Below are 55,248 nucleotides of genomic sequence, written 5' to 3'. Positions count from 1 at the left end.
CCGCGGCGCGTTCATAACGCTTGCCGGTATAGAACACCGACGCCACGCCATAGCAGCCGGCGGCGCGCATCACCGAACCGACGTTCTCGGGTGATTTGGGGTTATACAAACCAATGCAGCTGTACCGTTTGTCTGCCACGAGCGGGGTGCCTTCGGGAAAAAGAGCGCGATTATACGGAGATTGGGAGAGGGCGGGCAGATTCAAGATCTGCGGTGTTTGGCCCGGCCTCATCGCTGGCAAGCCAGCTCCCACAGGTTTTCCGGGATACCCACAAAATTTGTGAACGACCCTGATCACTGTGGGAGCTGGCTTGCCAGCGATGGGGCCAGCTCAGGCACTGAAGATCTTCAGTCTTCTTTTTTCATCAACCCGGCCAGGGCCGCAAACGGGTTATGCGTGGCCTTGGCGATTTTCGGCGTGCTCAGCGAGCCTTCGCCGAAGTACTGCTGATCGGTATAGCGCGAGTGCTCGTTATCGTGACAGTACAGGCACAGCAGCTCCCAGTTCGAGCCGTCCTGGGGGTTGTTGTCGTGGTTGTGGTCACGGTGGTGCACGGTCAGTTCGCTGAGGCGCTTGCCGGAAAATTCACGGGCGCAGCGGCCGCAGACGTGCGGGTACATTTTCAGGGCCTTGTCGCGGTAGCCCATTTCCTTGTCGCGCTGGTTGTCGGCGAGGATGCGGTCCAGCTTCGACGTGTTGGTGGGGGTGGACGAACTCATGGGTTCACCTTTGTAGAAAGACAAATGACGGTTATGTGCAGAGTTTAGCTCAGCCCTTGAGTTTCTCGGCAATCCAGATCGTGTGACGGGTGCCCTTGTTGCCGTGGGCGAAGACCTGGACTTCTTCGGCCTTGAAACCGGCCTTCTTCAACTTGTCGGAAAATTGCCGGTCAGCGCTGGCCGACCACACCGCGAGCACGCCCTTGGGGCGCAAGGCCTTGGCGCAGGCATTCAGGCCGGCGGCGGAGTACAGCCAGCTGTTGGCCTTCTGGGTCAGGCCTTCGGGGCCGTTGTCGACGTCGAGCATGATCGCGTCAAAGCCGTTGGGTTCGCTCTGCAGCACATTCGCCACGTCTTCCTGACGGATCACGGTACGCGGATCGAGCAACGGCCGACCGGACTTTTCCCCCTGCGGGCCACGATTCCACTCGACCACGCCGGGCACCAGTTCGGCGACCACCACTTCGGCGGATTTGCCCAGATGCTTAAGTGCCGAAGCCAGGGTGAAGCCCATGCCGAGGCCGCCGATCAGCACCCGCGAATCCGGCCGCCCGGCGACCTTGCGGCAGGGAATCTCGGCCAGCGCATCTTCCGAGCCGTGCATGCGCGTGTTCATCAATTGCCCGCCATCGCCGCCCTGGATCTTGATGACGAAATCCTCGCCATACTCGAACAGGCACAGGGCACCGCCGCTTTCAGGGATCGGGGTGGTGTCGAGCAGAACGAAACGTTTCATGGAAATCTCTACAGGGGGGAAGGCAAGCAGGCTGGTTGGGAGTAGCCTGAGCACAGACTAGAGGCCAAACGGAGCCCTTGATGAAGCGCACCATTCTAACGGTCATTGCCCTGGCCGCGCTCGCGATTACTGCGGCGCAGGCGCAGCAGGCGATTCCGGTCAGCCCGACGCCGCAGCCCGGTTCGCCCGGCACTGCGACACCGACGCCGTATCCACAGATCACGCCGATCACTTTGCCCAAGTCCGGCGCCGGCAGTGGCAGCCCGCCGCTGGTGCCGATTGAAATGCCCAGCCCGCCAAGCAAGGATCAACCGGTGCCGGGCATCGAAACGAACGGCACCAAGGCCAAATCCCCCGGCGGTTAAACCTGTTGCGCCGCCAGTTGACCGTCGGCCATGCGCAGGCGTTTCGACAGCGAGACGGCGAGGGCGCGGATGATCTTTGCGGCGATCTTTGGCGCGTCGTTGAGCATTTTTTCCAGCGAATCCTTGCCCAGGTTCAGCAACTGGCAGTTGCTCGCGGCAATGCAGGTGGCCGAGCGCCGCTCGCCGTCGAGCACGGCCATTTCGCCGAACGCCCGGCCGCTGCGCAATGTAGCCATGGTGATGACCTGGCCGTCGGCGCCGGTTTTCTGCACCGCCACCTGGCCGGTATGGATGATGCACATGAAACTGCCGGCATCGCCCTCGTGAAAAATCGCTTCGCCTTGCGCCACGGTGCTGATGCTGAAGTAGCCGGACGCGGCGGCAAAGTCGGCCAGTTGCAATTGGTCGAACAGGCCGCAATCCATCAGCCAGTCGCGGATCTCGTTGTTCAGTAAAGTCGGTTCTGACATGTCGTCACGGTCTTTTTGTTTTCACATTTTCAGGCGTTACACGATCCCCTTGTAGGAGTGAGCCTGCTCGCGATAGCGGTGTGCCATTCAAATCACAGGTGACTGACACACCGCTATCGCGAGCAGGCTCATTCCTACAGGGGCTCTGTGGAAGGCTAGGGTCTGGAATTAAGACCCAAGCGTCCCACAGAGTTCCTCAGGCCAGGCCCAAAACCTTGAACACAAACGCATATTCGAGCGCTACGTCACGTAATCCCTGATAACGCCCGCTCATCCCGCCATGCCCGGCGCCCAGTTCGGTCTTGAGCAGCAGCGGGTTGTTGTCGGTCTTGGTCGCGCGCAATTTCGCCACCCACTTGGCCGCTTCCCAATATTGCACGCGGCTGTCGTTGTAACCGGCGATTACCAGCAGCGGCGGATAAGCCTGCGCGGTGACGTTTTCGTACGGCGCGTAAGCCTTGATCCGATCATAGACGTCCGGTTCTTCCGGGTTGCCCCACTCGTCGTATTCGGTGACGGTCAGCGGCAGTTCCGGGTCGAGCATGGTGTTGAGCACGTCGACGAACGGCACTTCGGCAATCGCCACGCCGAACAGGTCGGGACGCTGGTTCAGCACCGCGCCGATCAGCAAGCCACCGGCGCTGCCGCCGCTGATTGCGAGTTTTTCCGCGGTGGTGATGCCGTTGAGAATCAGAAACTCGGCGCAGGCGATGAAATCGCTGAAGGTGTTGTGCTTGTGTTCCTGTTTGCCGGCGCGATACCAGGCCTCGCCCAGTTCACCGCCGCCACGCACGTGGGCGATGGCGAAAGCCATGCCGCGATCGAGCAGGCTCAGGCGCGCATGGGAAAACCAAGGATCCAGACTGGAACCGTAAGCGCCATATCCATAGAGATACAGCGGCACCGGTTTGCCGAGCATTTCGCGCTTCATCACCAGGCTGATCGGTACTTGCGTGCCGTCCGGCGCGGTCGCCCACAGGCGCTGACTGACGTAGGCGTCGGCGTCGAACGGGCCAAGCACCGGCGTTTCCTTGAGCACCGTTTGTTCGCCCGTGGCGAGGAGCAACTGGCGCACCTGCGCCGGGCGGTTCAACGCTTCGTAACGCAGGCGAATGCGGTCGCTGACGAATTCCAGGCTGTTTTGCACATAGAGGCTGTAGGCCGCGTCCGGCAATTGCACGCGATACGGCGCCAGACCGTGCGGGTGCACTTCGATGATCGGCAAGCCACCTTCGCGCAGGCTCAGGGTCATGGCCTGGGCATTGAGGCTGACGCCGTCGAGCATCACCTCGTCGTTGTGCGGGATCAGGTTCTGCCAGTCCGCCTCGCTCGGCACCTCGCCAGTGTCCGGCGCCTGATAAAGCGCATAGTTGATGCCGTCGCGGTTACTGCGGATGAACCAGGTCCAGACGCCGTCGAGCATGCCGTGATCGACATCGTATTCATGGTCTTCGACCCGCGGCGCCAGACAGGTGAACGGCAGGTGCGGCTGGTTGGCATCCAGCGCCCAGACTTCGCTGGTGGTCTTGCTGCCCAGCGACAGCAGCAACTGCTGCTCGGAACTTGCACGATAGCAATGCAGGAAAAAGCGCCCGTCCGGCTCGTGGAACACCTCTTCGGCTGCGGTTCCGTCGAGGCGATAACGGAACAGTTTGTGCGGGCGGTGGGTGTCGTCGAGCACGCCGAAAAACAGGGTCAGGCTGTCGTTGGCCCAGGTCATGCTGCCGTCGCAGTCGGCAAATTCAAGCTCGCTGACGCGGTCACTGGACAGCTCTTTGACGAACAGGGTGTAAATCTCATCGCCCGAGGCATCGACGCTATAGGCCAGACGCTGATGGTCGGGGCTGATGCTGAACGCGCCCAGCGAAAAGAACCCGCCATTGGCCAGGGCGTTCGGGTCGAGCAACAGCTGTTCGCGGCTTCCGTCGAGGGTCAGGCTGTCGTCGGCCGGACGCGGGCAGCGATAGTGCCGGGCGTATTCGTCGCCGGCGGTGGTGCGCGTGTAATACAGGTACGGGCCCCACGGCGACGGCAACGACAGGTCGGTTTCGAGGATCCGGCCCTTGATCTCGTTGAACAGGGTTTCACGCAGCTCGGCCTGATCGGCGGTTTGCGCTTCCTGGTAAGCGTTTTCGGCCTTGAGGTAATCGAGCACCGCGTCGGTGTCGCGCTCCTGCAGCCAGGCATACGGGTCGGCGCCGGGCGCCCGGTGGGCGATCGGGGCAGTGATGACGTTGGCGGATTCGGGCATGGAAAGCTCTCGGACAATTCGGAATAAGGGTTTTCGCGGGTCTTGAAAGCGCCGCAAAACCCTGTAGGCCTTCGCCTGCTCGCGATAGCGGTGTGTCATTCAAATCAATTCTGACTGAGATACCGCCATCGCGAGCAGGCTCACTCCTACAAGGTGTGTGTCTATTGGGACAAGCCGCATGGGCGAAAAGTCGTTACTATAAGCGCCTCTTTGCTTGCCTTGCCATGGACACCATGACCGAGAACGACTATCTGATCGCCTGGGGCCTCTACGCCTTTGCTGCCGTAGGCTGCCTGTTGGTATGGATGCGCCTGACCACCTGGATGTGGCGCTGGTTGCGCGAGCCGCTGCGTGTGCTGATGGCGGTGTTGCTGTTCAGCCCGACCATCGTCGATCCGGTGAAAGCCAAGGTCGCGCCGGCCATCGCCATTACCGCCCTGGACCTGCTGTTCAAGGTCGGCAACAACGCCTGGCGGGCGGTGTCCGACCTGTTCATGTACGGCATGATCGCGCTGGGTGTCTATCTGGTGTTCGTATTGATTCGGCTACCGATCGAGCGTGCCTCCAAAGCACGCCGAGAGCAGGCTGAAGCGGCCAGGGCTGCGGCGCGCGCCGATGAACGCGATGACGATCAGCCCTTCGGTGGTGCCGGTGATGACCGTTATGGCCGACCGCCAGTGCCGAACAATCCGCAGCGAATGCGCGTCGAGCCGCGTCTGTAATCCGAGAGTCCGCACATGTGTGAATTATTGGGCATGAGTGCCAACGTGCCGACCGACATCGTGTTCAGCTTCACCGGCCTGATGCAGCGCGGCGGTCGTACCGGCCCGCACCGCGACGGCTGGGGCATCGCCTTTTATGAAGGTCGCGGCTTGCGCCTGTTCCAGGATCCGGCCGCCAGCAGCGAGTCGGAAGTGGCCAACCTGGTGCAGCGCTACCCGATCAAGAGCGAAGTGGTCATTGGGCACATTCGTCAGGCCAACGTCGGCAAGGTCTGCCTGTCCAATACCCATCCGTTCGTTCGCGAGCTGTGGGGACGTAACTGGTGCTTCGCGCACAACGGCCAGCTTGCCGAATTCACTCCGATCAAAAGTTTCTACCGTCCGGTCGGCGATACCGACAGCGAAGCGGCGTTCTGCGATTTGCTTAACCGTGTGCGCGCCGCGTTCCCGGAGCCGGTCGATATCGAAGTGCTGTTGCCAGACCTGGTCGCGGCCTGCGCTGAATATCGCAGCAAGGGCGTGTTCAACTGCCTGCTCAGCGACGGCGACTGGCTGTTCTGCTATTGCTCGACCAAACTGGCGCAGATAACCCGGCGCGCACCGTTCGGCCCGGCGCGGCTGAAAGATGTCGATGTGATCGTCGACTTCCAGGCGGAAACCACGCCCAACGACGTGGTGACGGTGATCGCCACCGAACCGTTGACCGAAAACGAAACCTGGACCCGCTACGAGCCGGGCCAATGGAGCCTGTGGCGACGCGGCGAATGCGTCAGCCAGGGCAAGATCGAATAAGGATTGCAGCTCATGTTGCTCAGTTATGTACGGCTGGTGTTGTTTGCGGCGGGCCTGTTGATCGGTGTCCAGGTGCCGGGGTTCATCAACGATTACGCGAAACGTGTCGAAGCGCATCTGATCGAGGCGCAAACCGGTCTGCGTGGTTTCCAGGGCACGGCCGATCAGTTTTTCAAAGGCGACATGCAGGCGCTGGTCGCGCATTACCGCGCCAGCGAAGACCCGATATTCCGCAGCGATGCTGACAGCCTGAACACCTTGCTCACCCGTCAGGTTGCGCTGGATAAACAATTCCAGGCGATGCAAGGGCCGTGGTACATCCGCTTTCTGCAAGTGGTGCTCGCCGCCGACCCGGACATTCGCAAGGAAACCTGGAACGGCTACAGCTATCAGATTCTGTTGACCCCGGAAGCGATGATCTGGGGCATGAGCGGCGCGCTGCTGCTGTCGTTCGGCATCGAATGCCTGTTCCGCCTGATTGATTGGGTAGTGCTCGGTGGCCGACGCCTGCGCCAGAGCCGACCGATCGAAGACCGCGACGTGCGCGGCCTTTGATCGTTCCCACGCTCTGCGTGGGAATGCAGCCCGGGACGCTCTGCGTCCCTTTCAAACCGAACGCGGTGCGTCCGTGGAGTATTCCCGTGCAGAGCGTGGGAACGATCATGACGTGAGGGTGACGTAACCCGTGCCCACCTTGCGCGCATAGTCCGCCAAGACCTGCCGACACAAGGTCACAATCTCCTCGACCCACTCAACCCCGATCCGCCACGACACCACCACCGGCAAATCCGCCGGCCGCTGATCGATATTCAACAGGATCAAATCCCCCCGTGCCAGTTCTTCGGCCACCAGCACCGGCGGCAGCACACCGATACCAAATCCGTCGCGCAGTAACCGCGTGATCGCCGACACCGAATTCACGCAATTCAAACGCGGCGCCACCACGCCATTGGCCTGCATCAACGCCAGCAAGTCCTGATGCGGCCGTGAGTTTTTCGAGTAAGTGATGATGCGTTCCTGCGCCAGTTCGGCGAGGTCGGCGTAGTCGCGATGGTAGATCGACTGGCTGGCGACGATCCAGCCCAACGGATGGCTGGCCAGTTCCAGGCTGCGCACGCTTTCATGGCGGATCAGATCGGTCTGCAGAATGATGTCGAGAAAGCCTTTTTGCAGTTGATCGCAGAGGTTCAGCGCGGTATCCGCGACCAGTTCGATTTCTACCCGTGGATACAGATCGGTCATCTGCGCCACCAACGGGCTGAGCCAGGTGTGGATCACCGTGTCCATCACACCGATGCGCACCCGGCCGATCTTGCTTGAACGGGTCTCGATCGATTGTTTCAGCGCCGCCATGGTGTCGAGCATCTGCTCAGCGTAGTCGAGTACTTTCAAACCTTCGGGCGTCAGGCTCACGCCGCGCGAGTCACGCAAGAACAGCTTCACCCCAAGCTCGCCTTCGAGCACCGCGATGCGGCTGGAGATCGACGCCTGCGTGGTAAACAGCTTGTCGGCGGTCAGGCGAAAACTCTTCAGTCGGGCGACCCAGACAAAGGTCTCGAGAAACTTCAGGTTCATGGGCAAGGCTCGGGTGACAAGTTTTTCTTATGCCTAAGGCGGGTTTTTATTCGTTGGACGCACAAGCGCCGTGCGGCGAAAAATCGGCGCATGCGGTTCCCACGATAGGCGTCGTCGGAGCTTCGAACAAGACCAATAAAAACCTGCGGAGATTTGCCATGAGTGCTCCCGACACCCTCCCTTTATCCGAGCCTGCGGCACGTCCGGGGCCGTTCGACTGGTACCGCAACATCAACCAGCAGGAGCGCCGTACCTTCTGGAGCTGCAAGATCGGTTACGGCCTCGATGGCATGGACACGCAGATGCTCAGCTTCGTCGTGCCGACGCTGATCGCAATGTGGGGCATCACCACCGGCGAAGCGGGGCTGATTCACACCAGCACCCTGATCGCCTCGGCCATTGGCGGCTGGGTCGCCGGGATTCTCTCCGACCGCATCGGCCGCGTGCGCACCTTGCAACTGACGGTGCTGTGGTTTGCCTTCTTCACTTTCCTCTGTGGCTTTGCGCAAAACTACGAACAATTGTTGATCGCGCGCACCTTGATGGGCTTCGGCTTTGGCGGTGAATGGACCGCGGGCGCGGTGCTGATCGGCGAGGTGATCCGCGCCAAGGACCGCGGCAAAGCAGTCGGTATGGTGCAGTCAGGTTGGGCGTTGGGCTGGGGCCTGACGGCGATTCTCTATGCCGTGCTGTTCTCGCTGTTGCCACCGGAAGACGCCTGGCGCGCACTGTTCATTCTCGGCATCGTTCCGGCGATTTTCGTGATATTCGTGCGGCGTCTGGTGAAAGATCCGGAGATTTATCGCGAGGCCAAAGCGGCGCAAACGCCGGCGAACCCAGCGAAGTTCTATGAAATCTTCGCCCCGGGCATGCTGTTCACCACGTTCCGCGCTTCGTTGCTGACCACCGGTGCCCTCGGCGGTTACTACGCGATTACCTCCTGGCTGCCGACCTTTTTGAAAAACGAGCGCGGCTTGAGTGTGCTCGGCACTGGCGGCTATCTGGCGATGGTGATTGTCGGTTCTTACGTCGGCTATGTGATCAGCGCCTATTTGACCGACCTGCTGGGGCGCAAAAAGAATTTCATCCTGTTCGCGGTCGGCTCGTTCACCATCGTTCTGCTCTATACACAGATGCCGGTGAGCAACGGCGTGATGCTGTGGCTGGGCTTCCCGCTGGGCTTTTTCGCTTCAGGGATTTTCAGCGGCATGGGCGCGTTTCTCACTGAACTGTTCCCGACCCGTATTCGCGGCTCGGGGCAGGGCTTCTGCTACAACATCGGTCGCGCACTGGCGGCACTGTTTCCGCTGTTGATCGGCCTGCTCAGCCAGAAAGTGCCGTTGAGCGTAGGTATCGGTGCGTTCGCTGCGGTGTCGTATGGCGTGGTGATTCTCGCGGCGTTGAGTCTGCCGGAAACCCGTGGCAAGCAACTCGACGCGCAGTAACTGATAACCTGCCAGGCAAAGTCCTACAGATAAAAAGATCAGCACCTACAGGAGTGTTCACCGTGAGCCGCCTGCTTTTGAATTGCGACATTGGCGAGAGCTTCGGTAGCTGGACCATGGGTCTGGACGCCGAGGTCATGCCTTTCATCGATTGCGCCAACGTGGCCTGCGGCTTTCATGCCGGCGATCCGGGCATCATGCGCAAGACGGTCAGCCTGGCCGTGAGCCATGGCGTGCAGATCGGTGCGCATCCGGCCTACCAGGATCTGGTCGGCTTCGGCCGGCGCTCCATGGCCTATTCCGCACAAGAACTGCAGGACATCCTGCATTATCAGATCGGCGCGCTCGACGGCATTTGCCGGGCGCAGGGCGGGCGGGTCAGCTACGTCAAACCCCACGGCGCGATGTACAACGACATGATGGCCAACCCGGCGCAGTTGCGCGCGGTGATTCAGGCGATTGCAGCCTACGACCGCAGCCTGCCGTTGATGCTGATGGCCACGCGTGACAACGCAGCGGCGCAGCAGATCGGCGATGAGTACGGCGTGACCCTGTGGTTCGAAGCTTTCGCCGACCGAGCCTACGACAGCGCCGGCCGGCTGGTCTCGCGACAACTGCCGGGCGCGGTGCATCACGATGGCGAAACAATCGTCGCGCAAGCGCTGACCATTGCTCGCGGCGGCGACCTCACCGCCAGCGACGGCAGCGCCTTGCGCCTGCACGCCAATACCCTCTGCGTGCACGGTGACAACGCCAGTTCGGTGGCCGCCGTCCAGCGCATCCGTGAAGCCTTGAATCAGCTGAGTGCGCCATGAATCCCAGGGTAGAAGTGGTAGCACTGGATTGTCTGATGCTGCGTCTGTTTGATGAGATCGCCGAAACCAACATGCCGTGGATGCTCGCCGCCAGCGAGCGTTTGCGCGCAGTCTTCGCCGGGCATCTGATCGATCTGGTGCCGTCGTATACCACGCTGATGGTGCATTACGACCTGAGTGCATTGAGCCCGACGCAAGCGCGGAAGTTGATCGCCGAAGCGCTGGTCGACCTGTCGCCGAATGCGCGCGCCGCTGGCCAATGCCATGTCTTGCCGGTCTGGTATGACTTGAGCGTCGGCCCGGAATTGCGCCTGCTCGGCGAGCGCAGCGGGCTGGCGGTGGAGGAGGTGATCCGCCGCCACAGTGCACGGGAGTATCAGGTGTTCGCCCTCGGGTTTGCGCCGGGGTTTGCCTTCATGGGCCTGGTTGAAGAAGTGCTCGCCGCGCCGCGTTTGAATACCCCGCGCAAGAAAGTCGCGGCCGGCAGCGTCGGTATTGCCGAGCGCCAGACCGCCGCTTACCCCGTCGTGTCTCCGGGGGGCTGGAACCTGATCGGGCGCACGCCGGCACGATTGTTCGACCGTGATCGCGATGGCTACAGCCTGATGCAGCCCGGCGACACCGTGCGCTTCGAAGCGGTCAGCCATGCCGAATTCATCAACCTGGGCGGTGACGACACACCGTTGGAGGCGCTGGCATGAGCCGACTGACGATTACCGCGAGCACGCCGCTGTGTCTGTTGCAGGACTCTGGGCGCTTCGGCGTGCGGCATCTGGGCGTGACACAGGGCGGGGCGGCGGATTGGTGCTCGATGAGCTGGGCCAATTGGTTGCTCGGCAATGCGCTGGATGCCACGGTGATCGAAATCACCCTCGGCGGCTTTGCGCTTGTGGCTGAAGAGGCGTGCTGCCTGGCACTGGCAGGCGCGGATCTTGGCGCGCAGATCGACGGCCAGCCACTGGCGCCGTGGCGCAGTTTCAACCTGGATAAAGGGCAGACTTTACAGCTCACGCAACCTTTGCTCGGTGCCCGGGCGTATCTGGCAGCGCCCGGCGGGTTTGTGGCGCCGAAGGTGCTCGGCAGCACTGCGACCGTTTTGCGCGAAGAGCTCGGCGGTCTCGATGGCATGGGGTTGCCGCTGGCCAAGGGGGCGACGCTGGACTATCACGGGCCATCGCGGCCAATGCTTGAAGTGCCCCGGCAGCATCAACCTGATCTGCGATCACATAAACCGCTGGATCTGGTGCTCGGCGCACAGATCGGCGAGTTCAGCGGGCAGAGTCTGTTCGATGTGTTCAACACGGTCTGGACCCTCGACAGTCGCGCTGACCGCATGGGTATTCGCTTGTTGGGCACAGCCTTGCAATACCAGGGACAACCGATGATTTCCGAGGGCATTCCGCTGGGGGCGGTGCAGGTGCCGCCGGACGGGCAGCCGATCGTGCTGCTCAATGATCGCCAGACTATTGGGGGGTATCCGCGGTTGGGGGCGTTGACGCCGCTGGCGCTGGCGCGATTGGCGCAACATTTGCCGGGCGACAGGGTTCGGTTCACACCGGTCATGCAGGAGCGTGCATGGCAAGCTCATAGCAACTATCTGAAGTCCTACTTATGACTGTCCGAACTTCGGACTGAAAACCGGGACGATTCGTTGAGGCTGAGTACATTGCCCTACATTGCTTTTCGGCGATGTGTGAAATCATGGAACTTCATCTCTCACAAGGAAGTTTCAGATGCGTTATATGAAAGTCAGTGCTCACGTCAGCGTTGAGGGCACCGCCAGTGTTGAAACTCGCATTGTTGAATTCTACGAGGCCGACGATAACGATGCCGTTTACAAAGGCGAACTGGATCGTTTCGGCAATCTGCAGAAGTTGAGTATCGACAAGGTCGGCTTCGAAGAAACGGCGAGCTTGTTCGAGCAGTTCATATCCAGGGCCAGTATGGGTATGAAGCGTATGTTTGACCGGCATCACCGAGGAAATCAGCACGGCAGATCCATGCTGTTAAATGCCGAGGGGCACAACGAAGCCGGCGTTGCTACAGGTGTTTTATTTCGTTTTTTTGCGGCAGACGGTGAGCTGAAACGTGAAACGCTGCTCAGCCCTGGAACCGATCTGGAAAGAAAAAAACGGCGAACGCTGCTGGCCCAGAACACAGCGAAAATGAAGCTGTTGGCAAGAAGGCCAGGTGTGCAGCCTCCGGTCATTTGCGAAACGGACGACCGTGAATTCATGGACAGGCTTTGCACGTCCTATATCAAATTAGGCTGGTAAGGATTCTCGGGTCTCTGGATTGTCCCCCGTGAAGCGAGGGGGACGAACCGGTTTATTTAGACAAAAACCGCATGCCTTCCTCAAGCCCGCGCAACGTCAGCGGATACATCTGATCCTCGATCAGATCGCGCACGATATTGGTCGACGAGGTATAGCCCCAGGTATCTTTCGGATACGGGTTGATCCATATGAGTTTCTTGTACTTCTCCATGAAACGCTGCATCCAGACATAGCCCGGTTCTTCGTTCCAGTGCTCGACGCTGCCACCGGCCTGGGTGATTTCATAAGGCGCCATGGCGGCGTCGCCGATGAAGATCACTTTGTAGTCGGCGCCGTACTTGTGCAGCAGATCCTGCGTCGAGGTGCGCTCGGAAGTGCGGCGCATGTTGTTCTTCCACACCGATTCATAAATGAAGTTGTGAAAGTAGAAATACTCCAGATGCTTGAACTCGGTCTTGCAGGCCGAGAACAATTCTTCGCAGATCTTTACATGCGCATCCATCGAGCCGCCGATGTCGAACAGCAGCAACAGCTTGACGGTGTTGCGTCGTTCCGGGCGCATCTGGATATTCAGCAGGCCGGCATCCTTGGCGGTGTGGTCGATGGTGCCATCGATATCCAGCTCCTCCGCTGCACCCTGGCGGGCGAACTTGCGCAGACGACGCAAGGCGACCTTGATATTGCGTGTGCCCAATTCCACCGAATCATCGAGGTTCTTGTATTCGCGCTGATCCCAGACTTTCACCGCTTTGCCCTGGCGCTTGCCGGCATCGCCGACACGAATGCCTTCCGGGTTGAAACCGCCGGAGCCGAACGGGCTGGTGCCACCGGTACCGATCCATTTATTGCCGCCGGCGTGGCGTTCCTTCTGTTCTTCCAGACGCTTCTTGAATTCTTCGATCAGTTTGTCGAGTCCGCCAAGGGACTGGATCTGCGCCCGTTCTTCGTCGGTCAGCGAACGCTCGAATTCCTTGCGCAGCCAGTCTTCGGGAATCAGCGCCTGCAAGTGATCGTCGAGCTTTTCCAGACCATTGAAGTAGGCGCCGAAGGCCCGGTCGAACTTGTCGAAATGGCGCTCATCCTTGACCAGAATCGCTCGCGACAAATAATAAAACTCGTCCATGTCGGCGAAGGTCACGCGCTGTTTCAGCGCGTTGATCAAGTCGAGCAGTTCTCGCACCGACACCGGTACTTTCGCTGCGCGCATTTCATTGAACAGGTTGAGCAACATGGCAGCAGCCTCTTAGCGGGTGCCGCGCCGGCTCATGAACGCCAGACGCTCGAGCAGTTGCACGTCCTGTTCGTTCTTGACCAAAGCGCCTGCCAGCGGCGGGATGGCTTTGGTCGGATCGCGCTCGCGCAGTACCGCTTCACCAATGTTGTCGGCCATCAGCAGTTTCAGCCAGTCGACCAGTTCCGACGTGGAGGGTTTTTTCTTCAGGCCCGGCACTTTGCGCACATCGAAGAACACGTCCAGCGCTTCGCTGACCAGATCTTTCTTGATATCCGGATAGTGCACGTCGACGATCTTTTGCAAGGTGCTGCGATCAGGGAAGGCGATGTAGTGGAAGAAGCAGCGGCGCAGGAACGCGTCCGGCAGCTCTTTCTCGTTGTTGGAAGTAATGATGATGATCGGGCGTTTCTTCGCCTTGATGGTTTCGTCGATCTCGTAAACGTAGAACTCCATCTTGTCGAGTTCTTGCAGCAGGTCGTTCGGGAACTCGATGTCGGCCTTGTCGATTTCGTCGATCAGCAGAATCACCCGTTCCTCGGACTCGAACGCTTCCCAGAGCTTGCCCTTCTTCAAGTAGTTGCGTACGTCGTGGACTTTTTCATTGCCCAGTTGTGAATCACGCAGGCGGCTGACCGCATCGTATTCATACAGGCCCTGATGGGCCTTGGTGGTGGACTTGATGTGCCAGGTGATCAACTTCGCGCCAAACGACTCGGCCAGTTGCTCGGCGAGCATGGTCTTGCCGGTGCCCGGCTCGCCCTTGACCAGCAGCGGCCGCTCCAGGGTAATGGCGGCGTTGACCGCCAGCTTCAGGTCATCGGTGGCGACGTAGGCCTGGGTGCCTTCGAACTTCATCTGCTAATCCTCGAACGGTAACACCGACCTGACGGGCAGGGCGGGGGCGAAATAATCGGATGCCCGACTATAACGCGCAGCCCGGGCGACTGTGAACGCAGACGGCGTATTCAGTCTCTGAATGGGGCGTCACATGTTGACTCAGTCTCGGCTGATGGCCAGTATTCAGGTATCGCCGATTTGGCGATAGCCTTGCGGCATGTCTACTAAATATCGATTTCGCGATAAATACCTAATTCAGCTGCGGGAAAAGGATCACCCACCGCCTCACGTTCACCTTACCGGTGGCGGCGTTGATGTGATGCTGAGCCTGGAGACCATTGAAGTGATGATGGGCAAGGCACCGCCGCTGATTGTCAAGGAGGCCCTCGGATGGGTGGCCGCGCATCAGGCGCAATTACTGGAGGATTGGAAACGATGTTACCCATGAAGCGGCCTCGTCTGGCCGCTGTAAAAGTGCTGCCGGATCTGCGCCTTGCGCTGACGTTCATTGATGGCCAGCAGATGACGCTCGATCTGGGACGAGACATCCGTGGATTTCCGGGACTACGACCGTTGCTCGATAGCGACGTGTTCGCCACTGCAACGCTCGATGAGGACGGCTGGATGGTTGAATGGCCTGAACCGGATATACAGATCGGCGCAGACACCCTTTATATGGACGCGCTGGCACAGAATGCATTGGATGAAAACACCCGGATCTTCATTGACTGGCGCGCCCGAACGGGACTATCGCTTCAGCAGGCCGCGGAAGCATTGGGCGTCAGTGCTCGCAGCATCAGCCGTTACAGTAATGGTCGCGAGGTCGTGCCTCGTTCGCTCGCGCTGGCTTGTCTGGGCTGGGATTCGCTGCAGCCGTCGACCATCGCAGCAGAAGATAGCGGCCGTTATATCCTCAACCGTAAACCCTAACCCTCGTCCGGCTTCGGCCGCTCATAACGGGCGTTGAACGCTTGAATGAAGCCGTTGCGCAAAATCTGTAAAAACGCTTCGAATGCGTTGATATCTTGCTGGTGGACATTGCCGCTGAGTTCGACGCGGGTGGCAAACTGGTTTTTGTTCTGGTTTTTCAACACGGTTTCGGTGCCGCCGACCAGCGCTTCCCAGATCGAGCGGAAAATGCCCTTGTTCTTGTTTTCCACGTCCTGTTGCCAGTTGAACACATCAACGTCGCGCAGCAGCGGTTTGATGTAGCCGGTGAGCCTTGCATTGTCTGCCTTGGCTTCGATGACCACATCGCCATGGCCGGCATTGAAGTCGAACTTGCCATAGGCCGAGGCGAAATCGTTCATGCGTTTGAGTTCGATATCGCGCGCGCGCAGGCGGAATTCGAAATCTTCGAAGTCGCTCAGCGGATCGAAAGTGGCGGTCACTTCGACGGGGGCATGCCCCAACAGCAGGGCCTTGCCTTCGAAAAGGGCATCGCGTTTGCCTTCCTTGTCGACCACGTTGGTCAGGTTGTAGATGCTCGCATTGACCTTGCTCGCATTCATGTTCACTGGCGGCTTGGAGTTGAAGTTGCGGAAGGTGATGCGGCCATCGTTGATCTGCACTTCGTCGAGGGTGATTGGCAGCAGTTTGCCCAGTTGCTCACGCCAGTCGGTGCCTTGACCGGTCTGGGAGTTCTGTTTATTGGCGCCGCCATCGACGAAGTTGATTTCGGGATTGAGGAATTGCACCTGCGCGACCACCGCATGGTCGTACCACAGCGAGTGCCAGCTCACCGACAGATCGATCAACGGCGCGTCGACGAACGGCACCGGCACCTTGCCGTCGACCTTGACGATTTTCAGACCATTGATTTTGTACGCGCCGCGCCACAACGCCAGATCGACATCGGTGATCTGGCCGCGGTAGTCGCCCATGTCGGCGAGCTTGTCATTGAGGTAGTCGCGCACCAGATAGGGCAGGGCGATGTGCACGGCCAGCAGCAGCACGACTACGCCTGCGAGGGTCCATAGCGGCCAACTGTAACGACGCTTCATGACGAGGCTTCCTGAATAAGGTCCTTGAGGATTCTTTGCGATTGACTGCGCGCGTTCGCAGACGTTCGACCCGACTGGACTGTGATGGGCAACAGGCTTACCGTGGAAAGCTGAATTCAACGCTGCACAAGGACCCAGCCAATGAGCCGTATTTTTGCTGACAACGCCCATTCCATCGGTAACACACCGCTGGTGCAGATCAACCGCATTGCGCCGCGCGGCGTGACCATTCTGGCCAAGATCGAGGGGCGCAACCCCGGTTATTCGGTGAAATGCCGGATTGGCGCCAACATGATCTGGGACGCTGAAAGCAGCGGCAAACTCAAGCCAGGCATGACCATTGTCGAACCGACGTCGGGCAATACCGGTATCGGCCTGGCCTTCGTCGCCGCAGCCCGTGGCTACAAGCTGATGCTGACCATGCCCGCCTCGATGAGCATTGAGCGGCGCAAGGTGCTCAAGGCGCTGGGTGCCGAACTGGTGCTGACCGAACCGGCCAAAGGCATGAAAGGCGCTATCGAAAAAGCGGCGGAAATCGTCGCCAGCGATGCGGACAAATACTTCATGCCGGCGCAATTCGATAACCCGGCGAACCCGGCAATCCATGAGAAAACCACCGGCCCGGAAATCTGGAACGATACCGACGGCGCGGTCGACGTGCTGGTCGCGGGCGTCGGTACAGGCGGAACGATTACCGGCGTTTCGCGGTATATCAAGAACACCGCCGGTAAACCGATTCTTTCGGTGGCCGTGGAGCCGACCTCATCGCCGGTGATTACTCAGGCTTTGGCCGGTCAGGAGATCAAACCGAGCCCGCACAAGATTCAGGGGATCGGCGCCGGTTTCGTGCCGAAGAACCTTGATCTGTCGATGGTCGACCGGGTTGAGCAGGTGACCGACGAAGAATCCAAGGCAATGGCGCTGCGCCTGATGCAGGAAGAGGGGATTTTGTGCGGGATTTCCTGCGGCGCAGCGATGGCGGTTGCGGTGCGTCTGGCCGAAACGCCGGAAATGCAGGGCAAGACCATTGTTGTGGTGCTGCCGGACTCCGGCGAGCGTTATCTGTCGAGCATGCTGTTCAGCGACTTGTTCACCGAGCAGGAGAACCAGCAGTAAGCAGATTGATGCAGGTCAGCCAGGGTTCAGGCACCCTGTGTTAATAAACGCATTGTTGCGAACCGCTTGACACTGAATCTTGTCAGGCGGGTTTTTCCCGGCGCCGGTAGTGTTTATCATGGCCGGCTGCCATGCCGGGTAAAAGGCATGCGCAGCGTTGTCTTTATTCAAGGAGTTGTTGATGACCGTTTCGTTTGCCGCCAAGGCGTTTGTGCTGTTGCTGTTTTTGGGCAGCACGCTCTATGTGCATTTGCGCGGCAAGGCGCGTTTGCCGGTATTGCGTCAGTTCGTCAACCACTCGGCACTGTTCGCTCCGTATAACGCTTTGATGTACCTGTTTTCCGGGGTGCCGTCGAAACCGTATCTGGATCGCAGCAAGTTTCCGGAACTGGATGTGCTGCGCGATAACTGGGAAACCATTCGCGACGAAGCGATGCACCTGTTCGACGAAGGCTATATCCGCGCCGCAGAGAAGAACAACGACGCCGGTTTCGGTTCGTTCTTCAAGAAGGGCTGGAAGCGTTTCTACCTCAAGTGGTACGACAAACCGCTGCCATCGGCCGAAACCCTGTGCCCGAAAACCGTGGCGCTGGTCAGTGCCATTCCCAACGTCAAAGGTGCGATGTTTGCGCTGCTGCCGGGCGGCAGTCACCTCAATCCGCATCGCGACCCGTTCGCCGGTTCACTGCGTTACCACTTGGGCCTGTCGACGCCGAACTCGGACGATTGCCGGATCTTCGTTGATGGTCAGGTCTATGCCTGGCGTGACGGTGAAGACGTGATGTTCGACGAGACCTATGTGCACTGGGTCAAGAACGAAACCGAGCAGACTCGCGTCATCCTGTTCTGCGACATCGAACGTCCGTTGAACAACCGCCTGATGACCCGCATCAACCGCTTCATCAGCGGCTGGCTCGGTCGGGCCACTGCGCCGCAGAACCTCGACGACGAGCGCGTTGGCGGGATCAATCAGGCTTACGCCTGGAGCAAGAATTTCAGCGACAGGTTCAGCGGCGTGGTCAAACAGTGGAAGCGTCGTCATCCCAAGGCCTACCGCGTGATGCGGCCGGTACTGGCGGTGGTTGTGCTGACGTTGTTGGGGTATTGGCTGTTTGGTTGAGGCTGGATCAAGCAATAAAAAAACCGCTCCTTGAGGAGCGGTTTTTTATTCAAAGTCGACCGGCAGCCAGAACCGAAGGCTCGTCTTCGATGCCTGTAGCCAGCAACTGCAACAAACGTTTTTGACTGGCTGTCAGTTCAGGCTCGCTTGACTTTCTGTTTTTTACTGAGCGGATCATTGCCACGGAAGGTCTTTTTCTGACTCTACTCATGCTAGCTCCGGAATTGGTTATTAATTGATCGATTTTCAAGGTACAAGATCCCTAAGTGTTTTGACAAGTCGGCCTTCGTTGTCGAAGTCGAAACCGAGCTTTTGATAAACGGGAATCGCGCCGCTCAGGGGCTCCTGGATTTCCAGAACATCACAACCGATGAATTGCGCATATCGTTCAATTACGATCAAAGCCAACATACCGATGCGGTTTTTCAAAGGATGTGTTCCGCCAGGCCGGCCCTCCAGCCTGACGATCCGTAATCGGCGCCGACTGTTGTTCGGGTTCGCGAAGCACAATCCGCAGAGCTGGTCTTCAAACCAAATTGCAATATCCAGCGACTGCGGTTCACGTGCTTTCCACGCAATGACTTCATGCCAGAAAAAATGCGGCTCCTCCCAGAGTTCAAAAGCGCGCAGCGAATGCGCATCTATAGGTTCAAAGCGTATCTGTGATAGATCAACGGCAGCAGCGCCGGTCGACCCAATTCTCGTCTGTACTCGGGCAATTTCCAGACCAATCTGTTTTCTGGCCTCTGACCGATACAACTGGTACCGCAAAGACGTCCGTTCCCTTGGCATGTGATCTCTTGCATTCCCTGTCTCCTGACAATCCGTTGCCACCACCAATTACCCTAATCACCCAGCACCGCACTGTCGCTAGCGGCCCTTTGCCCAAGTCATTGCAATCTGTGTCCCGCGGTGGTTATAGTCGGCGCTCGTGAATCTGACGACTCACCTGCCTTCCAAAGAGATCCGCACCAATGCCTGCATCCCACATCAACGCGGTAGTCGATTCAGCGGTCAACGCTGGCGTCGTGCCGTGCGGGAATCAGCAGCCCGTGCAGATCAGCCATTACCCCCCACCTGTCAGTAGCACGCCGGTGCGCGCAGTCGTAGCACCGCCGGGCGTTGGCGTTTCGGGCTGATCGGCAGTTTTTTGCTGACCCCCGCGCCCGCCAGAACAACCTACTGAATTTCAGCTTCGGCTGAATTGGCTTTGTGCCTGACTACAGGTGGTATTCATGTTTGTCCTTTCGAAACAATCCGCGCTCGCGGCGGCGTCCACGAGCCTGTGTTCGTCCTGCTGTGGAGCAGCGGGGCGATTTTTTCCAAGTGGGGGCTGGCCCACGCTTCACCGTTCGCCTTTTTGCTGATCCGCTTTGCGATTGCCTTGTGCGGGCTGGTGCTGCTGGCGCCGCTGCTCAAACTGAAGTTACCCAAGCGCGGCAAGCCGATGTTGTTCGCGATCGCCACGGGGCTGGTGCTGTTGGGGGCCTATCAGATTTTTTATCTGCTGGCCTTGAACAGCAAAGTCACGCCGGGCGTGATGGCGACCATCATGGGCGTGCAACCGATTCTCACGGTGGTGCTGATGGAGCGGCAGCGCTCGGCCAGCCGGATCTTCGGACTGGCGCTGGGGTTGGCCGGGCTGGTCATGGTGGTTTATCAAGGCATCGGTCTGGCCGGGATGTCCTGGGCCGGCATGCTGTTCGGTCTGCTGGCGCTGGCGAGCATGACGCTGGGCTCGATCATGCAGAAACGCATCACTGACAATCCGCTCGGCACACTGCCGGTGCAGTATCTGGCCGGGCTGTTGTTGTGCGGGATATTCGTGCCGTTTCAGCCATTCCACTTCGAACACACCGTGGGGTTCATCGTGCCGGTGTTGTGGATGGGGCTGGTGGTTTCGGTGCTGGCGACGCTGTTGCTGTATCGCCTGATCGCACGGGGCAATCTGGTGAATGTCACCAGCCTGTTTTATCTGGTGCCGGCGGTGACGGCGGTGATGGATTATCTGATTTTCGGCAATCGCCTGGCGGCGTTGAGCGTGCTGGGGATGTTGTTGATTATTGTTGGTCTGGGGTTTGTGTTCCGTAAGTCTTAATGACCTTCAGTTGCGATGGTGGCTGTTCGGCCGCCATCGCGAGCAGGCTCACTCCCACAAGGGGAACACATTTCAACTTGTAGGAGTGAGCGTGCTCGCGATAGCAATTTTCGCCAACAAAGCAATCAACGATCAGCCACCACTGCCGGCTTCACCACCGCAGGTTTCAACACCAGCCACAACGCCAGCGCAATCAGAACCCCGCCATACACGTGCGCCATCGACAATGGCTCATCCAGCAATAACGCCCCCCACAACACCCCGAACGGCGGAATCATGAAGGTCACGGTCATCGACTTCACCGGGCCGATCGAGCTGAGCAGGCGGAAATAGATGATGTAGGCGAACGCCGTGCAACCCAGGCCCAGACCGAGCAGCGACAGCCAGACGTGCCAGCCACCCCAGCTCACTGGCGGTGCAGTGATGACGCTGTAGCCGAATAGCGGCAGCAGAAACAAGGTCGCCCCGAGCATGCTGCCCAGCGCCGAGAGGCGACTGTCCAGGCCTCCGGCCTGATCCAGCCAGCGCCGTGCGAGGAACCCGGCAAAGCCATAGCAAGTGGTCGCGAGCAAGCAGGCGACGGCGCCCATCAGCAGTTGCAGGTCGAAGGCTACCGGGCCGGCGCGGGTCAGAACGCCGACGCCGAACAAGCCGAGAAACACGCCGCCCAGTTTCGCTGCGGTGAGCTTTTCACTGAAGAACAAACCGCCGATCAGCACGCCCATCAATGGCGTGGTGGCATTGAAAATCGCGGAATAACCGGCCGGCAATACTTGCGCCGCCACCGAGTACAGCGTCGCTGGAATGCCTGAGTTGATCACCCCGAGCAGCATCACGGTTTTCAGTTTGCCTTTGAAATCCCAGCTGACGCGCATCAGTCCGAGAATCACCAAGAGGCCGGCAGCCGCGATCGACACCCGGAAGAAACCGGTCGGAATCGTGCCGATCACCGGCGCAATGATGCGCATGAACAGAAAACTCGCGCCCCAGATAGCGGCCAGCGACAACATGCGGAAAATATCGACAGGGCTCACGGCGGGTCTCCTTCCTTGATCGGGACGAGAGTGTTGCCGAGTGCCCTGGCCATGGCAACCGCTAATCGGGCATTTAATTTCGCATCACCCAGCATCAGTGGGCTTGTTGAGCAATCTGGTATCGGTTTTGGCTGAAATTGCACTTTTCCTGCGGGCCCTTCCGTGACTAAGCTCAAGCGAACCGAATTTGCGCCGAGGTTTCACCCATGCCGCAGCAATGGCCAGCCACCGACATCGCCCGCATGATCCTCGCTGGCTTCGACGATTACCGCGAGCATTTCCGGCGCATCACCGACGGTGCCCGCGAGCGATTCGAACAGGCGCGCTGGCAAGAGGCGCAAGTCGCCTCGGCGGCGCGGATCAGCCTCTACGAGGAAAAGGTCGGCGAAACCGTAGCGCGCCTGCGCGAGCATTTCGATGAAGAGCTGCTGATGAATGTCAGCTGCTGGCCACTGGTCAAAAGCGCCTACATCAGTGTGATCGACCTGCGCTTCGACGATGAGCTGTCGGAGACCTGGTACAACTCGATTTTCTGCGGACTGTTCAGCCATGACCTGATCAGCGATGGCTGTATGTTCATCCACACCACCCGGCCGACCTTGCGTCGTGCCCGCGCTGCGCAGACCCGCACCTACAAGCCCCAGGGCGAACTGTCGGGCATGCTCGCCAGTATCTTCGCCGACTTCCGCTTCAGCGAGGATTACGCCGATCTGCCCGGCGACCTCAACCGGCTCGAAGCGCAACTACGGGAAAACCTGCCGGACTGGGTGTGCAAGGACCCGGAACTGGCGGTCGAGCTGTTTTCCTCGGTGTTGTACCGCAATAAGGGCGCCTATCTGGTCGGGCGCATTTACACCCGCGACGAGCAATGGCCGCTGGTGATTCCGTTGCTGCACCGCGAAGGACGGGGGATTCAGATCGATGCGTTGATCACCGACGAAGCCGATGTGTCGATCATCTTCTCGTTTACCCGTTCGTATTTCATGGTCGACGTGCCGGTGCCGGCGGAGTTCATCGGTTTTCTGCGGCGCATTCTGCCGGGCAAGCACATTGCCGAGCTGTACACCTCGATCGGTTTCTACAAACACGGCAAGTCCGAGTTTTACCGCGCACTGATCAATCACCTGGCCAACACCGACGATCAATTCATCATGGCGCCGGGTGTGCGCGGCATGGTCATGAGCGTGTTTACCCTGCCGGGTTTCAACACCGTGTTCAAGATCATCAAGGACCGTTTCTCACCGTCGAAAAACGTCGACCGCGCGACGGTGATCGAAAAGTATCGACTGGTGAAAAGTGTCGATCGGGTAGGACGCATGGCCGATACCCAGGAATTCGCCGACTTCCGTTTTCCGCTGAGCAAGTTCGAGCCGGCATGCCTGCAGGAACTGCTCGAAGTCGCGCCCTCGACGGTTTCCGTGGAAGGCGAGACGGTGCTGATCCGCCACTGCTGGACCGAGCGGCGCATGACCCCGCTCAACCTGTACCTGGAAAACGCCAACGAGGCTCAGGTGCGCGAGGCGCTGGAAGATTATGGGCTGGCGATCAAGCAACTGGCGGCGGCGAACATCTTCCCCGGCGACATGCTGCTGAAAAACTTCGGCGTCACCCGGCACGGGCGGGTGGTGTTTTATGACTACGACGAGATCTGTTTTCTGACCGAAGCCAACTTCCGCCACATCCCCGCGCCGCGCACGCCGGAAGATGAAATGGCGTCTGAACCGTGGTATTCGATCGGGCCGCTGGACGTGTTCCCCGAGGAGTTTCCGCCGTTTCTGTTTGCCGATTTCGGGCAGCGCAAATTGTTCGACCAGTTGCATGGCGAGCTGTACGACGCCGATTACTGGAAAAGCCTGCAAGAGGCGATTCGCGCCGGCAAAGTCATCGACGTCTTCCCGTATCGGCGTAAAGGCCTCGATAACGAATAGACCCTGAAACCCTCACCCCAGCCCTCTCCCAGAGGGAGAGGGGGTCGACAGAGGTGTCCTGCGTCCAACGCCGACCTGAAAGATGCTGGCGATTATGGATTCAGAAAGGTCTTTCAGGTCGATGCACCTCTGGAATATCTCCCAATCAGTACCCTCTCCCTCCGGGAGAGGGCTAGGGTGAGGGCAGCAATCCCGCTGGCACGCCACAAATCCGCCAAATCTGCGACAATCGCCCCCCTGCATTAACAGACGACCGAATTGCCTACCCGATGACCGACGAATCGCCCTCCATCGACAAACTGCTGAAAAACCTCGATCACGCCATGCTCGCCGACCGTCACCGGTTGCGCCGGCAGTTGCTTGAGCTGCGCAAGAAACCCGACGAGGCGAAACTGGCTCAGTGGGTGACGCGCATGCAGGCGTCCTGTGATCAGGTGCTGGCGCGCAAGGCCAGCCTGCCGGTGATTCGTTACGACGACAGCCTGCCGATCGCGGCCAAGCGTGACGAAATCAAAAAGGCCCTGGAGCAGCATCAGGTACTGATCATCGCCGGCGAAACGGGTTCGGGCAAAACCACCCAGTTGCCGAAGATCTGTCTGGAAATCGGTCGCGGTCAGCACGGTTTGATCGGCCACACTCAGCCACGCCGAATCGCTGCGCGCAGTGTCGCCAGTCGCGTTGCCGAAGAACTCGGCACGCCGCTCGGCTCGCTGGTTGGCTATCAGGTGCGTTTCGAAGATCAGAGCGACGCCAACACCCTGATCAAGCTGATGACCGACGGCATCCTGCTCGCGGAAACCCAGAACGACCGCTATCTGGAACGCTACGACACGATCATCGTCGACGAAGCCCACGAACGTAGCCTCAACATCGATTTCCTCCTCGGTTACCTGAAAACCCTGCTGCCGCGCCGTCCGGATCTGAAGGTCATCATTACCTCGGCAACCATCGATCTGGAGCGCTTCTCCAGGCACTTCGACGATGCGCCGATTGTCGAAGTATCCGGCCGCACGTTCCCGGTGGACACCTGGTATCGCCCGCTGACACTGGAGCAGGACGAGGAGGGCAACCGCGTCGAGGACGACCTGACCGTCGATCAGGCGATTCTCGCCACTCTTGATGAGATCGCCGCTTACGAGCGCAGCGAACGCCGCAGTCCCGGCGATGTGCTGGTGTTCCTGCCTGGCGAGCGCGAGATCCGCGATGCCGCCGACATGTTGCGCAAGGCGCAGCTCAAACACACCGAAATTCTGCCGCTGTACGCGCGCTTGTCGCCGGCCGAGCAGCAGCGGATTTTCCAGTCGCACCCCGGTCGCCGCGTAGTTCTGGCAACCAACGTTGCCGAAACCTCACTGACCGTGCCGGGCATCCGCTATGTGATCGACAGCGGCACCGCGCGCATCAGCCGCTACAGCTACCGCGCCAAGGTTCAGCGCCTGCCGATCGAAGCGATTTCCCAGGCCAGCGCCAATCAGCGCAAGGGCCGTTGCGGCCGGGTCGAGCCGGGTATCTGCGTGCGCCTGTACAGCGAGGAAGACTTCCTCGGCCGCCCGGAATTTACCGATCCGGAAATCCTGCGCACCAACCTCGCCGCCGTTATCTTGCAGATGTTGCATCTGCGCCTCGGTGAAATCACCGCGTTCCCGTTCATCGAACCGCCGGATGGCAAAGCGATCAGCGATGGTTTCAATCTGCTTCAAGAGCTTTCGGCAGTCGATCGCAACAGTCAGCTGACGCCGCTTGGCCGCCAGTTGGCGCGCCTGCCGGTCGATCCGCGCATGGGCCGCATGCTGCTCGAAGCGGCGAAACTCGGCAGCCTGCAGGAAGTGCTGATCGTCGCCAGCGCCATGTCGATCCAAGACCCGCGCGAGCGTCCGCCGGAGCGTCAGCAAGCGGCCGATCAGGCCCTCGCGCAATGGAAAGACAGCGATTCCGACTTCGCCGGGCTGGTCAATCTATGGCGCGGTTTTGAAGAGCAGCGCCAGGCGCTGACGGCCAGTCCGCTGCGCAACTGGTGCCGCAAGAACTTCCTCAATTACATGCGTCTGCGCGAATGGCGCGACTCGCACCGCCAGTTGAGCCTGATCTGCCGCGACCTGCAGTTGAGCCTGAACAAAGAGCCGGCCGACTATCCGAAACTGCACAAAGCGGTGCTGGTCGGCCTGCTCAGCCAGATCGGCCAGAAAACCGAAGACGGCGATTACCTCGGCGCGCGGCAGCGGCGTTTCTGGATTCATCCGTCCTCGGGCATCGGCAAAAAGCGCCCGCAATGGCTGATGGCGGCCGAACTGGTGGAAACCACCAAGCTCTATGCGCGCATGGTTGCCAAGATCGACGCCGACTGGATCGAACCGCTGGCCGGGCACCTGATCAAGAAAAACCACTTTGAACCGCACTGGGAGAAGAAGCGTGGCCAGGTCGTGGCTTTCGAGCAGATCACCTTGTTCGGCCTGATCGTCGTCGGCCGGCGCCCGGTGCATTACGGCCCGGTCGATCCCGTGGTGTCCCGCGAGCTGTTCATCCGCGAAGGTCTGGTGCGCGGCGAGATTCAGTCCCGAGCCAAATGCCTGAGCGCCAACCAGCGATTGCTCGAGCAGCTCGACGAACTGGAAGCCAAGGCGCGCCGCCGCGACATTCTTGCGGATGAAGAAACCCTGTACGCGTTCTACGACGCGCGTCTGCCGGCCGAGATCCACCAGACCGCGACGTTCGATAGTTGGTACAAGGTCAACAGCCAGAAAAACCCGCAACTGCTGATCATGCGCGAAGAGGACGTGCTGGCCCGCGAGGCCAGTGAAGTCACCGCCCGCGATTACCCGGACACGCTGCACATCGGCGATCTGGAACTGGCGCTGACCTACCACTTCGAACCCAATCACCCGCGCGACGGCGTGACCCTGCGCGTACCGGCGCCGCTGTTGCCGATGCTGCCGCCGGAGCGCCTGGAGTGGCTGGTGCCGGGGCTGATCGAGGCCAAATGCATTGCGCTGGTGCGCAACCTGCCGAAAGCCCTGCGCAAGAATTTTGTGCCGGTGCCCGACTTCATCAAGGCTGCATTGCAACGCATGACCTTTGCCGAAGGTTCGCTGCCGCAGGCGTTGGGCCGAGAGTTGCTGCGCATGACCGGTGCGCGGGTCAGCGACGAGGCGTGGGCGGAAGCTGCGCAGCAGGTCGAAAGCCATCTGCGGATGAACCTGGAAATCGTCGATGGCCAAGGCAAGTTCCTCGGCGAAGGCCGCGATCTGGCCGAGCTGACCGCGCGCTTTGCCGAAGCCAGCCAGGCGGCGCTGGCGGTGCCGCAGAATGCCACGAGTCAGCAGCCGGTGGAGGCGAAAGTCTTCGCGCCGGTGGCGCAAAAGACTCAGCAAAAGATTGCCGGCCTGTCGATGACGGTGTATCCGGCGCTGGTCGAGGAGGGCGGTACGGTCAAGGAAGGGCGCTTCTCGACGCCGGCCGAGGCCGAGTTCCAGCATCGTCGCGCCTTGCAGCGCTTGTTGATGCAGCAACTGGCCGAGCCGGCGAAATTCCTGCGCGGCAAGTTGCCGGGGCAGACGGAGCTGGGCTTGCTCTATCGTGAGCTGGGCCGCGTCGATGGGCTGGTCGAAGACATTCTGTTGGCCAGTCTCGACAGCTGCATCCTTGACGGCGAAGACCCGTTGCCCCGTGACGGTGCCGGTCTGGCGGCACTGGCCGAGCGCAAACGCGGCAACTGGACCGAGCACGCCGAGCGCGTGGCACGCCTGACGCTGGAGATTCTCAAGCTCTGGCACGGTTTGCAAAAACGCTTCAAGGGCAAGATCGACCTCGCTCAAGCCGTGGCGCTGAATGACATCAAGCAGCAAGTCGGCCATCTGGTTTATCCGGGGTTCGTCCGTGAAACGCCGATGCAATGGCTCAAGGAATTGCCGCGTTACCTGAAAGCAGTCGAACAGCGTTTCGACAAGCTTGCTGCGCAATTGCAGAAGGACCGGGTCTGGAGCGGCGAACTCGCCGGCCTCTGGGCGCAATACCAGGCCCGCGCGGCCAAGCATGCGCAGGAAGGCAAACGCGACCCGCAGCTTGAGTTGTACCGCTGGTGGCTGGAGGAATACCGCGTCTCGCTGTTCGCCCAGCAGTTGGGCACGAAAGTGCCGATCTCCGACAAGCGCCTGAGCAAGCAGTGGAGCCAGGTCGAGCCTTGATCTCGAGCCATGCGCAATCCCCTGTAGGAGTGAGCCTGCTCGCGATTGCGGTGTGTCAGTCACATTATCACTGGCATACAGATCGCTATCGCGAGCAGGCTCACTCCTACGGGGGAGCGGGGTTGATCTTGAGAATGGCGCCAAAACGTTGGGTTTATGGCAAACTTCGCCACCATAAACGCCGGTTTCGCGACCCAGAGCCTTCGGCCGTGTCGCGCCGCGGAATAAAACGATGCCAGGTTTGCGTCCCCCGGATGGCAATAGACCCTTTGTGTGTTGGTACGACGGTTCCAGCACTTTCTGCCTGAACAGATTAGAGAAACGAGCATGCATAACGTCGTCATCAGCGGCACCGGCCTGTACACCCCGGCCAACAGCATCTCCAACGAAGAGCTGGTGGAATCCTTCAATACCTACGTCGCCCGGTTCAACGCCGACAATGCCGAGGCCATCGCCCGCGGCGAAATCCAGGCCCTGACCGAATCCAGCGCCGCGTTCATCGAAAAAGCCTCGGGCATCAAGAGCCGCTTCGTCATGGACAAGGACGGCATCCTCGATCCGCAACGCATGGCCCCGCGCCTGCCGGAGCGTTCCAACGACGAATGGTCGGTGCTCTGCCAAATGGCCGTGGGTGCGGCCGAGCAAGCCTTGCAGCGTGCCGGCAAGACCGCCGCCGACATCGACGGCGTGATCGTTGCCTGCTCGAACCTGCAACGCGCCTATCCGGCCATTGCGATTGAAGTTCAGGAAGCGCTGGGCATTGAAGGTTTCGGTTTCGACATGAACGTCGCCTGCTCCTCGGCGACCTTCGGCATTCAGGCAGCGGCCAACAGTGTGCAACTGGGCCAGGCGCGGGCGATCCTGATGGTCAACCCGGAAGTCTGCACCGGGCACCTGAACTTCCGCGACCGCGACAGCCACTTCATTTTCGGTGACGCCGCCACGGCCGTGATCATCGAACGTGCCGATCTGGCCACTTCCAAGTACCAGTTCGACGTGGTCAGCACCAAGCTGCTGACCAAGTTCTCCAACAACATCCGCAACAACTTCGGTTTCCTCAACCGTGCGGCTGAAGAGGGCATTGGCACCCGCGACAAGCTGTTCGTGCAGGAAGGCCGCAAGGTGTTCAAGGATGTCTGCCCGATGGTTGCCGAACTGGTCGGCGAGCATCTGCAGGAAAACCAGCTCAATGTAGCTGACGTGAAGCGCTTCTGGCTGCACCAGGCCAATCTGAGCATGAACCACCTGATCGTGCGCAAACTGCTCGGCCGCGAAGCCACCGAAGAGGAAGCGCCGGTGATTCTCGACACCTACGCCAACACCAGTTCGGCCGGTTCGGTGATTGCATTCCACAAATATCAGGACGATCTCGCGTCCGGTTCGCTGGCAGTGCTCAGTTCGTTCGGTGCCGGCTATTCGATCGGCAGCGTGATTCTGCGCAAGCGTTGAAAATTGGTTTAATTTCCGCTTAATCGCGGCGACCTTTCCTACATCCGAATCGGCTCCAACGCTGTAATTTTTCCGCAGTGAGCGGCAGGCTAAACACCTGCCGCGTTCATCTATGGAATCGGAACAAGGGGATGATGGATGGCGGCTGACGATACCCTCCTGCTCACGCGGCTGCTGGCCGGCGAGCAACAGGCATTCAAGGAACTGGTGACGACGTATCAGAGCGCCATGCGCGCCGTGGCCTATGCCATCGTCGGCCAGCGTCATGTCGAAGAGGTGGTGCAGGACGCCTGGCTGTCGGTGGTGCGCCATCTGGGCAGTTTCGAGGGGCGCTCCAGCCTCAAGACCTGGCTTCTGACCATCACTGCCAATTCGGCGAAAAGCCGCTACAAGCACAATCGCCGCGAAGTGCTGATGGATGACTTGCCATCGCCGCACGGCAGCATCGACGACGATCGTTTTTCCTCGGCTGACGGCCATTGGCTGGTGGCGCCGTTCGCCTGGCATCAAGACACACCCGAAGCGCTGCTCACACAAGACGAACTGCGTGAATGCCTCGAACACACGCTGCTGAGCCTGTCGGAACTGCAGAGTAGCGTTTTGCTGTTGCGCGAGCGGCAGGGACTGGAACTGGAAGAAATCTGTAATCTTCTGGAGATCTCGCTCTCCAACGTGCGAGTGCTGCTGCATCGTGCGCGGCTGAAAGTCTTCGCGACCGTGGAGCATTTTGAGGAGACCGGAGAATGCTGACCTGCAAGGAACAAGTGGCGCGCTCCAGCGATTATCTCGATGGCCAGTTGAGCTTTCGGGAAAAACTGATGGTGCGCCATCACCTGCTGTTCTGCCCCAACTGCCGCCGGTTCATTCGGCAGATGCGCTTGATGCAGGCGACGCTGAAGGCGATGCCGGAGCAACCGCAGGAAGGGATAGACGCGCTGGCCGAACGTCTGGCGACGCAGAGACGCGACGACAGCCCGTAAAAAAAATCAGCCCGGGGCAGCGCCAGCGAACGGATGATGGGGATCGCTGTAACTGTACCGGGCTGCAGGAAAACCAGCTTTGATCGACAAGCCGCAAGGGGAGCGGTGACTTGCAGCTTGTCGCTCGAAGCCTGGAGCTGTTTTCTTAGAACTTGGCTTCGGCATCCAGTTGCAGGGTGTTGGCGTCTGCATCGCGCTGACCGCGGCTGGCGAAGTCGGCCTTGGTCAGGAAGTAGGTCGCGCCGATGGCGAAGTTCTTGTCGATGTCGTAACCGACCTTGAACTTGTGACCACGCGAACCGGTAGTGCCGTTGGCGAAGTCGGAATCGGTGAAGGCACCCACCACGGCGTTGCGCTGCACGTCGCGGTAGTTGTAGTCGAGGTTCAGACCGAACACTTTCGATTTCGCGCCGAGCAACCAGGCGGTGTCCTGATCGGTCACGGCATCGTTGTTTTTCACGTACTGACCGTAGAACGACAGTGGCATCGGCAGACCGCCGATGTCGACCTGGCTGAACCCTTCATACAGACGGAATTCGTTGTTGGCCGAGTTGCCGTTGACGGCCAGGGCGCACGGTGTCGAAGTACCGGTGCAGCGGCTGTCGTCGTCGTTCTGGTAGGCGTAGACGCTGCCGCCCAGAGTCACTTTCAGGTTGTCGGTGATGTTGAAGCGGCTGCCCAGCTGGCCAGCAGTCAGGCGCAGGTCGTGACGGAACTGCACGCCGTCGCCGTCGACATTGTCCTTGAGGTTGTAGTTACCCAGGCTGCCGAACAGCTCGGCGCTGCCACCCAACGGGTACTTGTAGGTCAGTGCCAGACCTTCCGGGTTGATGTCGCTATCCCAGATCACGTCGCCCATGCTCACCCACGGTTGCAGCATCTTGCCGCCGATGATGTGCAGGTTCTTGATCTGGTCCGGGTGGTAGTCGATGTAGCCGAGGTCGAGCCAGATCTGCTTCTTGTCGAAGTAGTTGTCCTGGTCCTGGTTGGTCGAACGCGCGTCGTCGCCGCCGCCCGTGGCGATACGAATGCCGGTGTCAACCTGCGGGTTGATCTCGGTGTAGGCACCCAGACGGGCACGGATGCGCTGACGGTCCTTGTCGCGGCCGCCGTTGTTCGGCTCACCGTCGATCTTGATGGTTTCCTGACGGACACGCACATCGCCCTTGAACTGGGTCTTGGCCGCCCAGGCCAGTTTCTGGTCGAAGGCGCTTTGTTCGTTGCTCTTCTTGGCGACAGCCGCGACTTGTTCGTTGGTCTCTTGCTGCGCCTGCTGGGCGATTTGCTGAGCCTTCTGATCCTTGGCCAGCTCCGTTTGCAGTTCGATGTACTGCGCCTGGGAAATCGAACCGTTGGCCTTGAGCATGTCGAGCAGTTTGGCGTCGACTGCGGCACTGGCCGGAACACTCATGGCCAGCAACAGGCCGCCACACAGGGCTGCCGCAGTTTTCGTGGAAGCAAGACGCATAGCAATCTCCGAAGATGAAAGGGATGGCTGAACCATCCTGGGCACAACCGACGTTGACGTCGGAAAACTGTGTCCGGGCTAGAACCCGGCGCTCTAAAAACAGGCGCCAGTATCGCGATCGTTTATGACAGAGCAGTGGCACGGTGATGGCAGGTTGATGACGAACGCGATGCGCCCTGAACTATCGGGCTAGAGCACTGTCGTCGCGATGGCGGGTGTGCAACGGCGCGCAATCGGCGATACTCGCCGGGCGCTGAAGTCTGTCTGGAGAGCTTTTCGATGCCGTTGCAATGCCTGCAAAACCTGTCGCAAATCGCCCCGGCGAGCTGGGACGCACTGGTGCCGGAAAACCAGCCGTTTCTGCGTCACGCTTTCCTCAGTGCGATGGAGGACAGCGGCAGCGTCGGCCCGCACAGCGGCTGGCAGGCCGAGCATTTGCTGCACGTCGAAGGGGATCGTCTGATCGCCGCGTTGCCCGGTTACCGCAAGTGGCATTCCTACGGCGAATACGTGTTCGATCATGGCTGGGCGGACGCTTGTGCCCGTGCCGGCATCGACTATTACCCCAAGTATCTCAGCGCCGTGCCGTTCAGCCCGGTCGGCGGTCCGCGCCTGCTAGCGGCGAATGTTGAAGACGGTTTTGAACTGCTCCAGAGCCTGCCGGGCTATCTGGAGATTGAAGAGCTTTCCAGCGCGCACATCAATTTCACCGACCCGTTCACCGACGCGGCGATGGCCGAACAGCCCGGCTGGCTGCAACGCATTGGCTGCCAATATCACTGGCAGAACCGCGGCTACCGCGACTTCCAGGATTTCCTCGATGCGCTCAGCTCACGCAAGCGCAAGCAGATGCGCAAAGAGCGCATGCAGGTGGCGGGGCAGGGTTTCGAATTCGAGTGGCTGGAAGGGCGCGAACTGGACGAGGCGCAATGGGATTTCGTCTACGCCTGCTACGCCAATACCTACGCGGTGCGGCGCCAGGCGCCGTATCTGACGCGCGAGTTCTTCAGTCTGCTCGCCGAACGCATGCCCGAAGCGATTCGCGTGGTGCTGGCCAAACAAGCTTCACGGCCGGTGGCGATGGCCTTCAGTCTGGTCGGTGGCGACAGTTTCTACGGGCGTTACTGGGGTTGCCTGGCCGAGTTTGATCGGCTGCATTTCGAGACGTGTTTCTATCAGGGCATGGACTATGCGATTGCCCAGGGCTATCAGCGCTTTGATGCCGGTGCGCAAGGTGAGCACAAGCTGATTCGCGGGTTTGAGCCGGTGATTACCCATTCGTGGCATTACTTGCGCCATCCGGGGTTGAAGGCGGCGGTGAAGGATTTCCTCCAGCAGGAACGGGCCGGGGTCCTCGCTTATGCCGAAGAAGCCCGCAGCGCCTTGCCCTACCGCCAGACCTGACATGATCGTTCCCACGCTCTGCGTGGTAACGCCTCAAGGGACGCTCCGCGTCCAGTGACGCGGAGCGTCACGGGCTGCATTCCCACGCAGAGCGTGGGAACGATCATGGGGTGCATCAATCGATGCCGACAAAGCCTCCGGTCTGATGCGCCCACAGCCGCGCGTACAAGCCGCGATGGGCGAGCAATTCGGCGTGGGTGCCGCTTTCGGCGATCTTGCCGTTTTCCAGCACCACCAGCCGGTCCATGCGCGCGATGGTCGAGAGGCGGTGGGCGATGGCGATCACGGTTTTGCCTTGCATCAGAGTTTCCAGGCTTTCCTGAATCGCCGCTTCGACCTCCGAGTCGAGCGCCGAGGTGGCTTCGTCCATGATCAGGATCGGCGCGTCCTTGAGTAGGACCCGCGCGATGGCGATACGTTGCCGCTGGCCGCCGGACAGTTTCACCCCGCGCTCACCGACATGCGCGTCGAAGCCGGTACGGCCCTCAGCATCGGACAGCAGCGGAATGAACTCATCGGCACGGGCCTTGTGCACCGCTTCCCACAGCTCGGCGTCGGTCGCGTCGGGTTTGCCGTAGAGCAAATTGTCGCGGATCGAACGGTGCAGCAAGGAGGTGTCCTGCGTGATCATGCCGATACGCTCGCGCAGGCTTTCCTGGCCGACTTCGGCGATGTTCTGGCCATCGATCAGAATCCGCCCGCCCTCGACGTCGTACAGGCGCAGCAGCAGGTTGACCAGCGTCGATTTGCCAGCGCCGGACGGGCCGATCAAACCGATCTTTTCCCCCGGTTTGATGTTCAGGTTGAGGTCGCCGATGATCCCGCGCTTCTTGCCGTAGTGAAAATCCACGTGCTCGAAACGCACTTCGCCACGGGCCACTTGCAGCGGTTTGGCCTGCTCGTGATCGGTGACGCTGACCGGTTGCGAAATGGTGCGCAAACCGTCCTGGACCATGCCGATGTTTTCGAAGATCCCGGTGACCACCCACATGATCCAGCCGGACATGTTGACGATGCGGATCACCAGCCCGGTCGCCAGAGCAATCGCCCCGACCGTGATCAGCGACTGCGTCCACAGCCACAAGGCCAGCGCCGTAGTGCCGACGATCAGCAGGCCGTTCATGGTGGTGATCGTCACGTCCATGCTGGTCACCACACGGCCGGCCATTTGTGCTTTGACGGTCTGTTCTTCGATGGCCTCTTTGGCGTAGTGCTGTTCGAAATTGGTGTGAGCGAACAGTTTCAGCGTGGCGATATTGGTGTAGCCGTCGACGATGCGCCCCATCAGTTTCGAGCGCGCGTCGGAAGCTTCCACCGAGCGTTCTTTGACGCGGGGTACGAAGTAATACAGCGCGCCGATGTAGGCGACGATCCACGTCAGCAGCGGAATCATCAAGCGCCAGTCGGCCTCGGCGAACAGCACCAGCGAACTGATCGCATAGATCAACACGTGCCACAGCGCGTCGACCGCCTGCACGGCCGAATCGCGCAGCGAGTTGCCGGTCTGCATGATGCGTTGGGCGATGCGCCCGGCGAAGTCGTTCTGGAAGAAGTTCAGGCTCTGCTTGAGCACATAGCTGTGGTTCTGCCAGCGAATCATGCTGGTCATGCCGGGGCTCAGCGTCTGGTGCACCAGCAGGTCGTGCAGGGCGAAAAAGATTGGCCGCAGCACCAGGGCCACCACCAGCATCCACGTCAGTTCGAGGGCGTGGTCGCTGAAGAAATTCGGGTTGGGCGTGCCCTGCGCCAGATCGATGATGCGGCTCAGGTAACTGAACAGCGCCACTTCGATCAGCGAGGCAAACAGGCCGATGACCAGCAGGGCAGCGAAACTCGGCCAGACCTGCTTCAGATAATAGGTATAGAAGGGCCAGACGCGGTCCGGAGGAGACGCCGTCGGGGCGTCGCGGAAGATATCGATCAGTTGTTCGAAACGGCGATAGAGCATCAGATAATCGCCCGCAAGACGGGCTCTCCTTTTATCAGTGTGAGCGGCGCGGGATCAGGCCGTCGCCGCTCGAATGCCCCTGCAGCAATCAGTCGAGGCGCTTGGCCGACTTGATGATCACAGGGTCGACCGGCACGTTTTGCATGCCTTGTTTGGTAGTGGTTTGCGAGTTGACGATGATGTCGACCACGTCCATGCCCTTGACCACTTTGGCGAAGACCGCGTAACCGGCATCACGGCCCGGATCGAGGAACGCGTTGTCAGCCACGTTGATGAAGAACTGGCTGGTGGCCGAATCCGGGTTGGAGGTGCGGGCCATCGACAGGGTACCGCGAACGTTGTGCAGGCCGTTGCTGGCTTCGTTCTTGATCGGCGCCTTGGTTTCCTTCTGCTGCATCTGCTGGGTAAAGCCGCCGCCCTGGGCCATGAAGCCGGGAATCACGCGGTGGAAAATCGTGTTGGTGTAAAAGCCGCTGTCGACGTACTCGAGGAAGTTCTTGGTGCTGATCGGTGCCTTGACCGGGTCCAGCTCGATTTCGATCTGGCCGTTGGTAGTGTCGAGCAAAACATGAGGCGCCTTGACTGGGGTGGCAGCCATCAGGTTGGCGGCAAACAGCACGGTACCAGCGGCGAGGGCGAGTTTTTTCAGCATGGGTCAGTGATCCTGAGATTGAATATCGGCTGCGGCGAGAAACTCCAGCAGCGTGTGGTTGAAACGTTCGGGTTGATCGAGCGGGGTGGCGTGGCGCGAGTCGGCGATCACCACCAGCCGCGCATTCGGTAGCAGTTTTACATAGGTTTCTTTCAGCGCCACGGGCGTGTAGTCGCGGTCGGCGCTGACGATGAGGGTTGGACAGGTCACCCGGGAAAGTCGTTCCTGAACGCCCCAGCCCACAATCGCATCGAAGCTGGCGAGATAAGCACGTTTGTCGTTTGTTGCCCAGCGTTCGGCCATTTTTCGTCGCAGGTCGGCCTGTTCCGGCTTGGGAAACAGTTTGCTGCCGAGGGCTTTGCCGATGGTTTCCAGGCTGAGCAGGCGCATCAGGCTCCAGCGTTTGAACCACTGCCAGTAATCGTCGCGGCTGCGCAATTTGACCTGTGGCGCACTGTTGACGATGGTCAGGCTTTTCAGTGCCTGCGGCTGATCGACGCCGAGCTGGAAGCCGATCATCCCGCCCATCGACAGGCCGACGTAATGCACCGGGCCGAGGTTCAGATATTCGATCAGCGCGAGCAGATCGGCGCTGAAATCGGCGATGCTGTAGCGCTCACGCGGTTTGTCCGAGCGGCCGTGACCGCGAATGTCCGGGACGATCACCCGGTAATGCGCGGCCAGTGCCGGGATCTGCATCTCCCAGTCCAGCGTGCTCGAACCGAGCCCGTGAACCAGCAATAACGGCGCACCGTGGCCATGTTCTTCGTAGTGCAGGTTGCAACCATCGTGCTCGAAAAAGGCCATCAGTGAACTCCGTGTCAGGCTTGTTCGGGAGCGGCGAACGGGGCGTCCAGCGGCAAGGTATCGAAGGTGCGCAGCAGCTCGATGAGGATTTGCGTGGCCGGGCCCAGGGGTTTGTCCTTGTTCGAATACAGATAGAAGCTGGAATTGCGATTGCCGCCTCTGTCCAACGGTAGCAGCTTCAGCGAGCCATCCTTGAGTTCCCGCTCGATCATGTGCCGGGGCAACCAGGCGAAGCCCAGTCCGCTGCTGACAAACGTTGCGGCAGTGGCAAGGCTGCCGACCGTCCAGCGCTGTTCGGCGCCGAGCCAGCCGACGTCGCGCGGCTGCTGGCGACCGGAGTCGCGGATGACCACTTGCATCTGGGTCTCGAGATCCTGAAAGCTCAGCTCGCGATTGAGCCGGTGCAGCGGGTGATCAGGGTGGGCCACGGCGACGAACTCGACATCGCTCAACTCCGCCCCCAGATAACCGGGAATGCTCAGCCCGGTAATGGCCAGATCCGCCACGCCTTCGAGCAGGACTTCTTCGACCCCCGACAATACTTCCTCGCGCAGACGCACCCGGCAGCCGCGGCTCTGCGGCATGAACGCGGTCAATGCGCGCACGATGCGCGCGCTCGGGTACGCCGCATCGACCACCAGCCGCACTTCGGCTTCCCAGCCTTGCTCCATGTGGTGGGCAAGGTCTTCGAGCTGGCTGGCCTGTTTCACCAGTTGCCGCGAACGGCGCAGCAGCACGCCGCCGGCTTCGGTGAGCACCGCTTTACGGCCGTCGATGCGCAGCAGCGGCACGCCGAGCTGGTCCTGCATGCGCGCCACGGTGTAGCTCACCGACGATTGCGAACGGTGCAAGACCTCGGCGGCCTGGGCGAATCCGCCGTGGTCGACCACGGCCTGCAACGTTCGCCATTGATCCAGGGTCACGCGGGGCGCTTTCATCAATAGCTCCTCTTGTCCTAAGCTGGCCGTTCCCCATGGAGAGCGGCGAATGAAAAAATTCTGTTGTGTGGTGCTGGCGTTGCTGCCGTTGACGGCCTTTGCTTATCCGATCGACGTGCAGAAAGACCTCAACGGCATGAAGATCGACTACGAGACCTTCGACACCGATAACGATATCGGCTCGATCCGCGTGGCCAACTACGGTGACGTTGATGCAACGTGTCGTGCCGTATTCAGCAACGGCCCGGAAGCGCCGCGCACGCGCAGCATCGACGTGCCGGCCGGAAAACATAAGAACGCCACGGCCAAGTTCACCCGCGAGATCATCAAGCTGCGTATCAAACTGACCTGCATCCCGAAATAACGGTAACCCCTGTAGGAGTGAGCCTGCTCGCGATAGCGGTGTGTCAGTTACCGATGATGTCGGCTGATCGACCGCTATCGCGAGCAGGCTCACTCCTACAGGTATGGGTTAGCTTATAAACGAATTTATCGATCGGTTACAGCGGATAATTGCGCTTTTTAATCGATTCAGCCCTGTTTAACCTTCACTCCATCGACCTACAACATATTCGGATGGAGGCTACACAGCATGTCCCGCGTTCTGATCATCGAAAGCAGCGCCCGTCAGCAAGACTCGGTTTCCCGTCAACTGACCCAGACCTTCATCGCTCAGTGGAAAGCCGCGCACCCGAACGATCAGGTCAGCGTGCGTGACCTTGCCGTGAACCCGGTGCCGCACCTGGACGCCAACTTGTTGGGCGGCTGGATGAAGCCGGCCGAACAGCGCAACGAAATCGAACAAGCGTCGCTGGACCGCTCCAACGCCCTGACTGATGAGTTGCTGGCGGCCGATGTGCTGGTGATGGCGGCGCCGATGTACAACTTCGCCATTCCGAGCACGCTCAAGGCCTGGCTGGATCATGTCCTGCGCGCCGGGGTGACCTTCAAGTACACCGAAACCGGTCCGCAAGGTCTGCTCAATGACAAGCGAGCCTTTGTCCTCACGGCGCGTGGCGGGGTGTATGCCGGTGGCCCGGCGGATCATCAGGAACCGTATCTGCGTCAGGTCATGGGTTTCGTCGGCATCCACGACGTGACGTTCATTCACGCCGAGGGCATGAACCTTGGTGGCGACTTCCAGGAGAAGGGCCTCAATCAGGCCAACGCCAAACTGTCCCAGGTCGCTTGAGACGTTAATCGCCAGATAATCGCTGGATGGTCTAGTGACCTGGCGCAACCCCTTCAAGGCTTTACGCGCAACGAACCTCCCTTTGCACTTTTGCTCCTGAGTGCTGTAGCCCGATTGAACGCTTTAGCGAGATCGGGCTTTTTTTTGCCCACGATTTGACGGCCAACACAATTTCCCTTGCAGGAGTGAGCCTGCTCGCGATGACGGTGAGTCAGCCAATGCAGATGTGCCTGAACGACCGCTATCGCGAGCAGGCTCACTCCTACAGGGGATTTGTGTTGGATGCAGAATCGAAAACCGCTATCGTCGCCGCCATTCGATTTCCGAGGCGAGCATGGGCTATCTACTTTTTGTCACGCTGATCCAGGCGTTTTCCTTCAGTCTGATCGGCGAATACCTGGCGGGGCATGTCGACAGTTATTTTGCCGTGCTGGTGCGTGTGGTGCTGGCCGGCCTGGTGTTCATTCCGTTGACGCGCTGGCGTTCGGTGGAGCCTGGGTTCATGCGCGGCATGCTGCTGATCGGTGCGTTGCAGTTCGGTGTGACTTACGTCTGCCTGTACCTGAGCTTCCGTGTGCTGACCGTCCCGGAAGTCTTGCTGTTCACCATCCTGACGCCGCTGCATGTGACGTTGATCGAAGACGCGCTGAACCGTCGCTTTAATCCTTGGGCGTTGATTGCTGCACTGGTGGCGGTGGGCGGGGCGGCGGTGATTCGCTTCGACAGCATCAGTCCGGACTTCTTCATGGGTTTCCTGCTGCTGCAGCTGGCCAACTTCACTTACGCGGCGGGGCAGGTGCTGTACAAGCATCTGGTGGCGAAACACCCGAGCGATCTGCCGCATTACCGGCGCTTCGGTTATTTCTACCTCGGCGCACTGGCCGTGGTATTGCCGGCGTTCCTGTTGTTCGGTAAAGCCAACTTCCTGCCGGAAGCGCCGCTGCAGTGGGGCGTGTTGTTGTTTCTGGGGCTGGTGTCGACGGCGTTGGGTCTGTACTGGTGGAACAAGGGCGCGTGCATGGTCAACGGCGGCACGCTGGCGGTGATGAACAATCTGCATGTGCCGGTAGGGTTGTTGTTGAACCTGCTGATCTGGAATCAGCATGAGGAGCTGGGGCGGTTGTTCCTGGGCGGGAGTGTGATTCTCGCCGCGGTTTGGATTAGCCGGTTGGGTATCCGAAAATCCCGGGCAACCGCATAACCCGGATTCACACCTAACCCTGTGGGAGCCAGCCTGCTGGCGATAGCGCAGTGTCAGTCAGTATCGATGTGACTGACACACCTCAATCGCCAGCAGGCTGGCTCCCACATTGGTTTTGTAAATCACATCAAATGTTTTTCAGGTTCGGGAATGCTGGAAGCGCCCAACACCGCCGGCAACAACCCCGAACGCAAATCCCCGCCACTCGGCTGCTGATACAGGCTCAAGCCAAACTCCGGCAGCACCGCCAGCAAATAATCGAAAATATCCCCCTGAATCCGCTCGTAATCGGCCCAGACCGTGGTGCGGGTGAAGCAGTAGATTTCCAGCGGAATGCCCTGCGCCGTGGTCTGCATCTGCCGCACCATGCAGGTCATGTTCGGCTGAATCTCCGGATGGCTCTTCAGGTACGCCAGCGCATAGGCGCGGAAGGTGCCGATGTTGGTCATGCGCCGGCGGTTGGCCGACATGGCCGCGACGTTGCCCTGCGCCTCGTTCCAGGCTTTGAGCTCGGCTTTCTTACGGCTCATGTAGTCGGTCAGCAGGTGCACTTGCGAAAGCTTTTCTTCTTCATCGTCACGGATGAAGCGCACGCCGCTGGCGTCGATGAACAGGCTGCGTTTGATCCGCCGCCCGCCGGACTGCTGCATGCCGCGCCAGTTCTTGAACGACTCGGACATCAGCCGCCAGGTCGGGATCGAGACGATGGTTTTATCGAAGTTCTGCACTTTCACGGTGTGCAGGGTGATGTCGACCACATCGCCGTCGGCGCCGACCTGCGGCATTTCGATCCAGTCGCCGACGCGCAGCATGTCGTTGCTGGTCAGTTGCACGCTGGCGACGAACGACAGCAGCGTGTCCTTGTAGACCAACAGAATCACCGCCGACATCGCACCCAGACCGGAGAGCAGCAACAGCGGCGAGCGGTCGATCAGGGTGGCGACGATGATGATCGCGCCGAACACGTACAAGACCATTTTCGCCAGTTGCACGTAGCCCTTGATCGAGCGGGTGCGCGCGTGTTCGGTACGCGCATAGATGTCGAGCAGGGCATTGAGCAGGGCGCTGACCGCCAGCAGCAGGAACAGAATAGTGAACGCCAGCGCCACGTTGCCAAGGAAATTCATCGCGTTTTTGCTCAGCTCGGGCACCAGATGCAGGCCGAACTGAATGACCAGCGACGGCGTCATCTGCGCCAGGCGCTGAAACACCTTGTTGTGACGAAAGTCGTTGATCCAGTGCAGCGCCGGCTGGCGCCCGAGCATGCGGCTGGCGTGCAGGATCAGATAGCGCGCCACTCGTCCGAGGACGAGGGCGATGACCAGCAGCACCATCAGCGCCAGTCCCGATTGCAGCAGCGGGTGCTGTTCGAGGGTGCCCCAGAGGTCCTGAGCTTTGAGCCAGAGCTGTTTGATATCCATAAGCGAAACGTTTCTTCTATAAGACGCGAGGGGGAATTAGAGCATTTAAGACGCTGCGTATTACGATTGGAGACAAATCAGGCAACAAAAAAACCACTGATTGCGCCCGTTTGCATAAAGAAACTCGGCCTGAGCGCTCGAAACCGGTAACCTATGCAGCTGTTTTTTTGCATATCTTCGAGGTAGCACCCGTGTTTTCCCAATTCGCCCTGCACGAACGCCTGCTTAAAGCTGTGGCCGAGCTGAAATTTGTCGAGCCAACGCCTGTGCAAGCCGCGGCCATTCCGCTGGCGCTCCAAGGGCGTGATCTGCGGGTGACGGCGCAAACCGGTAGCGGCAAAACCGCTGCTTTCGTTCTGCCCATCCTCAATCGCCTGATCGGCCCGGCGAAGATTCGCGTCAGCATCAAGACACTGATCCTGCTGCCGACCCGCGAACTGGCCCAGCAGACCTTGAAGGAAGTTGAACGCTTCTCGCAGTTCACCTTCATCAAGTCCGGCCTGATCACCGGCGGTGAAGACTTCAAGGTCCAGGCCGCAATGCTGCGCAAAGTCCCGGACATCCTCATCGGCACCCCGGGCCGGATGATCGAGCAACTCAACGCCGGCAACCTCGACCTCAAGGAAGTCGAAGTGCTGGTGCTCGACGAAGCCGACCGCATGCTCGACATGGGTTTTGCCGAAGACGTACAGCGTCTGGTCGATGAATGCCCGAACCGTCAGCAGACCATGCTGTTCTCCGCCACCACCGGCGGTTCCGGCCTGCGCGAGATGATTGCCAAGGTGCTGAACAACCCCGAGCACTTGCAGCTCAACGCGGTCAGCCAACTGAACTCGACCACCCGTCAGCAAATCATCACCGCCGACCACAATCAGCACAAAGAGCAGATTGTGAACTGGCTGCTGGCCAACGAGACCTATCAGAAAGCGATTATTTTCACCAACACCCGCGCCATGGCCGACCGCATCTACGGCCGCCTGGTGGCCCAGGAATACAAGGCGTTCGTGCTGCACGGCGAGAAAGACCAGAAGGATCGCAAGCTGGCGATCGATCGCCTGAAGCAGGGCGGCGTGAAGATTCTGGTCGCGACCGATGTTGCGGCCCGTGGCCTGGACGTTGATGGTCTGGATCTGGTGATCAACTTCGACATGCCACGCAGCGGCGACGAGTACGTACACCGTATCGGTCGTACCGGCCGTGCCGGTAACGACGGTCTGGCGATCTCGCTGATCTGCCACGGCGACTGGAACCTGATGTCGAGCATCGAGCGCTATCTGAAACAGAGCTTCGAGCGCCGCACCGTCAAGGAAGTCAAAGGCACCTACGGCGGGCCGAAGAAGGTCAAGGCCTCGGGCAAGGCTGTTGGCGTGAAGAAGAAAAAGACCGACGCCAAGGGCGACAAGAAGAAAACCGCGGCCAAGACGCCGACCAAGCGCAAGAGCGCCAACCGGCCAAAACCGGACTCACTGGTGAGCAGCGACGGCATGGCCCCGCTCAAGCGCCGCAAGCCGGCAGAGCCTGCGGCTGAGTAAGCGTTTATTACGCGCACAAAAAAACCGGACGATGTCCGGTTTTTTTATGCCTTCAGCTATCGGCTTTTTTCTCTGCCGAGCTCAGCTCTTTCAGACGCTGATCGATCAACTGGCACTTGTCCGGCAGATCGGCACTGGCCGTGCCCAGATCCATCTTCTGCAACTCGGCGTTGATCTCCTTGGCCTTGGCCGGGTTCTGCTCGGTGAGCTTGGAGACTTCCTTCGCCAGTTGTTCACGTTTGATCGTCGCTTCTTCCGGCGTGCAGGCCCACACGGGCAGGGCGCAGGCGAGAGTAGCGGCAAGGGTGAGCTTGATCAGGATTTTCATCGGGGCAGGCCTCAGTTCCGGTTAAGGCGGGTTACGCGGTTGAGGGCATGAGGCAGGGAAAAGTTCATTTGTCTCAGCTGCCATGGCAGCAACCGGAGGTGGTGGACCCTTCGTAACGATCATGATGCCGCACCCAGTCCATGATCTCGTCTTCATTGCGACCCTTGGGCGTGAGATCAAAATAGTGGTAGGCGCCGACCAGCATGTCCAGACCGCGGGCATAGGTTGAATAGGTATGGAAAATTTCGCCCTTGTCGTTGCGATAAAACACGCTTAACCCGGGCATTTCTTCCTCGGCGCTGTCGGTTTTTTCGTAGTTGTAGGTAGCCGTTCCTGCTGCGACGTCGGCCGTGCGTGCGCAGACGCCGAAGTCGTAGTTGAAATCGCAACCTTCTGACGAGACCCAGTCGAATTTCCAGCCCATGCGTTTTTTGAAGTCCTGGAATTCGCTGAACGGCGCATGAGACACGGCAACCACGGCGACATCGTGATGGGCCAGATGCTGGTTGGCGCCGTCAATGTGGTCGCTGAGGAACGAGCAACCCTGACAACCTTGCTGCCAGTCCTTGGCGAACATGAAGTGGTAGACGATCAACTGGCTGTGCTTGCCGAACAGGTCGGCAAGCTTCAGTTCGCCGTTCGGGCCTTGAAAGTGGTAGGCCTTGTCGACCTTCACCCAGGGCAGGGCGCGACGCTCGGCGCTGAGACGGTCGCGCTCGCGGGTGAAGGCTTTTTCGTGGGTCAGGTGCTGCTGGCGCGCGGCGAGCCATTCTTCGCGCGATACCACCGGATGGTTTTCAACGTTCATGACGATGTCTCCTGCGGGGTTGAACTGGCTGTTTCAGACTAGTCGTTCAACCGCCGGGCAAATCGACAGACCGCCGGTCGGTCGGTGCCGAAAACGCGGCTGAACGGCTGTGCGCCGCTCCGGTCACAACCTAGGAACGCACCATTACCGATGCGCACCGGAGGTTGAATCAGGATGACCACATACAACTGGGATTTGATTGAACGCTTGCTGCATGAAGTGCAGAACAGCGCCGGGCACAGTTTCACGCCGCGCCCGTATGCCGAGGAACACGCGGCCAATATGGCGGCGTCGGGTGAGCCGGTGGAAAATCTCGATCATTTGAAAACGCAGGCGTGCGAATACGAGAAATTGCTGCTGGAACGCGGTTTCATCGAGCCACGGCCAGAGGACGAGGGCGGCAACGGCGAAAACTTCGTCCTGACCCCGCGCGGTGCGAGCCTGCTCAGCCTGATCGATAGCAGCATTCCGGGCAATGACCACCCGCGTCAGGTGCTGGATGAGCAGGAGGATGCGCTGGATGAGCTGACGTTTGATCAAGTGGCGTCCAAGGCCCAGATTGCCTGAAGCCAACACCTGACCTGTAGGTGTGAGCCTGCTCGCGATAGCGGTCTATCAGTCACATCACTGATGACTGAACCACCGCTATCGCGAGCAGGCTCACTCCTACAGGGGATCTCGGTTTTCTCAGGGTTTCTTTGCGCCCTTCAGGCACTTCAGGTCATTGAAATCCTTGCGCACGCCTTCGATCTTCTTCAACAAGCGCTCGCGCTGCTGCGGCGTGCTGTCGGCCATCAGGTCCACTGCCAGCGCGCGCCCCTGCGCTTCGGTGTTGGCGTAGGCCTTGCGATAATCCGCCGTCCATAAACGCTCTCGGTTGACCAGCAGCGTCTCGATGCGTTGGGGAAATTCAGGACTTTGGCGCTGTGCCACGGCGGCGCTGAATTGCTGCTGCCAGTGAGCGCGATTGGCGATCCACTGGGTGTTCTGATCACCCAAGGCTGCGGACCACTGCGCCACGCGTTGTTTCTGTTTGTCGCTGAGTGGGCCGAGCCAGTCGCCGAGGCGTTTTTCCATGCGCTCGCCGCGTTCCTTGATCTGTTGCGCCACCGGCGGCTCGACGTATTCCTTCTGGCGCTTGCGCAAATCCTTGGCGAAGGCGTCGTTCATTTCGGCGACCTGTTTGTCATCCAGACCCTGCAGCAGCTCAATGGCCGATGGCGTGATTTCCCGAGCGGTCTGGGCGATCGCCTGTTTGGCTTCGGCGGTACGTTCCTGCAGGGCGGCGTCGGTGACCTGGTTGCTTTCAACCATGCTTTGCAGGCGATCGAGCCAATCCAGATAACCGGGCAGTTGCGTGGTGCAGTGCCAGCTCAGATGTTCCCTGAGCCGTTCGTTGAACCAGTCTTTCTGCTCGCCGTTCATGTCCAGGTAATCGCCGAGCGTCCACGGGATGATCACGTCGAGATTGCGGTAGGCCAGGCCGACACGGCTACAGGCGCTGAGGGCGAGGGTGAAGATCAATAAGGCAGCGATGTGTCTGAACCAGCGAGACATGGGCAGATCCTTGCGAGAGCCTGGCGTCGGAAATCTGATTCTTATGTGATGCAGGATGCGCGCGGCAGTTCAGCCGATCAATAGAACGCGCGTGCGGCTTTCAGGGTGACGAGGCCATCGCACTGGCTGTTGTGCCCGGAATAGGCCGAGCAATCGTCGCCGCTGAGGCTGGAATTGCTGTAGATCAGGTCGAGGTCGACGCCCATGAACGGCCGCGACAACTTCACTGACCAATCGGTAAAACTGCTGACGTAGCCGCCGTCTACTGCCACCGGCGTGTTCAATTGATGCGTGGTGTATTTCATGCTGACGCCAATGCCGAACGGCTGATTGCCGCCGAGGTCGGCAAACAGCGTGTTGTTCTGTTTATCCGGGTCGTTGCTGAGGGCTACGCCGAAACGGCTGCCGAGCAGGGTCAGGCCGCCAAACAGTTCCTGACTGTCGAGGGTATCCACGCTGGGATAGCTGTAGTGGATCATGCCGACTTCGTAGCCGAGGACCTGATCGAAAGGCTGTTTGAAGCCAACGTAGGAATCGATTTCCAGATCCTTGCCCGGCGTCAGGCCCATGCTCGGTGCGTACTGGCCGACATACAGGCCGCTGTCGTGGCTCAGGTCGAGGCCGCCGTGGAACGAGCCGACCGCCGCCGGTTTGACCAGACCCTGAGCCATGCTGCGGCTCGGGGTGGTGCCGAGCTTGAGGTCGAAGTCGCCCAGTTCACGCTGAAACACCTGCGCAGGCGCGGACGCGCTGGCGCAAAGGCTGACGAGCAATAAACAGGAAGATGGGCGCATGCGTCACTCCATGAACCGCGAGGGCAGGGCTGTGCCTACTGAAACGCTTGATCTAGACGCGTGCAAGGATACCGGCGAATGCTCGGCATTGAAGGCCGTTCGTCGATTTTCAGGGATTTTTGTTTAATGCGGAGGGGATTGCGCGGTGCCAGTCCAGACGCTTCGAAGCTCAAAGCGCCTCTGGACGGGGTAAAACCGGGTATTACTTCTTGCCCAGGCTGATCTGCTTGGACGGGCCGAATGTCTGGCCACTGACGCCTTTGGCAATTTGCTGAATCTCACCGCCGGACTTGAGGAACGCGGCGATCTGATCATTGATCGATTCGCTGGTTTCAACGGCTGGAGCTGGCTTTGCTTTGCTGGTGGATGCTTTTACACGCATGGCGGCCATTAACCTGTAGAAAGTAACTCGGCCAGGCATCGTACAGGAATAACTTGACAATTGCTTGGTAAATATCCTTCGGAATAACCGACCGCAGCGCTGCATTATTATCGCTTCGATCTCTGAGATAGTCGTCTAACCTGCTGTTTTAAATAAGAAGATTTATCTGACGCAAGCGTTGAATATTCACTCGAACGTGGCCTCGTTGGCCTGACGAATGGCATGTGGTCCGCCTGCCAGCGAGGCAAATCAAGGCCTTGCGCAGATTAAACGTGGCGCGCCGATCTGTCGCCCGACGCTCACGCCAAAAACGGGTAGAATGCCGCCCACGCAATGAGGGTTCTGGAAAATGGCTTTAGTCGGGCGTTACAACAGTTTGCAAGTGGTTAAACACACTAACTTCGGTTTATATCTGGATGGCGGTGCCGACGGCGAAATCCTTCTGCCCAACCGTTATATCCCCAAGGATATTCCCAGCGAAGATGAAGATTGGCTCAATGTTTTTGTTTATCTGGACAGCGAAGACAAACTGCTCGCGACCACAGAAAAACCGAAAGTCCAGGTCGGCGAGTTTGCCAGCCTGAAAGTCGTTGAGGTCAACAGCATCGGTGTGTTCCTCGACTGGGGTCTGCCCAAGGATCTGTTGCTGCCGTACTCCGAAGAAAAACGCCAGATGACCGCCGGCGAATACTGCGTGGTGCACGTCTACCTCGACAAGCACACCCGCCGCATCACCGCCACAGCGCGTCTGGATCGCTACCTCGACAAGACCCCGGCCAACTACAGCCCGGGCCAGGAAGTCGATTTGCTGGTGGCCGAAGCCACCGACATGGGCTTCAAGGCGATCATCAACAACAAGCACTGGGGCCTGATCCACAAGAACGAAATCTTCAAGTTCATGCGCGCCGGCATGCTCGAGAAAGGCTACATCAAGGAAGTGCGTGCCGACGGCAAGATTGCCCTGAGCCTGCAACCGGTCGGTCAGGAAGCGGCCAGCAGCCTGAGCTCGAAGATTCTCGCCAAATTGCGCGACAACAGCGGCACGCTGGCGGTCAGCGACAAGAGCGACCCGGCGCTGATCAGCAGCCTGTTCGGCGTGAGCAAGGGCAACTTCAAGAAGGCCATTGGTTCGCTGTACAAGGAAGGCAAGATTGTCATCCATGCCGATCGCATTGAACTAACCTGAGCCCTGAATGGCCCATGCTCCATGGGCACACAGGGAAACGGTTCGATGAAAAAAACGCTGATCGCTTACGTCGCCACGCTGCTGACGTTTCTTTTGCTCGACGGCGTCTGGCTCGGCCTGTTGATGGCGCCGACCTATCGCGAACTGCTCGGGCCGCTGATGCTCGATAAACCGCTGCTGGTCCCCGCAGCGGTTTTTTATTGCCTGTATGTTTTTGGCTGCGTGGTGTTTGTGGTGTTGCCGGCCCTCACTTGGCGACGCGCGGCGAAGATGGGCGCGTTGCTCGGGCTGATCGCGTATGGCACGTACGACCTGACCAACTGGGCGACGTTGCGCGGCTGGTCGGTGCAGGTGAGTCTGATGGACTGGGCGTGGGGGACGTTTGCCACGGCGGTGGCCTGTGCGGTGGGGTTTTTATTGGCGAATCGATTTGGTCGTTCAAATCGGTAATTGATGTTGTGACGGCTGCCGCTATCGCCAGCAGGCTGGCTCCCACCCTGATTGTGGTTGTTCCCCCATACTGCGTTCGCCATAAATCCCCTGTGGGAGCCAGCCTGCTGGCGATGGATGGCGCCGCCATCCGCCATTCAAAGTTGACGCCACTGAAGAACAAAATGTCTTTTCCAGACGCCTTTTTCCGCGCGCCTGATCAATAATCCCCGATTCTGTTTCTGACCATTGGATGGCCTGCCCATGTTGTGTGTGTTCGAGGTGTTGCGGTGAGTGTCGAGCGGCGCAATGCCGACAGCTTTGCCCTGCAAGTGATGATCGGCCTGTGCCTGATCTGGGGTGTGCAGCAGGTGCTGATCAAGTGGGCGGCGGCGGATATCGCCCCGGTGATGCAAGCGGCGGCGCGTTCGGGGATTTCGGCGTTGCTGGTCGGTTTGCTGATCTGCTGGAAGGGCGGTTGGGGTCAGGTTGGTAATACCTGGCGCGGCGGCTTGCTGGCCGGTGCGTTGTTCGGCCTGGAGTTCCTGTTTATTGCCGAAGGCCTGCAACTGACCACAGCGGCGCACATGTCGGTGTTCCTTTACACCGCGCCGATTTTTACCGCGCTGGGCGTGCATTTTCTGCTGGCCAGTGAGCGCCTGCGGCCGCTGCAATGGCTGGGAATTCTTCTCGCTTTTATCGGCATCGCGATCGCCTTCGCCGGCGGTGTGTCGTGGGACAACCTCGATCGGCGTATGCTGCTTGGCGATGCGTTTGGCGTGCTGGCCGGGGCCTGCTGGGGCGCGACCACGGTGGTGGTGCGCGCTTCGCGGCTGTCGGAAGCGCCGGTGACGTTGACGCTCTTTTATCAGTTGATCGTCGGCTTCCTTGGCCTGTTGCTGATTGCGCTGTTCAGCGGCCAGATCACTCATGTCAACCTGACCACCGTGGCGGTCGCCAGTGTGCTTTTCCAGGGACTGGTCGTGTCGTTCTTCAGTTACCTGGTCTGGTTCTGGCTGCTGCGTCGCTATCTGGCGGCGAATCTGGCGGTGTTTTCGTTCATGACACCGTTGTTCGGCGTGACGTTTGGCGTGCTGCTGCTTGGCGAACAACTGACGCTGAATTTCATCCTCGGCGCGGTGCTGGTGCTGCTCGGCATCACCTTCGTCAGCGCCGAGCAGTGGCTGCGTCGACGTTTGCGCAGCGCGCTGGGCCAGCGCTAGACGCTTGCATCGCCAAGCCGCCAGCGATCAGCAAGCCGCAAGCGGCGATCACCAGCGCCGGTTGCAGACCACCGCTGAAGTGGCTGCTCAGCGCCGCCAGCAATGGCCCGCTGAGCTGGCCGACGGCAAAGCAGGCAGTCAGCAAACCGGCATTGCGCTGGGTGGCGTGGGGCGCCAGTTCCCGCGAGCGCTGCATCACCAGTTGCATGCACGCCAGAAACGGCGTGCCGCACAGGATCACACCCAGGCCGAGACCGACGCCGCTGCCCAGCAAGCAAGCGAATACACCGCCCGCTTGCAGCCACAGCGTTGCCATCAGCCAGTGCCGCGTGGTTTGCGGATCGTGACGGCGCAGGCTGACCAGCAACACCCCCAGCGCCGCTGCCAGTCCGAAGCACGGCCAGAACAGATCGGCCTGCCATTGCCCGTCAAATTGCGCATTGGCCATTTGCGAGAGGAAGGTCGCGGGAATGATGTAGCCGATCCCGTACAACGCATAAATCAGCGCCAGACGACCGATGCCGCGATTCGCCGGGCTCGACGCAGGCGCAGCCACTGCAACCGTGGCGACTGGCGTCGGCAGCAGACGCCAGACGCTCAACATCATCACCAGCGCGGCCGCCGCGTAAATCAGCCATAGCGTCGCCGACGTCTGCTGCAATCCATGCGAGACCAGCGCCAGCAAGCCTGTGAGAAAAATCCCCAGACCCGGTCCGGCAAATACCAGTGCGCCCAGCCGTGGTCGGCCCGCCGCCGCGGCCAACGGCTGACTCAACGTGGTGATCATCACCAGCACCCAGGCGCTCGCCACGCCGGTGCCGAAGCGCAACAGCAAGTGCGACCAGAAGCCATCCGCCCAGAACGACGCCAGCGTCAGCAACACGCACAGCCACAAGCCACCGTGCAGGCGTCGCTGCACTTGCTGCGGGCGGTGCGCGAACATCGCATCCACCGCGCCGAGCAGGTAACCGAGGTAGTTGGCCGCGGCGATCAGACCGGCGCCCGTCAGGTCGATCTGGCCTTCACTGAGCAGGTGGGGCATTTGCGGGGTCAGGGCGAAACGGCCAATACCCATGGCCATCATCAGGGCAACGAAGCAGGCGGATAAGCGAATCAGAGGCGACATGGTCGGGCTTCCGTCGAGAGAGCAATGACCGTCAGGCTAGGACTGATTGACTTTCTTTAAAATTGAATAATAGTGAGCAACTTGTTCTGTTCTGGAGAAGGGTGGTGGAGTTCAGTCAACTGCGAATCTTTCAGGCCGTCGCCGAGGAAGGTTCGATCACCCGCGCCGCCGAGCGCTTGCATCGCGTGCCGTCGAATCTGTCGACCCGGCTCAAGCAGCTCGAAGAGCAATTGGGCGTCGAATTGTTCGTGCGTGAGCGTCAGCGTTTGCAGTTGTCGCCTGCGGGAAAAGTCCTGCTGGATTACACCGGCAAGCTGTTCGCCCTGCGCGATCAGGCCAGTGCAGCAGTGATGGGCGGGCAACCGGCCGGGGATTTTGTGCTCGGCACGATGTACAGCACGGCGGCGATTCATCTGCCCGAATTGCTGGCGCGTTATCACCAGCAATACCCGGCGGTGAATCTGCAAGTGCAGGCAGCGCCGAGCGGCGAGCTGCTGGAAGGTTTGCTCACCGGGCGCCTCGACGCGGCACTGGTCGACGGCCCGCTGGAGCTGGCCGGGCTCGACGGCGTGCCGTTGTGCGACGAGCGTCTGGTGTTGATTACCGAACCTGAACACCCGCCGGTGCGAACCGCCCTGGATGTGGCGGGGCGTGCGGTGTTCACCTTTCGCCAGGGTTGCTCGTACCGCATGCGCCTGGAAGCCTGGTTCGCCCATTACCACGCGGCGATGGGGCGGGCCATGGAGATCGAGTCGTATCAGGGCATGCTCGCCTGTGTGATTGCCGGCAGCGGCGTCGCGCTGATGGCCGAGTCGATGCTGGCCAGTCTGCCGGGGCGCGAGCGTGTTGCCGTGCATCCTCTGGCCGAGCCGTTCGTGGGTGCGACAACGTGGCTCATGTGGCGTAAAGGCATGGTCGGAGCCAATCTGAATGCCTGGATCGACGTGCAGCAAGCGGTCTATCCCGCGCCTGTGGCGCAAGCCCGCGAAACAGCCTGAACCAATGCCGGCAGATTCTGATCAATTCAGTAACAGATCATTGCGGATTTGGCCGAGCATTGCGTAGGACTTCGGACTATTATCAGTGCGAAGCGGCCTCAGAATTCCGGCCGCTCAGCACCACCCTGAAGGGGGCACGACGATGAAAGAGAAAATTCAAAACTGGCTGCACGATTTGGGTGTTGCGCTCGGCTTGATCGAACCGCCAATGCAACCTGTGCCGATTCGCACCGATGACGAGCAGCGCCGCCGCCAGCCACGTCGGCGCTAACGCCCCGGTTTTCCAGATCCAGAGAAATCGCAGTCTTCGGCCGTCCCTGCACATCAACGTGCGGGTGCGGCCGGAGGCTGCGATTTCTTGCTTTTTGCAGGCGTAAAAAAACGGGTGTGGCAACCGACGCCACGCCCGTCGAAGAAAGCATCAAGTCGTTACATCAAGTTCAAATTGCAGGCGCCACAGCCGCCGGGCGTGGCGAAAACAGGCTGACCAGCACGAAGCTCACCAGGCTGACACCGAGGCTGTAATAGATCGGCGTGTTCGCGTCCATGCCGTCCTTGACCATGAACACCAGCGCGGTGATGAAGCCCAGCGTCATGGCGCTGATCGCCCCGGCGGTGGTCGCGCGTTTCCAGAAAATCGCCCCCATCAGCGGAATCAGCATGCCGCCCACCAGCAGGTTGTAAGCCAGGGTCAGTGCGCTGATCACGTCATTGACCACCAGCGCGATGCCCAGCACCGCCACGCCGGTCAGCAGGGTGAACAGACGGCTGACGGCAACGTTCGACTGCTTGCCGCCGCGCAGTTTCGGCAGCAGGTCTTCGGTCAACGTGGTGGACGCGGCGAGCAGGCCGGCGCTGGCGGTGGACATCATCGCCGCCAATGCAGCAGCGATCACCAGGCCACGGATGCCGTCCGGCAGCGAGACTTTGACGATGGCGGCGAAGGCGTTGTTGACGTTGTCCAGATCCGGAATCAGCACATGCGCGGCCATGCCGATCAGCGCGCAAACCAGACCGTAGATGATGCAGTAGATCCCGGCCGAGGTGCCGGCATACTTGGCGACCTTCTCGCTTTTGGCAGTGAACACGCGCTGCCAGATGTCCTGGCCGATGAGGATGCCGAAGAAGTAGATCATGAAGTAGGTGATGATCGTGTCCCAGCCGATGCTGGTGAAGTTGAAGCTGGCCGCCGGCAATTGCGCGACCAGTTGATCCCAGCCCCCGACGCGGTACAGGCAGATCGGCAACAGCAGGAACATCAGGCCGACGGTCTGGATGCCGAACTGGACGATGTCGGTCAGGGTCAGCGACCACATGCCACCGATGGTCGAGTAGATCACCACGATACCGCCGCCCAGCAGCACCGAAATCCAGAAGGGCAGGCCGAACAGCACTTGCAGCACGGTGCCGATCGCCAGGATCGAGGTCACGCCGATCATCAGCGCGTAAGCGAGCATGATGGTTGCGCTGGCGGTGCGGGCCATCGGGTTGTAGCGCTTTTCCAGGACCTGGGTGACGGTGAACACCTTGAGCTTGAGCAGCGGTTTGGCGAGGAACAGGTTCAGCGCGACGATTCCGCAACCCAGTGCCGCGCACAGCCAGAACCCGGAAATGCCATGCACGTAACCCAGCCGCACGGTGCCGACGGTGGACGCGCCACCCAGAACGGTCGCGGCCATGGTGCCCATGTACAGCGACGGCCCCAGGTTACGCCCGGCGACCAGGTAATCCTCGTGGGTCTTGGCCTTGCGCATGCCGTAGTAGCCGAGTATCAGCATCGCGGCGGCGTAGATAAGTACGACGAATAAATCCAAAGCCATGATGGCGAGTCTCCGATTGTCTTTTTTATGGTGAGGCTGAAATCAGTTCCCTTGTAGGAGTGAGCCTGCTCGCGATAGCGGTCTGTCAGTCACATCTTTGTGGGATGTGCCGCAGTCATCGCGAGCAGGCTCGCTCCCACAGGGGATCGGTGTCAGGCGGCCTGACGCAGTTGAGGTTTTACGGCGGCTTCACGGCGCACATCGGTCGGCCCGAACACATCCCGCGGTTCCGGGAACAGCTTGAGCAATGTCAGGTACACCAGCGACGCCAGGCCCAGGGTCACCGGCAGGCTGATGTCGATGCCGCCAGCCAGTTCACCGAGCGGGCCGACGAACTGCCCCGGCAGGTTGACGAAGCACAGGCCGACCGCCGCGCTCGGGATCCACGCACCCAGACCGCGCCAGTTCCAGCCGTGGCTGAACCAGTAGCGCCCGCCCTGTTCGCCACGGGTGAACACTTGCAGATCGTCCGGGCAGTAGAAGCCGCGACGCACCACCAGGCCGATGATCATGATCACCATCCATGGCGTGGTGCAGGTAATGATCAGCACGGCGAAGGTCGACACGCTTTGCACCAGGTTGGCGGCAAAACGACCGATGAAGATGAAGGCAATCGACAGCACGCCGATCAGCAACGTCGCCTTGACCCGCGACAGTACGCGCGGGAACACGCTGGACATGTCCAGCCCGGTGCCATACAGCGAGGTGGTGCCGGTGGACATGCCGCCGATCACCGCAATCAGGCACACCGGCAGGAAGAACCAGCTCGGCGACACCGCCAGCAAGCCGCCGACATAGTTGTTCGCAGCGATGTAGTCCGGGGCTTTGATCGCCACGATGGTCGCGGTGGCAAGGCCGAACAGGAACGGAATCAGCGTCGCCAGTTGCGCCGCGATCACCGCCAGCATTATCTGGCCCTTCGGCGTTGTCCGTGGGATGTAGCGCGACCAGTCGCCGAGGAACGCACCGAAGGAAATCGGGTTGCTCATCGCCACCAGCGCCGCGCCAATGAACGCCGCCCAGAAACCGGCCTGACCGAGCGCGACGCTGCCGGCGTACTGGCTGTCGAACGCCGGCGCAAAGGCAAAGATCCCGAGCAGGAATAACAGGCTCGCAGCCCACACCGCGATGCGGTTGACCCACAACATGAAGCGGAACCCGTAGATGCACACGGTCAGCACCAGCAACGCGAAGAGACCATAGGCGAGGCCTAAAGTCAGGTCGGTTTCCGGCAACTCGACGAGGCGTTTGGCACCGCCGACCAGCGCGTCGCCCGAACTCCACACCGACAGCGAGAAGAACGCGATTGCGGTCAGCAATGACAGGAAGGAACCGACGATCCGCCCGTGCACGCCGAAATGCGCACCGGAAGACACGGCGTTGTTGGTGCCGTTGAGCGGGCCGAACAGGCCCATCGGCGCGAGAATCAGCGCACCCACCACTACACCCAGGACAATCGCCCAGACGCCGGCCTGAAACGACAGGCCGAACAGCACCGGAAAACTGCCCAGCACCGCCGTGGCAAAGGTATTGGCGCCGCCGAAGATCAAGCGAAACAGGTCGCTGGGTCGGGCGTCGCGCTCATGGTCCGGGATCTGTTCGACCCCGTTGGTTTCAATGCTGCTAAGGCTTTTTTCGTTGTTGTTGTTATTCATGATCTGCTCCGATCATCAGGCGCGCTCATCGTGCGTGAGCGTCACCATTGGCTAAGGGGATGGCAGCCCTTCCGGCATTGCGGACAAATGTTCGTGACAGGCCAGCCATAGGCCTTGTTGTTCTAGGCTCGACGCTTGTTTGCGGAAAACAATCGTCTCGCGCTCCTGGCTGAAGTGTTGCTCCCCTTGCATGCGCAGCTCGGTGGCCACGTCATGAATGAAAATCGCCACG

General features: G+C 60.1%; 57 protein-coding genes and 1 pseudogene (2 of these 58 only partly in view). 31 read left to right on the top strand and 27 right to left on the bottom strand.

The features are described 5' to 3' along the window. The 3 genes from J3P75_RS20790 to J3P75_RS20780 form a co-directional block, all read right to left on the bottom strand. A protein-coding gene (locus tag J3P75_RS20790; RefSeq protein ID WP_095060636.1) for an RNA methyltransferase crosses the window boundary here: on the bottom strand, window positions 1-139 show its start. Its footprint begins 332 nt before the window's first position; the window shows 139 of its 471 coding nt (coding positions 1-139); it begins with the start codon at window positions 137-139; its stop codon lies beyond the left edge, outside the window. 209 nt (window positions 140-348) lie between these two features. Further along, complete coding sequence (locus J3P75_RS20785) at window positions 349-720, bottom strand: YajD family HNH nuclease (RefSeq protein WP_007944009.1); 372 nt, start codon at window positions 718-720, stop codon at window positions 349-351. 49 nt (window positions 721-769) lie between these two features. Then, a complete protein-coding gene (locus J3P75_RS20780) occupies window positions 770-1,456 on the bottom strand; it encodes a spermidine synthase (protein ID WP_434708006.1) in 687 nt (228 codons plus the stop codon). An 80-nt stretch (window positions 1,457-1,536) separates the two neighbouring features. On the opposite strand from J3P75_RS20780, the gene J3P75_RS20775 reads away from it, so the two are divergent. Next, a complete protein-coding gene (locus J3P75_RS20775; RefSeq protein ID WP_434708005.1) occupies window positions 1,537-1,821 on the top strand; it encodes a hypothetical protein in 285 nt (94 codons plus the stop codon). Here J3P75_RS20775 and J3P75_RS20770 read toward each other — a convergent pair. Beyond that, window positions 1,818-2,291 carry a cyclic nucleotide-binding domain-containing protein gene (locus J3P75_RS20770; RefSeq protein WP_090282232.1) on the bottom strand — a complete coding sequence of 158 codons (474 nt, stop codon included), beginning with the start codon at window positions 2,289-2,291 and terminating at the stop codon, window positions 1,818-1,820. The two genes, J3P75_RS20775 and J3P75_RS20770, sit on opposite strands and share 4 nt — an antisense overlap. 196 nt (window positions 2,292-2,487) lie before the next feature. Then, window positions 2,488-4,542 (bottom strand): S9 family peptidase, encoded by a 2,055-nt coding sequence (locus J3P75_RS20765; RefSeq protein WP_434708004.1) that lies wholly within the window; start codon window positions 4,540-4,542, stop codon window positions 2,488-2,490. 224 nt (window positions 4,543-4,766) lie between these two features. Here J3P75_RS20765 and J3P75_RS20760 point away from each other — a divergent pair, with 224 nt between their 5' ends. The 3 genes from J3P75_RS20760 to J3P75_RS20750 are packed head-to-tail and all read left to right on the top strand — an operon-like array spanning window position 4,767 to window position 6,611. Further along, window positions 4,767-5,264 carry an MFS transporter gene (locus J3P75_RS20760; protein WP_434708003.1) on the top strand — a complete coding sequence of 166 codons (498 nt, stop codon included), beginning with the start codon at window positions 4,767-4,769 and terminating at the stop codon, window positions 5,262-5,264. A 15-nt stretch (window positions 5,265-5,279) separates the two neighbouring features. Continuing rightward, a complete protein-coding gene (locus tag J3P75_RS20755) occupies window positions 5,280-6,056 on the top strand; it encodes a class II glutamine amidotransferase (RefSeq protein ID WP_434708002.1) in 777 nt (258 codons plus the stop codon). 12 nt (window positions 6,057-6,068) lie between these two features. After that, entirely contained in the window at window positions 6,069-6,611 is a 543-nt protein-coding gene (locus tag J3P75_RS20750; RefSeq protein WP_208938335.1) for a DUF2937 family protein, read from the top strand. Between the two features lie 105 nt (window positions 6,612-6,716). Here J3P75_RS20750 and J3P75_RS20745 read toward each other — a convergent pair whose 3' ends face one another. Further along, window positions 6,717-7,631 (bottom strand): LysR family transcriptional regulator, encoded by a 915-nt coding sequence (locus J3P75_RS20745; protein WP_434708001.1) that lies wholly within the window; start codon window positions 7,629-7,631, stop codon window positions 6,717-6,719. Between the two features lie 158 nt (window positions 7,632-7,789). Between J3P75_RS20745 and J3P75_RS20740 the strand changes: the two genes are divergently transcribed. From J3P75_RS20740 to J3P75_RS20720, 5 genes are all read left to right on the top strand, one after another. Beyond that, a complete protein-coding gene (locus tag J3P75_RS20740; RefSeq protein WP_434708000.1) occupies window positions 7,790-9,076 on the top strand; it encodes an MFS transporter in 1,287 nt (428 codons plus the stop codon). A 62-nt stretch (window positions 9,077-9,138) separates the two neighbouring features. Next, a complete protein-coding gene (locus J3P75_RS20735) occupies window positions 9,139-9,891 on the top strand; it encodes a 5-oxoprolinase subunit PxpA (RefSeq protein WP_434707999.1) in 753 nt (250 codons plus the stop codon). Beyond that, a complete protein-coding gene (locus J3P75_RS20730) occupies window positions 9,888-10,592 on the top strand; it encodes a 5-oxoprolinase subunit B family protein (RefSeq protein ID WP_434707998.1) in 705 nt (234 codons plus the stop codon). Before J3P75_RS20735 ends, J3P75_RS20730 begins: the two co-directional genes overlap by 4 nt. Next, a complete protein-coding gene (locus J3P75_RS20725) occupies window positions 10,589-11,506 on the top strand; it encodes a biotin-dependent carboxyltransferase family protein (RefSeq protein ID WP_434707997.1) in 918 nt (305 codons plus the stop codon). The genes J3P75_RS20730 and J3P75_RS20725 overlap by 4 nt, the downstream gene beginning before the upstream one ends. A gap of 118 nt (window positions 11,507-11,624) precedes the next feature. Next, window positions 11,625-12,167 (top strand): hypothetical protein, encoded by a 543-nt coding sequence (locus J3P75_RS20720; protein ID WP_434707996.1) that lies wholly within the window; start codon window positions 11,625-11,627, stop codon window positions 12,165-12,167. A gap of 52 nt (window positions 12,168-12,219) precedes the next feature. Here the strand turns inward: J3P75_RS20720 and J3P75_RS20715 are convergent, their stop codons facing one another. Further along, window positions 12,220-13,398 carry a vWA domain-containing protein gene (locus tag J3P75_RS20715; RefSeq protein WP_007956512.1) on the bottom strand — a complete coding sequence of 393 codons (1,179 nt, stop codon included), beginning with the start codon at window positions 13,396-13,398 and terminating at the stop codon, window positions 12,220-12,222. Window positions 13,399-13,410: 12 nt separating this feature from the next. Continuing rightward, window positions 13,411-14,256 carry an AAA family ATPase gene (locus tag J3P75_RS20710; RefSeq protein ID WP_076566454.1) on the bottom strand — a complete coding sequence of 282 codons (846 nt, stop codon included), beginning with the start codon at window positions 14,254-14,256 and terminating at the stop codon, window positions 13,411-13,413. 199 nt (window positions 14,257-14,455) lie between these two features. Between J3P75_RS20710 and J3P75_RS20705 the strand changes: the two genes are divergently transcribed. After that, a complete protein-coding gene (locus J3P75_RS20705; RefSeq protein ID WP_434707995.1) occupies window positions 14,456-14,686 on the top strand; it encodes a DUF4160 domain-containing protein in 231 nt (76 codons plus the stop codon). Next, window positions 14,674-15,168, top strand: coding sequence for a helix-turn-helix domain-containing protein (locus tag J3P75_RS20700; protein ID WP_434707994.1), 495 nt, complete (start codon window positions 14,674-14,676; stop codon window positions 15,166-15,168). Before J3P75_RS20705 ends, J3P75_RS20700 begins: the two co-directional genes overlap by 13 nt. Here the strand turns inward: J3P75_RS20700 and J3P75_RS20695 are convergent. Beyond that, window positions 15,165-16,241 (bottom strand): DUF748 domain-containing protein, encoded by a 1,077-nt coding sequence (locus J3P75_RS20695; RefSeq protein WP_434707993.1) that lies wholly within the window; start codon window positions 16,239-16,241, stop codon window positions 15,165-15,167. The genes J3P75_RS20700 and J3P75_RS20695 overlap by 4 nt on opposite strands. A gap of 141 nt (window positions 16,242-16,382) precedes the next feature. On the opposite strand from J3P75_RS20695, the gene cysK reads away from it, so the two are divergent. After that, window positions 16,383-17,357 carry a cysteine synthase A gene (gene cysK / locus J3P75_RS20690; RefSeq protein ID WP_208938327.1) on the top strand — a complete coding sequence of 325 codons (975 nt, stop codon included), beginning with the start codon at window positions 16,383-16,385 and terminating at the stop codon, window positions 17,355-17,357. A 181-nt stretch (window positions 17,358-17,538) separates the two neighbouring features. Continuing rightward, window positions 17,539-18,477 (top strand): aspartyl/asparaginyl beta-hydroxylase domain-containing protein, encoded by a 939-nt coding sequence (locus J3P75_RS20685; RefSeq protein ID WP_434707992.1) that lies wholly within the window; start codon window positions 17,539-17,541, stop codon window positions 18,475-18,477. A gap of 49 nt (window positions 18,478-18,526) precedes the next feature. On the opposite strand, the gene J3P75_RS20680 is transcribed toward J3P75_RS20685, so the two are convergent. Both J3P75_RS20680 and J3P75_RS20675 read right to left on the bottom strand, forming a co-directional pair. Beyond that, window positions 18,527-18,727: a hypothetical protein gene (locus J3P75_RS20680; RefSeq protein WP_434707991.1), complete on the bottom strand. Its 201-nt coding sequence runs from the start codon at window positions 18,725-18,727 to the stop codon at window positions 18,527-18,529. After that, window positions 18,724-19,269 (bottom strand): hypothetical protein, encoded by a 546-nt coding sequence (locus J3P75_RS20675; RefSeq protein ID WP_434707990.1) that lies wholly within the window; start codon window positions 19,267-19,269, stop codon window positions 18,724-18,726. Before J3P75_RS20675 ends, J3P75_RS20680 begins: the two co-directional genes overlap by 4 nt. A gap of 182 nt (window positions 19,270-19,451) precedes the next feature. Between J3P75_RS20675 and J3P75_RS20670 the strand changes: the two genes are divergently transcribed. Then, window positions 19,452-19,616: a hypothetical protein gene (locus J3P75_RS20670; RefSeq protein WP_394506006.1), complete on the top strand. Its 165-nt coding sequence runs from the start codon at window positions 19,452-19,454 to the stop codon at window positions 19,614-19,616. 96 nt (window positions 19,617-19,712) lie between these two features. Continuing rightward, window positions 19,713-20,575, top strand: a pseudogene (locus J3P75_RS20665) (DMT family transporter). A gap of 125 nt (window positions 20,576-20,700) precedes the next feature. On the opposite strand, the gene J3P75_RS20660 reads toward J3P75_RS20665, so the two are convergent. Further along, complete coding sequence (locus tag J3P75_RS20660; protein ID WP_093103700.1) at window positions 20,701-21,609, bottom strand: DMT family transporter; 909 nt, start codon at window positions 21,607-21,609, stop codon at window positions 20,701-20,703. A gap of 206 nt (window positions 21,610-21,815) precedes the next feature. Between J3P75_RS20660 and aceK the strand changes: the two genes are divergently transcribed. From aceK to J3P75_RS20635, 5 genes are all read left to right on the top strand, one after another. Further along, window positions 21,816-23,537, top strand: a complete 1,722-nt coding sequence (gene aceK / locus J3P75_RS20655; RefSeq protein WP_434707989.1) for a bifunctional isocitrate dehydrogenase kinase/phosphatase — start codon at window positions 21,816-21,818, stop codon at window positions 23,535-23,537. Between the two features lie 269 nt (window positions 23,538-23,806). Next, the gene (hrpA, locus tag J3P75_RS20650; RefSeq protein WP_434707988.1) at window positions 23,807-27,718 is read left to right on the top strand and encodes an ATP-dependent RNA helicase HrpA; all 3,912 of its coding nucleotides are present in this window, start codon (window positions 23,807-23,809) and stop codon (window positions 27,716-27,718) included. A gap of 327 nt (window positions 27,719-28,045) precedes the next feature. After that, window positions 28,046-29,167: a beta-ketoacyl-ACP synthase III gene (locus J3P75_RS20645; protein ID WP_434707987.1), complete on the top strand. Its 1,122-nt coding sequence runs from the start codon at window positions 28,046-28,048 to the stop codon at window positions 29,165-29,167. 138 nt (window positions 29,168-29,305) lie between these two features. Beyond that, window positions 29,306-29,917 carry an RNA polymerase sigma factor gene (locus J3P75_RS20640; RefSeq protein WP_434707986.1) on the top strand — a complete coding sequence of 204 codons (612 nt, stop codon included), beginning with the start codon at window positions 29,306-29,308 and terminating at the stop codon, window positions 29,915-29,917. Next, window positions 29,911-30,147: an anti-sigma factor family protein gene (locus J3P75_RS20635; RefSeq protein WP_208938317.1), complete on the top strand. Its 237-nt coding sequence runs from the start codon at window positions 29,911-29,913 to the stop codon at window positions 30,145-30,147. Before J3P75_RS20640 ends, J3P75_RS20635 begins: the two co-directional genes overlap by 7 nt. A 145-nt stretch (window positions 30,148-30,292) precedes the next feature. Here J3P75_RS20635 and J3P75_RS20630 read toward each other — a convergent pair whose 3' ends face one another. After that, entirely contained in the window at window positions 30,293-31,615 is a 1,323-nt protein-coding gene (locus tag J3P75_RS20630) for a putative porin (protein ID WP_203421139.1), read from the bottom strand. A gap of 279 nt (window positions 31,616-31,894) precedes the next feature. Between J3P75_RS20630 and J3P75_RS20625 the strand changes: the two genes are divergently transcribed. Next, window positions 31,895-33,019, top strand: coding sequence for a GNAT family N-acetyltransferase (locus J3P75_RS20625; RefSeq protein WP_434707985.1), 1,125 nt, complete (start codon window positions 31,895-31,897; stop codon window positions 33,017-33,019). A 115-nt stretch (window positions 33,020-33,134) separates the two neighbouring features. Here J3P75_RS20625 and J3P75_RS20620 read toward each other — a convergent pair whose 3' ends face one another. The 4 genes from J3P75_RS20620 to J3P75_RS20605 all read right to left on the bottom strand — a co-directional run bounded on the left by J3P75_RS20620 (window position 33,135) and on the right by J3P75_RS20605 (window position 37,364). Then, a complete protein-coding gene (locus J3P75_RS20620) occupies window positions 33,135-34,967 on the bottom strand; it encodes an ABC transporter ATP-binding protein (RefSeq protein ID WP_434707984.1) in 1,833 nt (610 codons plus the stop codon). A gap of 88 nt (window positions 34,968-35,055) precedes the next feature. Beyond that, window positions 35,056-35,619: a peptidylprolyl isomerase gene (locus tag J3P75_RS20615; RefSeq protein ID WP_434707983.1), complete on the bottom strand. Its 564-nt coding sequence runs from the start codon at window positions 35,617-35,619 to the stop codon at window positions 35,056-35,058. Between the two features lie 3 nt (window positions 35,620-35,622). Then, a complete protein-coding gene (locus J3P75_RS20610) occupies window positions 35,623-36,426 on the bottom strand; it encodes an alpha/beta fold hydrolase (RefSeq protein ID WP_434707982.1) in 804 nt (267 codons plus the stop codon). Window positions 36,427-36,440: 14 nt separating this feature from the next. After that, window positions 36,441-37,364: a LysR family transcriptional regulator gene (locus J3P75_RS20605; RefSeq protein WP_090282261.1), complete on the bottom strand. Its 924-nt coding sequence runs from the start codon at window positions 37,362-37,364 to the stop codon at window positions 36,441-36,443. Window positions 37,365-37,413: 49 nt separating this feature from the next. Between J3P75_RS20605 and J3P75_RS20600 the strand changes: the two genes are divergently transcribed. The 3 genes from J3P75_RS20600 (at window position 37,414) to J3P75_RS20590 (ending at window position 39,757) form a co-directional block, all read left to right on the top strand. After that, complete coding sequence (locus J3P75_RS20600; protein ID WP_394505981.1) at window positions 37,414-37,728, top strand: 3-phosphoglycerate kinase; 315 nt, start codon at window positions 37,414-37,416, stop codon at window positions 37,726-37,728. Window positions 37,729-37,956: 228 nt separating this feature from the next. Continuing rightward, window positions 37,957-38,556, top strand: a complete 600-nt coding sequence (locus tag J3P75_RS20595; RefSeq protein ID WP_434707981.1) for an FMN-dependent NADH-azoreductase — start codon at window positions 37,957-37,959, stop codon at window positions 38,554-38,556. A 334-nt stretch (window positions 38,557-38,890) separates the two neighbouring features. After that, window positions 38,891-39,757, top strand: a complete 867-nt coding sequence (locus J3P75_RS20590) for a carboxylate/amino acid/amine transporter (protein WP_434707980.1) — start codon at window positions 38,891-38,893, stop codon at window positions 39,755-39,757. Between the two features lie 122 nt (window positions 39,758-39,879). Here the strand turns inward: J3P75_RS20590 and J3P75_RS20585 are convergent, their stop codons facing one another. Continuing rightward, a complete protein-coding gene (locus J3P75_RS20585; protein WP_203421145.1) occupies window positions 39,880-41,178 on the bottom strand; it encodes a mechanosensitive ion channel family protein in 1,299 nt (432 codons plus the stop codon). Between the two features lie 191 nt (window positions 41,179-41,369). On the opposite strand from J3P75_RS20585, the gene J3P75_RS20580 reads away from it, so the two are divergent. Continuing rightward, complete coding sequence (locus J3P75_RS20580; protein ID WP_434707979.1) at window positions 41,370-42,710, top strand: DEAD/DEAH box helicase; 1,341 nt, start codon at window positions 41,370-41,372, stop codon at window positions 42,708-42,710. Window positions 42,711-42,762: 52 nt separating this feature from the next. Here the strand turns inward: J3P75_RS20580 and J3P75_RS20575 are convergent, their stop codons facing one another. Both J3P75_RS20575 and J3P75_RS20570 read right to left on the bottom strand, forming a co-directional pair. Beyond that, entirely contained in the window at window positions 42,763-43,038 is a 276-nt protein-coding gene (locus J3P75_RS20575) for a hypothetical protein (RefSeq protein WP_434707978.1), read from the bottom strand. 73 nt (window positions 43,039-43,111) lie between these two features. Continuing rightward, entirely contained in the window at window positions 43,112-43,846 is a 735-nt protein-coding gene (locus J3P75_RS20570) for a DUF899 domain-containing protein (protein WP_434707977.1), read from the bottom strand. A gap of 174 nt (window positions 43,847-44,020) precedes the next feature. On the opposite strand from J3P75_RS20570, the gene J3P75_RS20565 reads away from it, so the two are divergent. Next, a complete protein-coding gene (locus J3P75_RS20565; RefSeq protein WP_434707976.1) occupies window positions 44,021-44,413 on the top strand; it encodes a transcriptional regulator in 393 nt (130 codons plus the stop codon). 120 nt (window positions 44,414-44,533) lie between these two features. Here J3P75_RS20565 and J3P75_RS20560 read toward each other — a convergent pair whose 3' ends face one another. The 3 genes from J3P75_RS20560 to J3P75_RS20550 all read right to left on the bottom strand — a co-directional run bounded on the left by J3P75_RS20560 (window position 44,534) and on the right by J3P75_RS20550 (window position 46,588). Next, window positions 44,534-45,403: a DUF6279 family lipoprotein gene (locus tag J3P75_RS20560; RefSeq protein WP_434707975.1), complete on the bottom strand. Its 870-nt coding sequence runs from the start codon at window positions 45,401-45,403 to the stop codon at window positions 44,534-44,536. 77 nt (window positions 45,404-45,480) lie between these two features. Continuing rightward, window positions 45,481-46,197 carry a TorF family putative porin gene (locus J3P75_RS20555; protein WP_208938304.1) on the bottom strand — a complete coding sequence of 239 codons (717 nt, stop codon included), beginning with the start codon at window positions 46,195-46,197 and terminating at the stop codon, window positions 45,481-45,483. Between the two features lie 202 nt (window positions 46,198-46,399). Then, a complete protein-coding gene (locus J3P75_RS20550) occupies window positions 46,400-46,588 on the bottom strand; it encodes a hypothetical protein (RefSeq protein ID WP_016985943.1) in 189 nt (62 codons plus the stop codon). Between the two features lie 340 nt (window positions 46,589-46,928). Here J3P75_RS20550 and J3P75_RS20545 point away from each other — a divergent pair, with 340 nt between their 5' ends. From J3P75_RS20545 to J3P75_RS20535, 3 genes are all read left to right on the top strand, one after another. Further along, a complete protein-coding gene (locus J3P75_RS20545; protein ID WP_090282275.1) occupies window positions 46,929-47,765 on the top strand; it encodes a CvfB family protein in 837 nt (278 codons plus the stop codon). Window positions 47,766-47,810: 45 nt separating this feature from the next. Then, window positions 47,811-48,215 carry a DUF2177 family protein gene (locus J3P75_RS20540; protein ID WP_434707974.1) on the top strand — a complete coding sequence of 135 codons (405 nt, stop codon included), beginning with the start codon at window positions 47,811-47,813 and terminating at the stop codon, window positions 48,213-48,215. 269 nt (window positions 48,216-48,484) lie between these two features. After that, window positions 48,485-49,417, top strand: a complete 933-nt coding sequence (locus J3P75_RS20535) for a DMT family transporter (RefSeq protein ID WP_434707973.1) — start codon at window positions 48,485-48,487, stop codon at window positions 49,415-49,417. Here the strand turns inward: J3P75_RS20535 and J3P75_RS20530 are convergent. Next, window positions 49,362-50,543 carry an MFS transporter gene (locus tag J3P75_RS20530; RefSeq protein ID WP_434707972.1) on the bottom strand — a complete coding sequence of 394 codons (1,182 nt, stop codon included), beginning with the start codon at window positions 50,541-50,543 and terminating at the stop codon, window positions 49,362-49,364. The genes J3P75_RS20535 and J3P75_RS20530 overlap by 56 nt on opposite strands. A gap of 104 nt (window positions 50,544-50,647) precedes the next feature. Between J3P75_RS20530 and ptrR the strand changes: the two genes are divergently transcribed. Beyond that, window positions 50,648-51,541, top strand: coding sequence for a putrescine utilization regulator PtrR (gene ptrR / locus J3P75_RS20525; protein ID WP_093106894.1), 894 nt, complete (start codon window positions 50,648-50,650; stop codon window positions 51,539-51,541). 142 nt (window positions 51,542-51,683) lie between these two features. Then, the gene (locus tag J3P75_RS20520; protein ID WP_003198971.1) at window positions 51,684-51,812 is read left to right on the top strand and encodes a PA1414 family protein; all 129 of its coding nucleotides are present in this window, start codon (window positions 51,684-51,686) and stop codon (window positions 51,810-51,812) included. Window positions 51,813-51,981: 169 nt separating this feature from the next. On the opposite strand, the gene J3P75_RS20515 is transcribed toward J3P75_RS20520, so the two are convergent. The 3 genes from J3P75_RS20515 to J3P75_RS20505 all read right to left on the bottom strand — a co-directional run. Next, on the bottom strand, window positions 51,982-53,361 hold the full coding sequence (locus J3P75_RS20515) for a sodium:solute symporter (RefSeq protein ID WP_434591177.1): 1,380 nt from the start codon (window positions 53,359-53,361) through the stop codon (window positions 51,982-51,984). A 152-nt stretch (window positions 53,362-53,513) separates the two neighbouring features. Continuing rightward, window positions 53,514-55,016 (bottom strand): purine-cytosine permease family protein, encoded by a 1,503-nt coding sequence (locus J3P75_RS20510; RefSeq protein ID WP_434707971.1) that lies wholly within the window; start codon window positions 55,014-55,016, stop codon window positions 53,514-53,516. Window positions 55,017-55,067: 51 nt separating this feature from the next. After that, window positions 55,068-55,248 carry the final stretch of a YybH family protein gene (locus J3P75_RS20505; protein WP_434707970.1) on the bottom strand. The gene runs 242 nt beyond the window's last position, so 181 of the gene's 423 nt are visible here — the last part of the coding sequence; its start codon lies off the right edge, out of view; it ends in the stop codon at window positions 55,068-55,070.

The organism is Pseudomonas sp. R1-1, from assembly GCF_051132135.1.
Lineage (GTDB): Bacteria > Pseudomonadota > Gammaproteobacteria > Pseudomonadales > Pseudomonadaceae > Aquipseudomonas.
Note: the sequence above shows the minus strand (reverse complement) of the source record. Positions and strands in the feature narration are given on the sequence as shown.

Excerpts from the sequence above, each read along its gene's own strand:
- J3P75_RS20560 (WP_434707975.1), bottom strand. The coding sequence starts at position 45,403 with ATGTCTCGCTGGTTCAGACACATCGCTGCCTTATTGATCTTCACCCTC.
- J3P75_RS20565 (WP_434707976.1), top strand. The coding sequence starts at position 44,021 with ATGACCACATACAACTGGGATTTGATTGAACGCTTGCTGCATGAAGTG.
- J3P75_RS20685 (WP_434707992.1), top strand. The coding sequence starts at position 17,539 with ATGACCGTTTCGTTTGCCGCCAAGGCGTTTGTGCTGTTGCTGTTTTTG.
- J3P75_RS20605 (WP_090282261.1), bottom strand. The coding sequence starts at position 37,364 with ATGAAAGCGCCCCGCGTGACCCTGGATCAATGGCGAACGTTGCAGGCC.
- J3P75_RS20700 (WP_434707994.1), top strand. The coding sequence starts at position 14,674 with ATGTTACCCATGAAGCGGCCTCGTCTGGCCGCTGTAAAAGTGCTGCCG.
- J3P75_RS20610 (WP_434707982.1), bottom strand. The coding sequence starts at position 36,426 with ATGGCCTTTTTCGAGCACGATGGTTGCAACCTGCACTACGAAGAACAT.
- J3P75_RS20670 (WP_394506006.1), top strand. The coding sequence starts at position 19,452 with ATGCCTGCATCCCACATCAACGCGGTAGTCGATTCAGCGGTCAACGCT.
- J3P75_RS20515 (WP_434591177.1), bottom strand. The coding sequence starts at position 53,361 with ATGGCTTTGGATTTATTCGTCGTACTTATCTACGCCGCCGCGATGCTG.
- J3P75_RS20775 (WP_434708005.1), top strand. The coding sequence starts at position 1,537 with ATGAAGCGCACCATTCTAACGGTCATTGCCCTGGCCGCGCTCGCGATT.
- J3P75_RS20785 (WP_007944009.1), bottom strand. The coding sequence starts at position 720 with ATGAGTTCGTCCACCCCCACCAACACGTCGAAGCTGGACCGCATCCTC.
- J3P75_RS20715 (WP_007956512.1), bottom strand. The coding sequence starts at position 13,398 with ATGTTGCTCAACCTGTTCAATGAAATGCGCGCAGCGAAAGTACCGGTG.
- aceK (WP_434707989.1), top strand. The coding sequence starts at position 21,816 with ATGCCGCAGCAATGGCCAGCCACCGACATCGCCCGCATGATCCTCGCT.
- J3P75_RS20540 (WP_434707974.1), top strand. The coding sequence starts at position 47,811 with ATGAAAAAAACGCTGATCGCTTACGTCGCCACGCTGCTGACGTTTCTT.
- J3P75_RS20705 (WP_434707995.1), top strand. The coding sequence starts at position 14,456 with ATGTCTACTAAATATCGATTTCGCGATAAATACCTAATTCAGCTGCGG.
- J3P75_RS20575 (WP_434707978.1), bottom strand. The coding sequence starts at position 43,038 with ATGAAAATCCTGATCAAGCTCACCCTTGCCGCTACTCTCGCCTGCGCC.
- J3P75_RS20695 (WP_434707993.1), bottom strand. The coding sequence starts at position 16,241 with ATGAAGCGTCGTTACAGTTGGCCGCTATGGACCCTCGCAGGCGTAGTC.
- J3P75_RS20675 (WP_434707990.1), bottom strand. The coding sequence starts at position 19,269 with ATGCCAAGGGAACGGACGTCTTTGCGGTACCAGTTGTATCGGTCAGAG.
- J3P75_RS20745 (WP_434708001.1), bottom strand. The coding sequence starts at position 7,631 with ATGAACCTGAAGTTTCTCGAGACCTTTGTCTGGGTCGCCCGACTGAAG.
- J3P75_RS20765 (WP_434708004.1), bottom strand. The coding sequence starts at position 4,542 with ATGCCCGAATCCGCCAACGTCATCACTGCCCCGATCGCCCACCGGGCG.
- J3P75_RS20755 (WP_434708002.1), top strand. The coding sequence starts at position 5,280 with ATGTGTGAATTATTGGGCATGAGTGCCAACGTGCCGACCGACATCGTG.
- J3P75_RS20760 (WP_434708003.1), top strand. The coding sequence starts at position 4,767 with ATGGACACCATGACCGAGAACGACTATCTGATCGCCTGGGGCCTCTAC.
- J3P75_RS20530 (WP_434707972.1), bottom strand. The coding sequence starts at position 50,543 with ATGTCGCCTCTGATTCGCTTATCCGCCTGCTTCGTTGCCCTGATGATG.
- J3P75_RS20570 (WP_434707977.1), bottom strand. The coding sequence starts at position 43,846 with ATGAACGTTGAAAACCATCCGGTGGTATCGCGCGAAGAATGGCTCGCC.
- J3P75_RS20630 (WP_203421139.1), bottom strand. The coding sequence starts at position 31,615 with ATGCGTCTTGCTTCCACGAAAACTGCGGCAGCCCTGTGTGGCGGCCTG.
- J3P75_RS20725 (WP_434707997.1), top strand. The coding sequence starts at position 10,589 with ATGAGCCGACTGACGATTACCGCGAGCACGCCGCTGTGTCTGTTGCAG.
- J3P75_RS20625 (WP_434707985.1), top strand. The coding sequence starts at position 31,895 with ATGCCGTTGCAATGCCTGCAAAACCTGTCGCAAATCGCCCCGGCGAGC.
- J3P75_RS20740 (WP_434708000.1), top strand. The coding sequence starts at position 7,790 with ATGAGTGCTCCCGACACCCTCCCTTTATCCGAGCCTGCGGCACGTCCG.
- J3P75_RS20510 (WP_434707971.1), bottom strand. The coding sequence starts at position 55,016 with ATGAATAACAACAACAACGAAAAAAGCCTTAGCAGCATTGAAACCAAC.
- J3P75_RS20550 (WP_016985943.1), bottom strand. The coding sequence starts at position 46,588 with ATGGCCGCCATGCGTGTAAAAGCATCCACCAGCAAAGCAAAGCCAGCT.
- J3P75_RS20545 (WP_090282275.1), top strand. The coding sequence starts at position 46,929 with ATGGCTTTAGTCGGGCGTTACAACAGTTTGCAAGTGGTTAAACACACT.
- J3P75_RS20710 (WP_076566454.1), bottom strand. The coding sequence starts at position 14,256 with ATGAAGTTCGAAGGCACCCAGGCCTACGTCGCCACCGATGACCTGAAG.
- hrpA (WP_434707988.1), top strand. The coding sequence starts at position 23,807 with ATGACCGACGAATCGCCCTCCATCGACAAACTGCTGAAAAACCTCGAT.
- J3P75_RS20750 (WP_208938335.1), top strand. The coding sequence starts at position 6,069 with ATGTTGCTCAGTTATGTACGGCTGGTGTTGTTTGCGGCGGGCCTGTTG.
- J3P75_RS20590 (WP_434707980.1), top strand. The coding sequence starts at position 38,891 with ATGGGCTATCTACTTTTTGTCACGCTGATCCAGGCGTTTTCCTTCAGT.
- J3P75_RS20640 (WP_434707986.1), top strand. The coding sequence starts at position 29,306 with ATGGCGGCTGACGATACCCTCCTGCTCACGCGGCTGCTGGCCGGCGAG.
- J3P75_RS20595 (WP_434707981.1), top strand. The coding sequence starts at position 37,957 with ATGTCCCGCGTTCTGATCATCGAAAGCAGCGCCCGTCAGCAAGACTCG.
- J3P75_RS20635 (WP_208938317.1), top strand. The coding sequence starts at position 29,911 with ATGCTGACCTGCAAGGAACAAGTGGCGCGCTCCAGCGATTATCTCGAT.
- J3P75_RS20585 (WP_203421145.1), bottom strand. The coding sequence starts at position 41,178 with ATGGATATCAAACAGCTCTGGCTCAAAGCTCAGGACCTCTGGGGCACC.
- J3P75_RS20780 (WP_434708006.1), bottom strand. The coding sequence starts at position 1,456 with ATGAAACGTTTCGTTCTGCTCGACACCACCCCGATCCCTGAAAGCGGC.
- J3P75_RS20730 (WP_434707998.1), top strand. The coding sequence starts at position 9,888 with ATGAATCCCAGGGTAGAAGTGGTAGCACTGGATTGTCTGATGCTGCGT.
- J3P75_RS20520 (WP_003198971.1), top strand. The coding sequence starts at position 51,684 with ATGAAAGAGAAAATTCAAAACTGGCTGCACGATTTGGGTGTTGCGCTC.
- J3P75_RS20645 (WP_434707987.1), top strand. The coding sequence starts at position 28,046 with ATGCATAACGTCGTCATCAGCGGCACCGGCCTGTACACCCCGGCCAAC.
- J3P75_RS20600 (WP_394505981.1), top strand. The coding sequence starts at position 37,414 with ATGAAAAAATTCTGTTGTGTGGTGCTGGCGTTGCTGCCGTTGACGGCC.
- cysK (WP_208938327.1), top strand. The coding sequence starts at position 16,383 with ATGAGCCGTATTTTTGCTGACAACGCCCATTCCATCGGTAACACACCG.
- J3P75_RS20620 (WP_434707984.1), bottom strand. The coding sequence starts at position 34,967 with ATGCTCTATCGCCGTTTCGAACAACTGATCGATATCTTCCGCGACGCC.
- J3P75_RS20555 (WP_208938304.1), bottom strand. The coding sequence starts at position 46,197 with ATGCGCCCATCTTCCTGTTTATTGCTCGTCAGCCTTTGCGCCAGCGCG.
- J3P75_RS20770 (WP_090282232.1), bottom strand. The coding sequence starts at position 2,291 with ATGTCAGAACCGACTTTACTGAACAACGAGATCCGCGACTGGCTGATG.
- J3P75_RS20720 (WP_434707996.1), top strand. The coding sequence starts at position 11,625 with ATGCGTTATATGAAAGTCAGTGCTCACGTCAGCGTTGAGGGCACCGCC.
- J3P75_RS20615 (WP_434707983.1), bottom strand. The coding sequence starts at position 35,619 with ATGCTGAAAAAACTCGCCCTCGCCGCTGGTACCGTGCTGTTTGCCGCC.